The following is a 57,671-nucleotide window of genomic DNA, read 5'->3' on the forward strand; positions in this document are numbered from 1 at the left end:
TCGACCGCGACCTTGTCCCCGTACCGCTTGTGGAGGTGCTCGACCTCGATGACCGGCATGCCGCCGTCCCTTCCCGATCCGTTTCCGACGGATCGAGAATCCCGTGGCGCCCCGGCCCGGCGCGTCGGCACAACGGTCCGCATCGCCTCCTTCGTTCGGAGGATGCGGTGATCGGTGTGTCAGTCTCGCGGCGCCAGGTAGCCGCGGGAAAACGCGGCGGCGACGGCGGCTGCCCGGTCGTTGACGCCCAGCTTCGCGTACACGTGCAGCAGGTGCGTCTTGACCGTCGTTTCGCTGATGAAGAGCCGCTTCGCCGCTTCGCGGTTCGTCGAGCCCTGGGCGATCAGCTCCAGCACTTCCAGTTCGCGCTGTGACAGCGGTGCCTGGGCCGGCTTGCGCACCTGTCCCAGGAGCCGGGTCGCGATGGCGGGGGAAAGCACCGCCTGTCCGTGTGCCGCGGCCTCCACCGCGCGGACGAGCTCCGCCCTCGGCGCCTCCTTGAGCAAGTAGCCGGTGGCGCCGGCTTCGATGGCCGGCAGCACGTGGCTGTCCGTGTCGTACGTGGTGAGCACCAGCACCCGTGCCGGCACCCCGCGCTTCGCCAGCTCCTTGATGGCGGCGACCCCGTCGGTCCCGGGCATCCGCAGGTCCATGAGGATCACGTCGGGGCGGAGGCGCTCCGCGGCCGAGACCGCTTCCGCACCGTCACCGGCTTCGCCGACCACCTCGAAACGTGGATCGGCGCCGAACATGCCGCGCAGCCCGTCCCGCACCACCGGGTGGTCGTCGACGATCAGCAGGGAGATCAACTTTCGCTCCCGGCGGGGATCGCCGGCACCGTCACCGTGATCGCGGTGCCCCCGCCCGGCTCGGACTCGACGTCCAGCCGCCCGGCGAGCAGCTGCACCCGCTGCCGCATGCCGGCGAGCCCGAAGCCCCCGTCCTCGGAACCGCCGGCACGCTCGGCGCCGGGCCGGAAACCCACTCCGTCGTCCAGCACGTCGAGCGTCACCAGGTCCTCCATGTACGACAGGGTCAGGGAGACCCGGTTGGCCCCCGCGTGCTTGGCGACGTTGGTGAGCGCCTCCTGCGCGGTCCGCAGCAGTGTCACCTCGACGTCGGTGTGCATCGGCCGGGCGTCGCCGGTCGTGGTCAGCACCGCCTCGACGCGGTTCAGCTTCGACCAGCGCTCGGCCACGTCGCCGATCGCGTCCGGGAGGCGGGCCTGCGCCAGTGCGGACGGTCCCACCGCGTGCACCGTCCGGCGGGCCTCGGTGAGGCTGTCGCGGGCCAGGTCCATCGCGTTCGCCACGTGCCGGCGCGACACCGCCGGTTCGTCCGTCGCCTGCTCGGCGGCCTGGAGCTGGGTGAGGATACCGGCCAGTCCCTGCGCGAGGGTGTCGTGGATCTCCCGCGCCATCCGCTGCCGCTCGGCGAGCACGCCGGCCTCGCGGGCCTGCGCCAGCAGCTGGGCGTGCAGGCCCGCGTTCTCCGCCAAAGCGTTCTCCAGCTCGGCGTTGGTCTTGTGCAGCTCGACCAGCGCCCGCTTCTGCCGGTGATTGCGCCGGTCGGACATCACGTCGGCGTGGAAGGCCACCGTGGCCATCACCGTGGTGAGCACGCTGACGGCGGGCCACTTCCACCACTGGTCGGCCGTGATGCCGTCGGCCCCTCCCACGTAGGAGACCGCCGAGACCGCGGACGTGACGGCCACGCCGACGTACCGCCACCGGCCCTTCAGGTACTGGAAGGCGTGCACGTAGCCGATGAAGGCGAAGAAGCCGAACCAGGGCGTGAGCAGCACCAGGAAGGCGGTCAACACCACGAGCCCCGTGTAGTACAGGCCCATCAAGGGCGCGTTGCGGTGCGACTCCGGGTGGAACGTGTGGAACCAGACGACCCACGCCGTGAGCAGGGCCGAGAGCCCGAGCACCGCCGGAAGCTGGACCTCCGCGTTCCACAGCGGCTGCAGCAGGGGCAGCACGACGCTGACCGCCAGCAGCGGGTACGGGAGCACTTTCAGGATCGCGGTCTCCCTGCGCTCCCAGCGGGAGAACTCCTCGCGCAACTCGGCCTCGACACTCACGACCTGCAATGATCGCACGCTTTCGCGCCGGTGGTGCCCATGCCGGACAACTCCTGGTTCCGCAAGCGAAGTGCTGGTTTCCCGTCCCGGCACACCGTCCCACACCGGCACCGGGCACACATCGACCGAATCGAAGGCCGGCGGTGGAAACCCGGTCCACCGGACGGCCAAGCCGTATCCACCGATCGGAGGACTACGGGGTGGCCCTGGCGTGCTCGACGAGGAGGTCGGCGAAGGCGTCCGGCTGGTCGATCGGGGTGAGGTGACCGCAGTCTTCGAGCAGGTGCTGGTCGAGGTGGCCGGTGATCGGCTCGAGCTGGCGGGCGGTGGCCGCGCCGAGCACGCCACCGCCGATGGCGAGGGCCGGCGTCGTCAGCCGCCGGTCCCGCGCCCAGTTCCCGATCCATTCCGCGGTGGCCGGCATCGCGCGGTAGTGGTCGAAGGCGTTGCCGAGACTTGTTCTGCCCCGGTAGGCCTCGACGATCACCCGGGTGAGGTCCGCCGGCACACCCCGGCGGCTGCCGGCGGAGAGGAAGAAGCGGACGTAGCGCTCCGCCGAGCTCTCCAGGACGTCCTCGGCCAGGCCACCGGGCGCCTGGTGGAAGCCGAACCACCACGGCGGCCCCTGCCGCAGGAAGGCCTCGGCACCGGGCAGGAGCCCGATCAGCCCTTCGGACAGGGTCAGGCTGCTCACGCGCCCGGGCGACGATGCCGCCAGGGCGAAGGCCGGCGTGACACCCAGATCGGTGCCGACGACGTGGGCCTCGCGGTCACCGAGGACGGCCAGCATCCGGAGCAGGTCCGCGGCGATCGCGGAGGCGTGGTAGCCACGGACGGCGGGCGTGCTGTCGCCCAGCCCGTGCAGGTCGGGCGCGATGGCCCGGAACCCGGCCGCCGCCAGCCGGGGCGCGACACCGCGCCAGATCGCGCGGGTGTGCGGAAAGCCGTGCAGCAGCAGGACGGCCGGGCCCTGCCCGAGGGTCTCCACGACGAGTTCGACCCCGTCGATCGGTACCCGGTGCACGGTCGCGCCCGGAAGGTGAGCGGACAGGGTCAGCTGGCGCACAGGAACTCTCCTTGGTTACGGTCGGGAACGTGGTCACCGTAGGAAACCCCCGATGAACGGGGAAGAAGGCACTTTTCCCGCACCAGGTAACCCCGTGGTAACCGCCTCGCGGCAGGGGGACCTGTTCGATCCTCGGTGTCCGACGAGGCAGCTGCTCGACCGGGTGGGGTCGCGGTGGACGACCATGGCGGTGCTGACGCTCGCCGCCGCCGAGGGCGAGCTGCGGTTCAGCGAGCTGAAACGCGGGATGGCCGGTGTGTCGCAGAAGATGCTGGCGCAGACCCTCCGGGCGCTGGAACGAGACGGGCTCGTCGGTCGTCGTGTCGAGGCGAGCAAGCCGCCGCGGGTGTACTACCGGCTCACCGGCCTGGGCACGACGCTCGTCGCGCCACTGGGGAGCCTGCGAGCGTGGGCTGAGCAGTACATGTCCGTGGTGCAGCACCACGGTTCGGCGTTCGACGCCGCGTTCCCGCTAGGTGGGGGTGGTGGCGGTCCAGCTGGCCAGGATGTCGATGGCTCGGCGTGAGGGCGACCCGGGTTCGGTGGTGTAGACGAACAGGGTGGTCTCGGGGTCGCCGGGGAGGGTGAGGGTTTCGTAGTCGACGGTGAGGTCTCCGACGAGGTGGTGCCGGAGGCGTTTCGAGCCGTGGGTGCGCTGGTGGACGCGGTGTTGTTCCCACCACTGGTCGAATTCGCGGCTGTGTTCGCGCAGTTCGGTGACGAGGTCGGTGGTGACGCGGTCGTCGGGGTGGCGGCCGGCTTCGAACCGGAGGCTTTCGACGGCGGCGCGGGCTTGGTCGGGCCAGTCGAGGAAGAGGGCCCGGGCGCCGTCGTCGAGGAACATCCAGCGGGCGTAGTTGCGGTGGGCGGCGGGGAGCTGGTCGAAGTCGGTGAAGAGGGCTTTGGCCATGCGGTTGGCGGCGAGGACGTCGGTGCGGCGGCCGAGGATGAGGGCGGGCTCGCCGTCGAGGGCGTCGAGGAGCTGGTAGAGGCCGGGGCGGACGCGTTGGACGTCGCGGGCTCGGCGGTGGGCCGGTGCCGAGGTCAGGCCGATGAGGTCGTCGAGGTGGGCGCGTCCGGCGGCGTCGAGGCCGAGGGCGCGGCCGATGGCTTCGACGACGGCGGCGGAGGGAACGATCCGGCGGCCTTGTTCGAGGCGGGCGTAGTAGTCGGTGGACACGCCGGCGAGGCGGGCGACTTCTTCGCGGCGGAGGCCGGGTACGCGGCGGACGCGCCCGTCGGGGGGCAGGCCGGCGCGGGCGGGATCGATCTGGCTGCGGGCCCGCCGCAGGAAATCGGCGAGTTCCGGGTTGGTCCTGGGCACGGGTCGAGTATCCCCCGAGCCGGCGCGGCCCTGGGTGGACCGGCGAGTCCCAGGTTCCGAAGACCGCGTCTCCGCAGGGCGCGAGATGGGCCCCCGGAAGGGCTTGCGGTGGGCGACGCTTGAGGCCACCGCACAGACCGCCGGCGTCACCGACTTCGCCGACTCGTTACCGGAAGGAACAATCGTGCGCAAGATCCTGATCGTCATGTCCGCCGCGAGCATCTGGGAGCGCACCGACGGCTCGGAGTACCCGACCGGATACTGGGCCGAAGAGGTCGCCGCGCCCCACGAGAAGTTCGTGCGGGCCGGCTTCACGGTCGACTTCGCTTCCCCGGGCGGCGTGCTGCAGCCGCTCGACGCCCACAGCGCCGACCCGGAGATCGCCGGCCCGGACTGCGCGCACTACGTGGCGCACGCCGCGCGGGCGCTGAGTGAGTTCGGTCCGCTGCTCAAGCTGGACGAAATCGACATCGACGACTACGCCGCCGTGGTCATCCCCGGCGGGCACGGCCCGGTGGTCGACCTCTACCAGGACCGCGACCTCGGCCGGCTGCTCACCGAGGCGGACGCGGCCGGGAAGATCATCGGCGCCGTCTGCCACGGCCCCGCCGGCCTTCTGTCCGCTGTGGACGAAGACGGCGAATGGCTGTTCGCGGGCCGGGAGATGACGGCCTTCACCGACGAAGAGGAGCAGAGCTTCGGCACCGCGGAAGGCGCTCCGTGGCTCCTGGCCGGGACGCTGCGTCAGAAGGGGGCGAAGCATTCCGGGGGACCGGCGTACCAGGCGTACAACGTGCAGGACCGGAACCTCTTCACCGGCCAGAACCCGGCCTCCAGCGCCCCCATGGCCGAGGCCATGATCGGCGCGCTCGAGTAGCGAGGAACCCGTGATCGCCGCTCTGCCCCGGCCCGATCCCCCTACGCCGATGCGGACCACCTGACACCGGAAAACGGCAACCGGCCTGCCGCACAAGCCATCCGCCAGGCCGCGTGGCTTCTCGCCGCACTGCCCCCTGCCCGAGGCGGTTCGGCCGAGTGTCTTTCGTGACGGTCTGCCGAACCGGCGGAGGCGTGGCAGTGGTGGACAACCAGGTTCTGTGCGGCGGGCAGGCGCCACCAGCTATTATTCCAGTTCCAAACTGAAACCTTTGTTATGGTGGCGGTGTGCCGATCAACCCGACCACGCGCGACCACAACAAAGCGTCGGTCCTCGACGTCGTTCTCGCTGAGGCGCCCATGACGCGCAACAAGCTCATCGAGCTGACGGGTCTGAGCAAGGCCACGGTGTCGAGGGCGGTGGAGGAACTGCGGGCCGACGGCTTCGTCGTGGACCGCGGGGTCGACGCGGTCGCCGGTCGTGGCCGGCCGTCCACCTGCCTGGACATTCCCGGCACCACCGGGCACGTCGCCGGCGTGAGCTTCGGTGCGCAGACCACCGGTGTTCTCGTGAGCGACCTGAGAGGACGCGAAATCCAGCACGTGATCGTGCCCACCGCGAACCACGACGACGCCGGCAAGGCCGCCGCCTGGCTGGCCGGCCTGGTCGCCGGCGCCAGCCGGCCCGCGGCAGGGCCGCTGCGCCAGGTCGTCGTGGCCGTGCCCGGCCGGGTCCGCGACGGTGGCGAGATCTTCGGCCCGGCGGAGTCGATGACCTACCTCGCCGGCTCCCGCCTGCAAGGCGCGCTGGCGGACCTGGTCGGCGCTCCGGTGCTGCTCGACAGCGATGCGAACGCGTCTTTGCTGGGCATCCTCACCGACGACGTCACGATCGGGAACGCCGCACTCTTCAGTCTCAGCAGCATGCTCAGCTTCGCCTGCCGCGCCGATCGCGAGCCGGCGCGCGGGAGCACTCCGTCGTTCGGTGACGTCGGCGTGCTCTTCTCCGGAGTGCGCGGCAAACCTCTCGACGGCCTGCTGAGCACGGGAGGCCTGCTCGCGTTCGCGCGTGAGCAGGGGCTGGGGCTGGAACGCATCGACGATCTCTGGGGTGAGACGCACCACGACGAGGCGCGCACGGCGGTGGTGGAGGCGTTCACCACGGCGTTGGTGACTGCTGTGACCACCGTCGTCGTGACCCTGGACCCGGAGTCGATCTACCTCGTGGGCAGGCTGCGCACGCTGGTCGAGGAAGTCCTGCCGGAGGTGCGCAAACGCCTTGAGGAGCGTCTTCCCGCCGTTCCGCGGGTCACCGTCGCCACGCAGGTGCTCGGGCTGTCGACAGCGCGTGGCGCGGTGCACTCGTGCCTGGCGCTGGCTCAGGCCCGGTTGCGGGAGGCGCTGCTCGACGCACGTTGTCAAGCGCCGCAAGCGGACCAGCGGCCCTCGCCCGCCTTCTGAGCCGCCCGTGACATCGTCCCGCCGGGGGACGATGTGCACCCAAAAAGTTTCAGTTTGGAACTGGAACAACAAATGGTACGGTGAGACCACCAGCGGAGGAGACTCCGGCGGAACCAGACGGAAAGTGACGGCCGATGACTTCGACACTGAGCCGGGCGATCGCCAACTACCCGAACCGCTTCGACCCGGCCGTGCTGGATGCGCTCCCCGACCGTCTCCAGGACACGATCCGGCGCCGGACCGAGGTGCTGGGACCCGGCTACACCCTCATCTACCGCACGCCGGTCGAGTTCGTCTCCGGTCACGGCGCGCACCTCGTCGACCGCGACGGCAACGACTACCTCGACGCCTACAACAACGTCCCGTGCGTCGGGCACGCGCACCCGCACGTGGTGGCGGCCGTCGCCCGGCAGATGTCGGCGGTCAACACCAACACGCGCTACGTCCAGGACTCGCTGGTGGACTACGCGGAACGACTGCTCGCGACCTTTCCCGCGGAGTTGTCGAAGCTGAGCGTGGCGTGCAGCGGCTCGGAGGCCAACGACCTCGCGGTGCGCGTGGCCAGGTTCCACACCGGCGGCACCGGGATCATCGTGACCCGCTGGGCCTACCACGGCATCACCAGCGAGGTCGCGAGCTTCTCGCCGCACCTGGGCGCGGGATCGCCGCTGGGGCCGAACGTCAGGCTGATCGACCCGCCCGACCCGCGGCTCGTCGCGCCGGGGTCGACGCTGGCCGACCACATGCGTGCGCAGGTGCGTGGCGCGATCGACGACCTCGAGCGCCACGGCTACCGGCTCGCCGCCCTGATCACCGACTGCGCCCACACCAGTGACGGGATCTTCACCGACCCGGTCGGCTACCTGAAGGCCGTGGTCGAGGAGGTGCACGCGGCCGGCGGTGTCTACATCGCCGACGAGGTGCAGTCCGGGTTCGCCAGGCTGGGGGAGTCCATGTGGGGCTTCGCGCGCCACGGCGTGGTGCCGGACATCGTGACCATGGGCAAGCCGATGGGCAACGGGCTGCCGGTCTCCGGGGTGGTCTTCCGCCCCGAGGTCTCCGACGAGTTCGGGCGCAACGTCCGCTACTTCAACACCTTCGGCGGCAGCTCGATCCCCGTGGCGGCGGCGGCCGCGGTGCTGGACGTCTTCGAGCGGGAGAACGTGCAGCAGCGGGTCCTCGAAAACGGCAGGGCACTGCGCGCCGGGCTCGAGGAGATCACGCGGGAGTCGCCGTACGTCGCCGAAGTCCGCGGCAGCGGCCTCTACGTCGGCGTCGAGCTCGTGAAGGACCGGGAGACGCGCGAACCCGACCGTGCGCTCGCCGAGGACGTCATCAACGATCTGCGTGACCGGCGGGTGCTCATCAGCGGCACCGCGCGCGGGGCGAACGTGCTGAAGATCCGCCCTCCGCTGGCCTTCGACGCCGCTGACGTGACCCGGTTCCTGGAGACCTTCGCCCAGGTCGCCCGGGACCGGCTGTAGCGGCTGACCGGAGGGACGCACCGTGACCACCTCACCGCCGGCGGACCCCGGCAGGCGCCTCATGGTCGAAAGCGGACTGGCGTCGGCCCACGAACCCGTCGACGTGACGCTGGTGGGGACGCTCCTCGAGCAGCACTACCGGCTGCGCGGACGGCTCGCGCGGCTCGCGACGGAGAAGGACGACACGTTCCGGCTCATGACCGGCTCCGGTGACCACCTCGTGAAGGTGTCGCCGCCGGGTGAGAACGAGAGCGTCGTCGACCTGCAGACCGCCGCGATGCGCTTTCTGGAGGCCACCGCTCCCGCGTTGCCGGTCCAGCGCGTGCGGCTGACCGTCGACGGGAACGACTGCGTGGCCGTCGGCGGGGACGGCCACGGAACGCGAATCCTGCGGGTGTTCGGCTTCGTCCCCGGCCCGGTCTGGGCCGGGGCGAACCGGGACGCGCGGCAGCTCGCCGGGGCGGGCGAGATGCTCGGGCGGATCGACGTGGCACTCGCAGGATTCGCCCACCCCGCCGGCGGGCGGGGGCTGGCGTGGGACATCAAGCACTTCCCCCACCTGGCCGGGCTGGTCACGCACACGCCGGACGCCGGGCACCGCCGGCTGGCCGGGGAGGTCTCCCGGCTGTTCGGCGAGTTCGTCCTACCGCGCCTGAACGGCCTGGAAACACAGGTGATCCACGGTGACTACAGCCCGCACAACGTGGTCGTCGACCCGCACGGCGAGCCGTTCGTGACCGGCGTCATCGACTTCGGTGACACGGTGCGCAGCGCCCTGATCTTCGACCCCGCCGTGCCCATGGCCAACCTGCTCGGCCGCGGCCAGGAGAACCCCTGGCAGGACGCCTGCGCCTTCCTGCAGGGCTACGAGCGCGTCCGGCCGGTCGAGGATTCGGAACTCGCGCTCCTGCCCGTCGCCGCGCTTGCCCGGCTCACGCTGCGCGCGCTGATCACGAACTGGCGCGCGCAGCGTGTCCCACAACGGCGTGACTACCTCCTGGCCCACGCCGAAGACGACTGGAGCAACGTCGAGCAGGCGCTCGCCGTGCCCCTCGACGAGGTCGTCGCCCAACTCCGCCGAAGCCGAACTCCGAGGAAGCACCCATGAGCCCGACTGTGATCAAGGACGTCCCCAAGCAGCTGTTCATCGCCGGTGCCTGGCAGGACGCGGAGTCCGGCCGCACCCTGGCCGTCGACGACCCGGCCACCGGCGAGGAGCTGTGCCTGGTCGCCGACGCCTCGCCCGCCGACGGCAGGCGCGCCGCCGAAGCGGCGGGGGGCGGGCCCGCCCCCCGGGCGGCGGCCCCCCCCCCCCCCCCCCCCGCAGAACGCTCGGCGCCCCCCCCACGCGGCGGGCGGGCCCCCCCCGGGGTGGGCCGCGACCGCACCCCGCGTCCGCAGCGAGATCCTTCGCCGCGCCTACGACATCATCGTGTCCCGCACCGAGGAACTCGCCCTGCTGATGACCCTCGAGATGGGCAAACCTCTCGACCAGGCGCGCGGTGAGGTCGCCTACGCCGCCGAGTTCTTCCGCTGGTTCTCCGAAGAGGCCGTCCGCGTCGACGGAGGCATGACGACCGCCCCGGACGGCAAGAACCGCCTGATGGTGCTGCGTCAGCCCGTCGGTCCCTGTCTGCTCATCACCCCGTGGAACTTCCCGCTGGCCATGGGGACCCGCAAGATCGGCCCCGCGGTCGCCGCCGGCTGCACCATGGTTCTCAAGCCGGCTCCGCAGACCCCGCTGTCCACCCTCGCGCTCGCCGCGATCCTCACCGAGGCCGGGCTGCCCGACGGCGTGCTCAACGTGGTCGTCACCTCGGACGCGGCAGGCGTCGTCGAGCCTCTGCTGCGCGGCGGGCAGATCCGCAAGCTCTCGTTCACCGGCTCCACCCAGGTCGGCAAGATCCTGCTGGCCCAGTGCGCCGACACGGTCGTGCGCGCGTCCATGGAACTGGGCGGCAACGCACCCGTGATCGTCTTCGCCGACGCCGACCTGGACATCGCGGTCGAGGGCACGATGCAGGCGAAGATGCGCAACATGGGCGAGGCCTGCACCGCCGCCAACCGGATCTTCGTCCACAGCTCGCTCGCGGAGGAGTTCGCAGCGCGCCTGGCCGGCCGCATGCAAGCCCTCACCGTCGGCGTGGGCACCGAACCGGGCGTCGACGTCGGCCCCCTCATCGACGACACGGGCCGCGGCAAGGTCCACCAGCTCGTGCTCGACGCCGTGCGGCACGGCGCCAAGCTCGTCACGGGCGGCGAACTGCCCGACGGCCCCGGCTGCTTCTACCCGCCGACCGTGCTGACCGGAATCACCGCCGGGGCCGCCATCGCGCGGACGGAGATCTTCGGTCCGGTGGCGGCGCTGCGCACGTTCGACGACGAGGACGAGGTCGTCGCCGCCGCCAACGCCACCGACTGGGGTCTCGTCGGTTACGTGTTCACCCGCGATCTCGATCGCGCGCTGCGGGTGAGCGAGCGGCTGGAGAGCGGCATGGTCGGCCTCAACACCGGGGTCGTCTCCAATCCCGCCGCACCGTTCGGCGGTGTGAAGCAGTCCGGCCTCGGCAGGGAAGGCGGACGGGCCGGCATGGACGGCTTCCTGGAGTACAAGTACATCGCGATCCCCACGGGGAACTGACGCCGCGCCGGGGCCTTGCCCCGAGGTGAATCCGCCGAGGGGCCCCCGTCCGCCCGTGCCGGGCCGGTATAGTCGACAAAAGACAATCGGGAGGGCGGCGGGGGAATGGACCGCAAGTTCAAGTGGATCGAAGACCGGACGACGACGCCGGATGGCGTCTACCGCGTGCTGCGTGCTGCCATCCTCGACGGGACCGTGCCTCCTGGCGGGCCGCTGCGTGAGGCGCACATCGCCACGGACCTCGGCATCAGCCGGTCCCCGCTGCGCGAGGCGCTGACCAAGCTGGAGGAAGAGGGGCTCATCGTCAAGATCCCCTACCGCGGGGCGTTCGTCGCGGAGGTGAGCGCTCAGGACATCGCCGAGATCGACGCGATCCGCCTGCTCGTCGAGCCGTACGCGGCCGAGCTCGCTTACGAAGCGCTGCGCGGTCCCGAGCGGTCGAGGTTCCTGCGGACCGTCGAGGACCTCCACCAGGCCCTGGCGAAGAACGACATCCCGGCCAGCGTCGACGCGCACCTCGGCTTCCACCGGCTCTTCTACGACCTCTCCGGCAGCGGCGCTCTGCAGAACCTCTGGAACGGCTGGGAGGCCAAGCTGCGGCTCTACCTCAGCGTCGATCACCAGACCTACAGCGACCCGCGCGAGCTGGCCGTCGAGCACGAGAGGCTGGCCGCGGTCGCGCTGGAGGGTGACATCGACGAGTTCCGCGAGGAGCTAGCCGCCCACTTCCGGACGGGACTGAGCGGCAAGGCCGAGGTCCACCCCCGGAAGGCGTGAGGCCGGGCCGGGTCAGAAGGCGGTGTAGCCGCCGTCGACCGGCAGCACCGCTCCGGTGATGTAGGTCGATTCCGCGGACGCGAGGAAGAGAACCGCGTCGGCGACCTCTTCCGGGGTGGCGAGGCGCTGGAGCGGGATCTGCGTCTCACGCTCGCGACGATGGGCCTCGGGGTCGGCGCTGCGCCGGAACGACGCCTCGATGATCGGCGTGACGGTGAGGCCGGGGGCGACGACGTTGACGCGGATGTTGCGCGGGGCCCACTCGATCGCCGCGCCCTTCGCGAGCATGATGAGGCCGCCCTTGGCCGCGGAGTACAGGACTTCGCCCGCCTTGCCGACCATGCCGAGCCGTGAGCTGACGCAGACGAACGCGCCTCCCGCGGCGGGCATCAGCGGCGCGAAGTGCTTCATCACCAGGAACGCGCTGAGCAGGTTGCTGTCGAGCACGTTCTTCGCGGCCTCGCCGGTCATCTCGGTGAGCGGGCTGCTGGCCTGCAGGCCGTGGTTCAGGACGACGACGTCGACGGTGCCGAACGACTCGGCGGCCTGGCGGGCCAGGGCTTCGACGAACGCCTCGTCGTTGAGATCGCCGGGGACGTACCGGTCGTCGGGCTGCGCCGTGTCGAGTCGCTCCCTCCGGCTGGTGAGCAGCAGTCGTGCGCCCTCGCGGCGGAAGTGGGAGCTCACCGCCTCGCCGATGCCGCTGCCGGCACCGGTCACCAGCGCCGTCACGTGGTCGAGTCTCATGTCGGGCAACTCCTGTGGGTCAGCTGAGGAAACCGCGGGCGTCGATCGGCCATCGTTCCAGCGACGTGCCCGTGCTGTCGGTGACGATCAGCTCCTCGAAGTTGATCACGACCGGGCAGACGTGGTTCGGCACCACCGGTAGGACGGTGCCGATGCCGGGGCGGAACTCACCGGCGGGCAGCCCGAGGAATCCGTGGTACTCGTTGAGCTTGGTCAGGACGGCCTTCGTGCCGGCGACGCCGCCGTAGCCGCGTTCGGCGCTGCCTTCCCGGCTGAGGGCTTTGGTGCCCGCATCGACGATCACCTGGTCGGGGACCCAGTCGCTGACCACGGTGGTGGCGACGAACAGTGCGACCTGGTCGTCCGTGCAGGAGCCGAGCCGGGTGTTGTCCAGGTCACCGAAGACGTACTCGCCGGGGCGGATCTCGGTGATCACGCCGCTGCTGGTGAACTCGACGGTCGGGGTGGAGCCGGCGCTCACCACCTGCGCGCTGATCCCGGCACCGGAGAGGCTGCGCACCGCGGTGACGAGCGCGGCGTCCTGGTCGCGCGCGGCGCGCAGGCGAGCGTCCGGACCGGCACTGCCGTGACCCGGATACGTGAAGACGCCCACCGGCACCAGGCCGCGCCGGCCGGCGGCCAGCGCGAGGTCGCCCGCGAGCTCGGGCGGTGCCCCGGAGCGCCGGGCGCCGCAGTCCACCTCGATCACGACCTCCAGCCGCTCCGGCTCGCCCGCCATCGCGTCGGCGAGTGCGTCGATCGCCGCGACGTTGTCCACGCCGACCCGCAGCCGGACGGACTCGGCCAGCCTGCGCAGCCGCGCCCCCTTGGTTCCCGAAGGCCAGACCGGGTAGGCGAGGAAGATGTCGTCGAATCCGGCCGCGGCGAAGACCTCGGCCTCACCGACGTTGCCGGCGGTGATGCCGACCGCTCCCGCCGCGAGCTGGCGCCTGCCGATCTCGACGCACTTGTGCGTCTTGACGTGCGGCCGGACGTGGAGACCGTGCCGGCCGGCGAAGGCCTGCATGCGGTCGATGTTGTCCTGCATGACGTCGACCAGCACGATCGGCGCCGGGGTGTCGATCCGCCCCGCCAAGGCGGCGAGCGCGTGCTGGAGCCGGCTCACGGTGCACTCCTCTCCTCCACCGCGGTGCAGACCAGCTGGATCTCGACCGGACTGTTGCGCGGCAGCCCCGCGACGCCGATCGCGGTGCGCGCGTGCCGCCCGTTCTCACCGAGCACGTCGACGAGGAGGTCACTGGCCGCGTCGGCGACGCGCGACTGCTCGCCCAGATCCGGTGTGCTTGCCACGAAAACCAGCATCTGCACGATCCGGACCCGGTCCAGGTCTCCCACCGCGTCCGCGGCGACGGCGAGTGCGTTGAGCGCGGTCTGCCGGGCCAGGTCGCGCGCCGTCGGCACGTCGACGTCCCGGCTGACGATGCCCTGGCCCAGCAGCACGCCGTCCCGGTACGGCAACTGGCCCGAGATGTGGACGCTCGAGTCCACCGTCCGGTGGTTCACGAAGTGCGGGCTCGCACCGAATCCGAGGGCGGGCAGCTCCAGACCGAGAGCCCGGAGCCGCTCCGTTGCCTTCACAGCACTTTCGAGCACAGTCACAGCACCCTTTCCAGGAACTCTTGGGTTCGTTTTTCTTGGGGGTTGGCGAGTACTTCGCGGGCGTCGCCGCGTTCGACGGCGATTCCGTCGTCCATGAAGAGGATTTCGTCGGCGACGTCGCGGGCGAAGCCCATTTCGTGGGTGACCAGCAGCATGGTCATGCCGTTGTGGGCGAGGTCGCGCATGACGGCGAGGACTTCGCCGACGAGCTCCGGGTCGAGTGCGCTGGTGGGTTCGTCGAACAGCATGATGCTGGGGTTCATGGCGAGGGCGCGGGCGATGGCGACGCGTTGTTGCTGGCCGCCGGAGAGCTGGGCGGGGTATTTGTGGCCGCAGCCGGCGAGCCCGACTTGGGCCAGGAGTTCTTGGGCCTGTTCCCTGGCGGTCTTGCGGTTCGTTTTCTTGACCAGTACTGGTCCGGACATGACGTTGGTTTCGGCGGTCATGGTGGGGAACAGGTTGAACTGCTGGAAGACCATGCCGATGTGGGCGCGTTGCTCGGCCAGTCGGTGCGGGGGGAGGGCGAGGTAGGCGTTGTCCGTCTCGGTGTAGCCGAAGTCTTCGCCGTTGACCCGCAGGACGCCGCGGTCGATGGTTTCCAGTCCGTTGACGCAGCGCAGCAGTGTGGACTTGCCGGATCCGCTGGGGCCGATGATGCACGAGATCTCGCCCGCCGCCACGGCCAGGTCGATTCCGCGCAGGACCTGGTGGCTGCCGAAGCTCTTGTGCAGCTTGCGCGCGACGATCGTTCCGTCTGCTTTCACAGCAACGACTCCTTTGTCGCGGTGGCGACTGCGGCCGGCCGGCGGGTGGAGCGGGAGAAGCGGCGTTCGATCATGGACTGGGGGACGCTGAGGGCCAGTGTCATGACCAGGTACCAGAGGCTGGCGACGATGAGCAGGGGAATGGTCTGGTAGGTGCGGGCGTAGATGGATTGTGCGCTGTTGAGGAGTTCGGCGACGCCGAGCACGCTGACCAGTGAGGTGCCTTTGAGCATGCCGATCACCTGGTTACCGGTGGCGGGGATGATCGCGGGCATGGTCTGCGGGATGATCACGTGGCGGAGCCTGGTGAAACCGCGCATGCCCAGGGAGTCCGCGGCTTCGTACTGGCCACGGCTGACCGAGGCGAAGCCGCCGCGGATGATTTCGGCCATGTAGGCGGCCTCGTTCAGCGTCAGGCCGACGATGGCGGCGGTCAGCGGGGTCATGACCGCGTTGACGTCCACGGGGGTCGAGATGTCGGTGAAGGGGATGCCGAGGGAGATGTGCGGGTACAGCGCGGCGATGTTGAACCAGAAGATCAGCTGCACGAGTACGGGTGTGCCGCGGAAGAAGGTGATGTAGAGCCGCGCCAGGCCCGAAATCGGTGTCTGGTGCGACATGCGCATGACGGCGAGCAGCAACCCGAGCAGCACGCCCAGTCCCATGCTGACCACGGTCAGGACCAGGGTGAGGACCAGTCCGTCCAGAATGGACTGAGTGGTGAAGTAGCCGAACACCACCGGCCACTGGTAGTTCTCGTTGGTCGCCGTGGTGTAGATCAGACCGGCGACGATCGCGATCGCGACCGCCCAGCAGGCGACGTCGCGCGGACGTTTCGGTGTGATCCGCTTCTTGTTCTCCGGCAGCAGTTCCGGCAACGGCCGGCCCTTGGTCGTCGGATCGATCGTGTTCGTCGTCATCACTGCCCCAGCGGAACGGCCATCGCGGCGGTCTTGATGCCGAGGCCCTGGAAGCCCCAGCGGTCGAGTGCTTCGGTGTACTTGGGACTGTCGATGACGGACTGGATCGCCGCCTGGATCGCGCGGGTGAGCGGGGAACCCTTGGGCAGTGCGACGTTCACCGTCGCGGAGACCACCCGCTCCGGAAGGACTTCCAGGACGTTGGGCTGTCGTTTGGCGGTCCACGACAGCGAGGTGAAGTCGTACATCACCGCGTCGAGGCGCTTGGAGGAGAGCTGGGTCAGTGAGTCGTTGACGCTGGGCAGGGTGACTCCGGTGATGGCCGGCTTTCCCTGGCTCGTGCAGTCCTTGTCGCTCAGCTGGGGCAGCCACTTGATTTCCGCCGTGGTGCCGGACTGCACGCCGACGCGGCGTCCGCACAGCTCGTGGACGGCGAGCTTCTGCGGGTTGCCGCGCGGTACGGCGACGCCGGTGCCGTTCTGGAAGTAGTTGATCATGTCGAGCACCTTGAGCCGTTCCGCGGTGGCGCCCATGGTGGTGGCGGTGAAGTCGAATCTGTTGCCCTGCAGGCCGGGGACGATGGTGTCGAACTTGACGTTGTCGATCTGGAGCTTCAGCCCGAGCTTGGCGGCGATGAGCCGCGCCATGTCCGGGTTGAACCCGATCGGGGTCTTGTTGTCCGCCGCCATGAACGTCGTGGGCGGACTCGACAGGTCCATCGCCACCGAGATCGTGCCCTTGGCCTTCACGGCTTCCGGCAACAGCTTCACCGCCGCCGGATCCGGCGGCACACCGACCGAGATGTCGTCGGTGTGCTCGACCTGATCGGGCTCCTTGGGCTGGGTGGTGTCGACCGACCCGCACGCGACCAGCGCGAATGTCAGGGACATCGCGGCCGACGCGGCACGCAGTGGTGTGGTGACTCGCATGGTTGCCGTCCTTCTGCAGACTGGGAACATGGTGCGGGACGAGGCGGCCCGCTCACTTCATGAGGTCCTTGAACTTGTAGTAGGCGCCTGCGAAAGGCAGGAACCAGGGCGGTCCGAAATGCCCGGGGATGCGGGTGAACTTCAAGTCGCGCCACGGGTTCGCGCTCGTCGTCCCGTTCAGGTACTCGGCCATCTGCTTGCCCATGTGCGTGGCCATCTGCACGCCGTGACCGGAGTAGCCGAGCGAGTAGAACAACCCGTCACGCTCGCCGGCGTGCACCATGCGGTCCATGCTCATGTCGACCAGACCGCCCCAGCAGTAGTCGACCCGTGCGTTCGCGAGCTGCGGGAAGGTCTCGGTCATCGCCTTCTGCAGGATGCGCCCGCACTTCTCGTCCGACTGCGGGTTGGACATGGTGAACCGGGCACGGCCGCCGAACAGCAGCCGGTGGTCCGGGGTGATCCTGAAGTAGTTCAACAGGTTCTTCGACGTCGACGCCATCCGCCTGGTCGGCAGCAGTTCGTCGCAGACGTCCTCGCCCAGCGGCTCGGTCACGATGATGAAGCTGCCGACGGGCGCGATCCTGACCTGCTGCCAGCGGAACGGCCGGCCGGTGTAGCCGCTGGTCGCCACGAGCACCTGGTCCGCCTGCACGGTTCCCCGCGGGGTGACCAGTTCGTGCCGCGTTCCGTGCAGCCGCCGGAACCGCTCGACCGGTGCCTTCTCGTGGATCGTGGCACCTGCCCGCACCGCTGCCTCGGCGAGTCCCTTGGCGAACTTGCCGACGTGCAGACCCGCGCTCTTGGAGTCGACCAGCGCGCCGTGGAAGCAGTCGGAGCCGATTTCCGCGCCGAGCTCGTGCCTGCTCACCAAGCGTGTCTCGACGCCGATCCCGGACAGCGCCTCGGCGGTCTTGCGCAGGCCGTCGACGTGGGCCGGCTTGGACGCGAGGTTCAGCTTGCCGGTGCGGGCGAAATCGCAGTCGATGCCCTCGTCGCCGACGAGCTTCTCGACGGTGTCGACCGCGTCGTGGTAGGCCAGCAGGTACGCCTTCGCGGTGTCCAGGCCGTACCGGCTGACCGCGTCGCGGAAGCCGATCGACAGTCCGGTGGTGGCCATGCCGCCGTTGCGGCCGGACGCACCCCAGCCGACGGTCTCCTTTTCGAAGACCTGGACGTCGGCGCCCTTCCGCGCCAGGTGCAGGGCCGCGGAGAGACCGGTCAGCCCGGCACCGACGACCGCGACGTCGACCCGCCCGCCGATTTCGGTCCGCGACCGGGAGGGGCCCTGTGGTGCGGTGTCGAGCCAGTACGGGGTGAACTTCATCGCTGTTCTCCTGCTCTTCAGGGGCGGGGCAGGCCGAACAGGACGGGAAGGTCGGCGATGTCGGTGATCCGCTCGCAGCCGAGCCACGGGTGGTCCGGCTCGAAGCCGCGGTCCATGTACACCTTGTTCTCGAAGCCCATGACGGTCGCGGAGCGGAGGTCGTACTTCGGGCTCGCCGAGACCCACGCGATCTCGTCGGGCGTCGCGCCGAGCTTGTCCAGCGTGTACCGCCACGCCTGCAGCCGCGGCTTGTAGCAGCCCATCTGCTCGGCGGTGATGACGACCTCGAACGGGGCCTTGAGGTTCTCCACGAGGCTCGGCGCGTGCGCGTCGTCGGTGTTCGTCACGATGACCAGCGGAACCGCCTCGGCCAGGCGGTTCAGGGCCTCGGTGACACCGGGGTACGGGGTGAACGTGGGGATCTGTTCGTACACCGCCTCGGCGTCACCGGCGCGGTACTCCAGGCCGAAGTGGCGCATGGTGCGCTCCAGCGAGTGAGCGATGATCTGGTGGAACGGCTTGTAGTCGCCCAGGGTCTCGTCGTACCGGAACTCGTTGCCCGTCCGCAGGAAGGTGTCGGCGATGTCGGCGGGGAGCCGGTCACCCAGTACTCGGCGGATCACCTCGTTGATGCGGAAGTGGATCAACGTCCCGTTCATGTCGAACGTGGCGAACTTCGGCTTGCTCTCGAAACTCACTGTTCCTCCTGTGTTCAGTCGTCGTTTGTCGATTGTCGACCATCCTGGGGAAGCTGTCAACGCTGCGTCGGCTACGCGAGGCCGGTGCCGAGTGGGGCCGGCTCACCCTTCCCGGGATCGGCTACCCGGATCGCGGCCTTGAGCGACGGTCGGCGAACGGGTGAGTCAGCTTGACGGCCGCCGCCTCGGCGGGGTCCAGCGTCTCATGCGCGTCTTCCTGCGAAAACGTGCCCGTAACATCTTGACACGGCCGATGTTATCGTTCACAGTCCACGGGTGCGCTCAGTCGCACGACCGGTTGGCTGCTCCACACCTATAACCACGCTCATTCCCGTACGGACCCGTCCCGAAAAGTGTTAGCGCTAACACTCCGTTCGGGCAGTTGTCCGTGCGCGGGTGTCGTCGGCGTCCGCGCCGATGCCGCCCGCCTCGTGTCGGCGATCCCATGGTGAAAGGAAGACGCTATGTCGGTTGGGTTTGCGCGCGCCGCGAGGTGGCGTCGCCGGTGGCGGTCGGGGGTGGCCGCGGTGGCGGTGGTGGTGTTCGTGGGTGGGCTGCTCACGGTGGCCACGACGCCGGCGTCGGCCGCCACGGTGGACACGACCGCCTGGTACGTCCTGGTGAACCGCAACAGCGGCAAGGCCCTCGACGTCAACGGCGCGTCCACGGCCGACGGCGCCAACCTCGTCCAGTGGACCCGCACCAACGCCACCAACCAGCAGTTCCAGTTCGTGGACTCCGGCGGCGGCTACTACCGGCTGCGCGCGCGGCACTCCGGCAAGGTGCTCGACGTCTTCGACTGGTCGGCGGCAGACGGTGCCGCGATCGTGCAGTGGGCCGACGGCAACGGCGCCAACCAGCAGTTCCGGCTGGCCGACTCCCCCGACGGGTACGTCCGGTTGATCAACCGCAACAGCAACAAGGCCGCCGAGGTGCAAGGCCTGTCGACCGCCGACGGCGCCGGCGTCGCGCAGTGGGGCGACTGGAACGGCAGCAACCAGCAATGGCAACTCGTCCAGGTCGGCGGGGGCAGCGGCACCTGCACGCTGCCGTCGACCTACCGCTGGACGTCGACCGGCCCGCTGGCCACCCCGAAGCAGGGCTGGGTGTCCCTCAAGGACTTCACCCACGTCGTCTACAACGGCAAGCACGTCGTCTACGGCACGACCAGTGACAGCCAATCGAACTGGCGATCGATGAGCTTCAGCCCCTTCACGAACTGGTCCGACATGGCCACCGCCACCCAGAACTCGATGTCGTTCAACGCCGTCGCGCCGACACTGTTCTACTTCGCCCCGAAGAACATCTGGGTGCTCGCCTACCAGTGGGACGGGCCGACCTTCTCCTACCGCACCTCGAGCGACCCCACCAACCCCAACGGCTGGTCCGCGCCGCAGACGCTGTTCACGGGCAGCATCCCCGTCACCGCCCCCATCGACCAGACCCTCATCGCCGACGACACGAACATGTACCTGTTCTTCGCCGGCGACAACGGCAAGATCTACCGCGCCAGCATGCCCATCGGGAACTTCCCGGGCAGTTTCGGCTCGAACTACACGACGATCATGAGCGACACGCAGGACAACCTGTTCGAAGCGGTCGAGGTCTACAAGGTCCAGGGCCAGAACCAGTACCTCATGATCGTCGAGGCGCGAGGGGCGTGGCCGAAAGCGCAGCGCTTCTTCCGCTCGTTCACGGCCACCAGCCTGAGCGGCACGTGGACGCCGCAGGCCGCCACCGAGAGCAACCCGTTCGCGGGCAAGGCCAACAGTGGCGCCACCTGGACCGACGACATCAGCCACGGCGATCTGGTCCGTACCAACCCCGACCAGACCAAGACCATCGACCCCTGCAACCTCCAGTTCCTCTACCAGGGGCGCGACCCCGGTTCCGACGGCATGGACTACCCCCTCCTGCCTTACCGGCCGGGGGTGCTGACGCTGCAGCGCTAGCCAGTGGCGTGACGCAGGTCCAGCTCCGGACGTTCGCCGAAAACCGGCGGACGATCAGGAACGGGTGGATCCGGAAGGCGGGCTCGGTGCACGGCCGAGCCCCGCCTTCGCCCGCGGAGAACCCGGATCCTTGTGGTGCCCCGGGCTGGAATCGAACCTGCGACCGTGGAGAGCTACCTCGGTTTCAGCGCGTTGTCGCGCAACGGCCTGATCGACGCGTGCGAGTGCGGCCGAGCGTCTGATCCCCGCCGAACTGTGCGGATGTGCCCGCGTAGGGCGCGGATCATGTTGTGGCGGGGGGAGAATCGGCAGAAGCAGCCAGCCCGTCCAGCACGCGTTCGGCGATCAGCATGGCGCCGCGGGCATGCGGTACGCCGGCGTACACCGCCGAGTGGAGCAGCACCTCCGCGATCTCTTCGGGAGTCAGTCCGTTGCGCACCGCCACCTCGGTGTGCAGCGCGATCTCGTCCTCGCGCCCGAGTGCCGTGAGGATGGCGAGAGTGATGCAGCTGCGTGTGCGGCGGTCCAACGTCTCGCGGCTCCACACCTGGCCCCACACGGATCGGGTCAGGTAGTCGAAGAACGGACGGTTGAAATCACTCGACCGGGCGATCGAGCCGTCGACCCGGTCATCGCCCAGCACCTCTCGGCGCACTCGCATGCCCCGCACGAAATCCGGGTCGCGCTCCAGGTCGGTCACAGGTGCCCCCACGAGGCGTGTCCGGTGACGATGTCGAGGAGGTGCTCGATCTCCGCCGGTAGCTCGTCTCCCCGCCAGACGACGTGGTGGTCGGTGCGCACGAGGGCGGCCCGGCGCTCATACAGGGCGAGCAGCGACTCGCGGTCCCCTTCAGCCGGCGCGAAGACCGCCAGCGGAATCCCGCGTTCCTCGGCGCGCTTCGCCAGCTCGGTTGCGTCCACTCCGCCGAGGTCGAGCAGCGTGAACCCGGGGCCGAGGTGGTCGTAGAGCGAGCTCCCGTCCGTCAACCAGAGATGCGGCGCGCGGTAACCGGGAGCCGCACACGGCGTGTAATCCGCAAAAGTCGGTTCGGGCAGATCACGCTCGGTGCCGTCGCGGACGATCAGCGGGGAGGCCGAGTAGCGGTAGCCGAGCTGCCCGCCCATCCGCTTGAACTGCACCAGCTTGCGCTCGAGGATGTCCTGCTTGACCGCCTCTCGAACCGCATCGCCCTCGGGCCCCTCAGTCTCGATCCCGTCCTGGACGAGCTCGATCGCGCCAAGGGCGTGGTTGGCCTCCGAGCCCAGCTGGATGAACCGCACGGCCTCCCGCCGGTCGATGGAGTACGACGGGATGAGCGCCGGACCGCCCCACCCCTGCACGAGCGCGGCGAGCTTCCAGCCGAGGTCCGCGGCGTCCCCGATCCCGGAGTTCATGCCGAAGCCACCCTGAGGGGAAACCATGTGCGCGGCATCGCCGGCGAGCATGACGCGCCCGAAGTCGAACCGTGGCGCGAGCAGCGAGTTCTCGGCGAAAGCGCCACCGGAGAGCGGTTCGAGATCGACCTCCTGTCCGACGGCCTTGAGGATGAGGCCCTTGACCTGGCCCCAGTCGTCGCCGTCGATGCCCTGCGGCGCCGGGCCGGCGAAGTACTGCCAGGTGTCCGGGCCCTGCGACGTGATCAAGTCGCTTCCGCGGTCCTCGTTGTAGAAGTAGGCCATCGACACCGCAGGTCCTGCGGTCCAGACCTCGCGGAGCTGCCTGGAACGGAAGTGCCACGAGAGACTCATCGCCAGGGTCCGGCCCTCGTGGCGCACGTTCAGGACCCGGCGCAGGTTCCCGCGTGAGCCGTCGGAGAGAACGAGGTAGGAGCCGCGGACCCGGTAGGCGACACCGTCCGCGGCCTTGACCTCGACGCTGACACCGTCGTCGTCCTGCGCGAAGGTGACCACTTCGTTCTCGTTGCGGTAGTCGATCAGGGGCAGCTCGGCGACCCGGGCCCACATGGTCTTCTCGATGCCCTCGTTCGGAGCCCATTCGGCGACCTCGGACGCGAACGGCAGCGGCTCGCTCCACTCGTACGAACGGGGCAGGTTGAGGATGAGATGGCCGTTGAGGCGGGTCACGAACGACACGTCGCGCTGGATGTCCTCGGGCACCGGGTCGTTCTCGCGCAACGCGTCCGCCATGCCCCAGCGGCGGAAGTGCTCCATCGAGCGCACGTTCGTCATGTTGGTGCGCAGCAGGAACGGCTTTCCGCGCTCCCGTCGCTCGAGGACGATGCTCGGCACACCGCGCAGCGCCAGGTCGATCGCCAGCGACGAACCGACGGGGCCGCCGCCCGCGATGACCACCGGGACGTCCGCCGGCCTGTTCGTACTCATGGTCGAACCTCTCTCCTCGTCCCCGCAGCGCCTGGCAGTCACAATATGGCCTGGAAGGTCATCAATCCAGTCTTCACCAAGTGGCAAATGTCAGACTATCATCCCATCGCGCACAGGATCCGTCGTAGAGGAGTTGGTGGATGGACGCCCAGCTGGTGGACCAGGAGGCGGTCGCCCGAGCCGTCGACGCGATCGAGAAGGCACTCGGGGCCGACGCCGTGCTCAGGAGCCGCGCCGACCTCGACGAGTTCCGGGACCCCTTCTGGGTCTTGGGCTCGGACGACCTCGACGTGGCGGCGGCAGTGCTGCCCGCCCGCGTCGAGGAGGTGCAGGCCGTCGTTCGCATCGCGAACGAGTTCGAGGTTCCGCTGTGGACGGTGAGCACCGGCCGCAACTACGGGTACGGTGGCGCTTCGCCGAGGGTGCCCGGCTCCATCCTCGTCAACCTGTCCCGGATGAACCGGGTGCTCGAGGTCGACTCCGAGCTGGGCTACGCGGTCGTCGAACCCGGCGTTCGCTGGTTCGACCTGGTCGACGCGCTCGAGGAGCACGGCGGTGAGTGGTGGTCGTCCATCCCGGACCTCGGCTGGGGATCGGTGATCGGCAACAGCCTCGAGTACGGCCGTGGGCACACGCGCATCGGCTCACACGCCGAGAACGTCGTCGGCATGGAGGTCGTGCTGCCGAACGGCGAGCTGATGCGCACCGGCATGGGGGCCATGGCGGGCAACCGCGCCTTCCACGCCTACCCCTTCGGGTTCGGCCCGATGGTCGACGGCCTGTTCTTCCAGTCGAACATGGGGATCGTCACGCAGATCGGCTGGCGGCTGATGAAGCGGCCCGAGAAGTACGCATCCTGCTGGGTCCACTTCGACGGCGACGAGATCATCGTCCCGGTCATCGACGCCATGCGCGAGCTCATGCTCGACGAGACGATCAACAACTACCCGTTCCTCGGCCGCGGCGTCGCCGCCAACGCCGAGGGACAGCCCGACCTCGACCCGGACAGTCAGAAGTGGGCGCTGCGCTTCGCGCTCTACGGATACGACGAGATCGTCGAGGCGAAGTGGCGCATCGTCGAGCGGGTCCTCGGCGCGATTCCCGGTGTCGAGATAGGCCGCAAGGTGTTCGACGGGACCGACCGGACCGGTCCGCTCGAGGGGATCCACGACGACAAGGTCCAGGCGGGGATCCCCGGCATGGAGCTGCTCGACCTGTACAAGGTTCCCTTCGGCCCGGACACCGGCCACCTCGACTTCTCGCCCGTCGGGCCCCTCGTCGGCACCGAGGTGCTCAAGATGATCCGGCTGGTGCGCGGCATGTACGAGGAGTTCGGCGAGCCGTACGCCGCCGGCTGCATGCTCCTCCCGACCAGCATCTTGGTCGTGTCCGTGATGTTCTTCGACCCCAAGGACGCCGAGAAGACCAAGCGCATCTACGACAACTACGACCCCATGCTCAAGCGGATCGCGGCCGAGGGGTACGGGTTGTACCGCTCGCACATCTTCAAGATGGACGCCGTGGCGGCGACCTTCGACTTCAACGACCACGCGTATCTGCGGTTCGTCGAGACGATCAAGGACGCGGTGGACCCCAACGGGATCCTCCAGGCCGGAAAGCAGGGGATCTGGCCCCGGAAGCTGCGCGCTCGGCGTTGAGCACAAGGCCCGCCGGACCGAGCGGTCCGGCGGGCCTTGTGGACTGCGGGCGTCACACTTTGACGAGGATCTTCGCGTCCTGGCGCAGCGAAGCCTGCCGCACGGCATCGGTCGCCGCAGCCAGCTCGAAGCGCGCGGTGACGATCGGGCGAAGGTCGATCCGGCCCGCGGCATGCAGAGCGATGACGGGATCGAGCCCACCGATGTTCCCGATCGACCCGTGCACACTCGCCCCGCGCAGCAGGTAGGCCATCGTCTGCATCGGTACCGCGCCGCTCTCCGAACCCAGCAGCACCACCTTGCCGCCGACCGAGATCGACCTCTCGATCTCCGGCAGGACGGCCGCAGCCGCCCCCGCGGCCTCGACGCAGACGTCGGCGCCTTCGCCGGACGTCTGCTCCAGAACCACATCGGACGGACGCATTCCGTCACCACGCAGCTTGGTGACGTCGTAGGCGGCGTCCGCTCCCACCAACTCGGCGAGCTTGCACCGAGCCGGCTCCGTGTCGAACGCCAGCACCTTCGCCGCGCCGGCCGCGCGGAGCAGGGAAACCGAAGCGAGCCCGATCGGCCCGCAGCCGTGGACTGCCGCGACGCCGCCGGGGCGGAATCCGCCGCCGCGCAGGAACAATCCGACGTAAGCGACGCTGGCCGGTTCGCAGAGCGCACCGATTTCATAGGTGTCGCGCTCGGAATACCGCTCGCGCACAGCGGCGAGGGAGCGGACGTTGCTCTCCCTCGACAGCACGAACTCGGCCATCCCGCCATCGATGGTGAAGCCGCTGTCCTCGGCGTCGGCGCAGTGGCCGGGGAGCCCGGACCGGCAGGCACCGCACCGTCCGCAGTACTGCAGCGTCTGCACCGCCACCGGGTCACCCGGCCGGACACCCCGTACCCCGGCGCCCACCTCGACCACCTCGCCGGCGATCTCGTGCCCGGGGACGAGCGGTAGCCGTACCCGGTAGGGGAGCAGCACATACCCCTCGTCGTCCGTCTCGTAGAGATGGACATCGGACCCGCAGATGCCGACCGCCCTGCTCCGCACGAGCACGTCGTACGGGCCCGCCAAGCCGGGCACCGCACGCTCGCCCAGCGTCCACGTCGGCTCGCGCCAGGCCGCCGTGGCATCTCGCGCCCACCGGCCTGCGACCTCCTCCGGGGAGAGGTCACGGCGCGGCGCCCATTCGCCATTGATCACCACGGCACGCATCAGCTCGGCACCTTCGGCGGTCACGGACTGAGGTCAGACTTCAGTCCTATGTTGAACATCTGACATTTAGTACCATCGAGTGCATCCCCGGAAGCACCGCGGGCCGACAGAAACGAGAACCGATGAAGATCCGCCGAGTCGTCACCGGCTTCGACCGGGACGGACGCAGCTGCGTCGTCTCCGACGGGCCCGCGCCGCGGACCCACGACTTCGAACACCTGCCCGGGTTCAGCAACACCGTGGTCTGGTCCTTGGCCGGCGCGGTCGCGCCGGCGGGAACGCCGGCGGACCCGACGCCGAGCCTCACGACGCTCATGCCCGGTCCGGGCGGCTCGGCGCTGACCATCGTGAGGTTCCCTCCCGCCGCCGCTCTCTCGGACGTGGACTTCGAGGCGGCAGGCGAGGAGCAGGCACGCGAGCTTCCCGGACTGGCCGACACGTTCGACCCCGATCGGCCGGGCTTCCACGCGACGCGGACCGTCGACTACCAGATCGTGCTCAGCGGCGAACTGTGGCTCGGCCTCGACACGGGGGAGGAGACCCACCTGCGGGCCGGCGACGTCGTCATCCAGAACGGCACCAGCCACGCGTGGACCAACCGGGCCGATGAGCCCGCGATCCTCGCCGCCGTCTCGATCGGAACCGAACAGGCGGGTTGAGCCGGCACGCCGCTCGTCGTCGAGATCAGATCTCGACGACGAGCTTGCGGTGCGGGCTGGACAGGATCCGGCCCCACGCGTCACCGATCGACGCGAACGGCACGCGCTCGACCTCGATGCTCAGCTGCCCGGCGTTCGCCCAGCCGACCAGCTGCTGGTAGGCGGCCTCCCAGGCATCGAGCGGCACGAACGGCTTCAGGAACCCGAACACGCTCCGGCCGGTCAGGAACGGGTAGGCGATCGAGCTGGCAGGCGTTCCGCCGGACATGCCCACGACCACGTAGCGAGCGCCCATCTTCGTGGCGGGGAGCGCGGCCTCGAAGGCCGGGCCCATCACGGTGTCGAGCACGACATCGAAGCCGATCGCGGCCGACGCCTTCAGTTCTGCCGCGTCATCCTGGCCGCCGAGCACGACGAAGTCGTCGATCTTCCCGTCGCTCTTGAGCTTCTCGAGCGTCTCGGCGCTCCGCCCCGCACCGACGACCCGGCCGGCGCCGAGGAGCTTGGCGGCCTGGACGCCGACCTGGCCGACCGCGCCGGTGGCGCCCAGGACCAGCACCTCGTCACCCGCCCGGAGTTCGGCGCGCCACTGCAGGGCGGTCAGCGCCGTGATGCCCGAAGTGCCGAGCGCCGCCGCGAGACCGTCGTCGAGGCCGTCGGGGATGGCGTAGGAGCGCGAACGGTCGCCGAGCAGGACCTTTTCGGCGAGCGCCCCATACGGTGCCTTCGCGTCGCTGAAGTAGACCTTGGTGCCGTCGGCGAGCCGGCCCACGCCCTCGGAACCGACAACAGAGGGAACCACCGGAGGACCGAACGGGCCACCCGCCGCAAGCCGCAGGTCGATGGGGTTGAGCGCCGCGACGATCACGTCGACGACCTGCTCGCCCGGACCCGGCTGGGGAGCGTCGAACTCACCGACGGCGGGAACGCCACCGACCTCGTTGAGCACTGCTGCCTTCATCGTCTTCTCCTCGTTGTCGGTGGCCCCCGGAATGCGGTCGTTCGCGACTCCGCCCTGCGCGGTGACCTGGCTGCGGAACATGTCGGTGGAACGGGTGCCGAGACCCAGGACGTAGCGGATGGACCGCTCGGCCACCAGGTCCCAGTCCATGAACGCGTGGTTGGCGATCACGTTGATGTCCCGCCGGTAGCGCTGCAGCGCCTCCTTGCTCTGGTACGGGCTCGAGCCCATGCCGTCGCAGAGGATGCCGATCAGCTCCTGCGCGAGGTGGACGATCGTGGTCTGATCGAGCTCGATCTGCCCGATCTCTTCCTGGCTCCACGGCTCCAGCGCGTCGCACTTCCGGATCGAGCCCTCCAGGATGTGCGTGTAGAGCAGCTGGGCGCAGCGGAGCTTCTCCCACGCTTCCGCGAACCGCATCCGGGACTGCGGCAGGTCCTGGCGCGTCGCGCCACCGAAGGCCCGGGTCGTCCCTAGGCGCGACTTCACGATGTCGACCACGGCCTCGGCGGAGCCCAGCGCGATGGCGGTGATCATCATCCCGAGGCTCGCGAAGGGCGGGTAGCGGAGGAACTTCTCCTCGTGCGACGTGCCGGGGTGCTTGTCGATGGACAGCATCTCCTCGAGCGGGATGCTGTAGCTGTCGCGGATGAAGACGTCGTCGAGCGTGACGCTCGCGCTCCCGGTGGCCGCCATGCCGGACATGTGCCAGTCGTCGTTGATCGTGACGCCGGGCTGGTCCAGTTCGATGAGGAACGTCGTCGGCGTCATGGCGCCGTCGATCGTGACCATCGTCGAAAGGAAGGTGTGCGTCGAGTTCCACAGCCCCGAGGCGTAGCGGAAGGTGCCGCTGACCCGGAATCCGCCGTCGACCTTCTCGCCCTTGCCGGCCGGCGTCAGCGGCGCGGAGGCGAGGATGAAGGTCCGCCCGGCGAAGATCTCCTTCTGCGCGTCCCAGTTGAGGTGGGCCGCCATCCAGCTGTGCTCCATCAGGAACGCCAGCGTCCACGCCGCGGACGTGTCGCCGTGCGCCAGAACGCGGGCGACTTCGCAGAGCGCGCGGGATCCCAGCCCCTGGCCGCCCCACACGCGCGGGGTGAGCGCATCCATGAGGAACTCGGCGTCCTTGACGGTCTGCGGCGGCTGGTAGCGCAGCGCCTCGGCTTCCTGCGCGCGTGCGCGCAGGGTCGGAATCAGCACCTTCGCCTTCTCGATGAGACGGTCTGTGCGCTCCTCGAAGTCCGGCTCACCCGCGCCCACCGATGCGGGCTGTCCAGTGCTGGTCGGATCCACATCCACAGTGGTCATTGCTTACTTCCCATCGCTGTCTCGGGCGTGCCCGCGTCCCGCCTCGTGGCGAATCCGGCCGGCGCGCACACCGCCCGCCCGGAGCCGACGCTATGGCATCTGTCTGACATTTGTCAATCGATCATTTTGATGTCAAACTTCAGCGGGGAGGTTCTCGCCTCTCACTTTCGACGATGCACTTCCGACAGGTTCGGAAGGAGACGGGAGACGCCCGATGCGGCTTGCGACAGTGCGTACAGAGTCCGGTCCGGCGGCGGTGGTCGTGGTCGGCGACGAAATCGTCGAGATCGCGAAGGCGGCGCCCGGACTGCCCGGCACGCTGGTGGGGGTCCTCGAGCTCGGCGAGGTCGGTCTCGGCGTGATCGCGGACGCGATCGCTTCGGGGGCCGCCCGGTCGGCATTGGACCCCTCGACGCTGATGTCGCCGATTCCCCGGCCGCCGAAGTTCTGGGCGATCGGGATGAACTACGCCGAGCACGTCCGCGAGACCGGGAAGCCGTTCCCCGAGTTCCCGACCGTCTTCGCGAAGATGCCCAACACCGTCACCGGACCTTACGCCGACGTCGAGCGGCCCGCGGTGTCCGACCGGCTCGACTTCGAGTGCGAGCTGGGAGTCGTGATCGGCAAGCGCTGCCGGCACGTCAGCAGGGAGAACGCCCACCGGGTGATCGCCGGCTTCACGGTCGTCAACGACTACAGCGTCCGGGACTTCCAGATGCGCGGGGGCCAGTGGGTGCTCGGCAAGTCGTTCGACGGGCACGGCGTCATCGGGCCGTGGCTCGTCACGCCCGACGAGGTCGACCCGCATCGGTTGCCGATCCGCACGATCGTCAACGGCGAGGTGCGGCAGAGCTCCACCACGGAGAACCTCATCTTCGACTGCTACCGCCTGATCGAGGAACTGTCGAGCGCCGCGACCCTGGAGGTGGGCGACGTGATCGCGACCGGTACCCCCGGCGGCGTCGGCGTCATGGAGAACCGCTTCCTCGCACCCGGTGACATCGTGCGGGTCGAGATCGACGGGATCGGTCACCTCGAGAACCGCATCGTCCAGGAGGGCGCGCCCGTGGAGTGGATCGAGGAGTCGGCGACGGCCGCGGTCTGACACGGCGGCGCCGGAAACGGTCGCCGGGGTGGAGCAAGGACTTCCTGCTCAACCCCGGCGATCGGGTCTGAGCGCCGGGATGTCCCAGTGCTCCACGATCCGGCGATCGGCCAGCCGGAAGATGTCGACACCGAGGCCGGTCAGCTTTCCGACGCGGACGCGCTCGAGGAGCCACACCAGATCGCCTTCGGCGACCGTGACGACCACCGTGAAGCTCGGCCTGAACTCATCCGGAAGGCCGCCGATTTCCGCCAGGGAGCGGCGGAGGGCGTCAGGACCGTCGGGGATGCTCTCGTTGTGCTGGAGGTAGACCTCGCCCCAGTGATCGGCCACGACAGTGGGGTCGAACTCGAGGAACCGGGCGAAGGCCGCCGACGCGATCTCGCGGTTGATCTCCGTCAGAGCGGCGTCCCCTTCCTCCGTACCGTGAGTGCCCTGGTAGGCATCGCCGAACACCGACCTCCCGCTGACCGTGCTCGGCGGCACGGCGGCGTGGAGCTGCCAGTGCTCCGCGACCCGGTCGCCGGCGAAGCGGAAGAATTCACACCAGGACTCGCCGCTGAACTCGTCACGCGGATCCGTCGAAGCCTGCCAGTGCACGGCCACGAACTCGCCATCGGAGACGGTTCGCTTCACCGTCGCGACGACTCCGGGAAGGCGAGCCTGCAGCTCGCGGTAGAGCTGACGCGCTCCGGACGGCCCGTCGCCGAGCGGCTGGGCGGAGCGGTGATGGCGGGCGTCCGGCCAGAAGATCGTCTCGAGATCGTCGCCGCTCTCGTCGTGGAGGCGTCCGGCGGTCAGGGCGTCGTAGATGCGCAGGACCGACTGACGCCGGCGTTCGGGTTCGAGCATGAGCTGTGGTTCTCCGGTCGCACTCAGAGGAGGACTCCGGCCGTCGTGTCCGCGGCGGCGTCATAGCGGTGGCAGGCCACGTGTCCGCCGTCGGCTGCGGGGTGGACCGGCGGCAGCTCGACCCAGCACCGGTCCTCCGCGAACCCGCACCTGGGGGCGAAGGGGCAGCCTCCGCCCCGCGGTGGCTCGGGGCGAGGATCGCGCACGGGGCGCGGCTGAGCCGGCCGGTCGAGCTCGGGCGAGGCCGCGACCAGGGCCTGGGTGTACGGGTGGCGTGGGCGACGGGCCACCGTCTGCGCGGGCCCGTCCTCGAGCACCCGGCCGCGGTAGAGCACCACGATCCAGTCGGACATGTAGCGCACGACGTCGAGGTCGTGACCGATGAAGCAGTAGCTGAGCGAATTGGCGCGCTGCGCGTCCTTGAGGACGTTCAGCACCTGCGCCTGGACTGACACGTCGAGCGCGCTGACCGGCTCATCGCAGATGATGAGGCTCGGATCGCTCATGAGGGCGCGCGCGATGGCGACGCGCTGGCGCTGCCCTCCGGAGAGCCGCGCCGGGTAGCTCGCCGCCACCGCGCGGGGCAGGCCCACGCGGTCGAACAGGTCCGAGAGCCTGGCGAACGCTTCGCTCCGCACGCGCCGGCTCCGGGGCACCTCCTCGGCGACGCTGACGGCGACCGGCAGCGACGGGTTGAGCGAGCTGTACGGGTCCTGGAAGATCGCCCGGATCTGGCCCGGTTCCCGGCGCCGGCGACGATGCGCGTCGGCGCTGACGTCCTGCCCGTCGAACAGGATGCGTCCGGCGCTGATGGGCACCAGCCCGAGGATGGCGCGACCGATCGTCGTCTTTCCCGAGCCGGACTCGCCCACCAGGCCGAGCGTCCGGCCGGCCCGGATCGTGAAGTTCACGTCCGAGACCGCGGTGACCCGGTGGATGCCGCGCCGGTACTCGATCGTCAGGTCGGAGACCTCGAGCAGGGGGGACTCAGACACGTTCCGACACTTCCTCGTGTTCGGGGCCGACGCGAAGGGGGTTCAGGCAGCGCACACTGTGCTCTCCGTCCACTTCGGTCAGCGGAACGGCTGCCGACCGGCACTGATCGGTGCTGAAGTCGCAGCGCGACGCGAAACGGCACCCGGTCGGCCACTCTCCCGGCGCCGAGACCGCACCGCGGATCGTCGGAAGCGGCAGGTCGTCGTCGACGATGGTGGCGGGACGGCACGCGAGGAGCGCCGAGGTGTAGGGATGAGCCGGCTCGTGCGTGATCCTGTTCAGCTGCCCGTGCTCGACCAGCTCGCCGGCGTACATCACCAGGGCCCGGTCACAGACCTGCGCCACCACGCCCCAGTCGTGGCTCACCAGGAGAAGTGCCATGCCCAGGTCCTTCTGCAGCGAGCGCAGGAGGCTCAGGATCTCGGACTGCACGGTGACGTCGAGCGCGGTCGTCGGCTCGTCCGCGATGAGCAGGCGCGGCCGGGTCGCGATCGCGCGCGCGATTCCGATCCGCTGTGCCATCCCGCCGGAGAGCTCGTGCGGAAAGCGCTTGGCCACGCCGGCGGGATCCGGAAGCTGAACCTGTTCGAGCAGGTCGAGCACGCGGGCCTCGGCCTGCTTGCGCGAGAGCCCGTCGCCGGCCTGGACGATCCGGCGGAGCAGGACTCCCACCCGCAGGGTCGGGTCCAGGGCCGTCATCGGATCCTGAGCGATGTAGCTGACGGCGTTGCGGCGGTAGCCGTGGAGGGAGCGGCCCTCCAGCGTCGCGACGTCGTAGTCGTCGAACCGGATGGAGCCCGCGACGATCTCCCCGCCATGCGGAAGCAGGCGGGCGATGGCTCGTGCGATCGAACTCTTGCCGCACCCCGACTCGCCGACGACGGCGACCGATTCCCCGGCCGCGATCGAGAAGCTGACGTCGCTCGCGACGCACCGCGGGCCGTCACTGGCGGAGTACGCCACGGAAACGTCGCGGAGCGTCAGCAGCGTTTCGCCGGCCGGCGTCGGTTCGGCGTCGGCGGGCCGCTGCGCTCGCCCGGCAAGAACCCCGGGGCCCGGCTTCCGCGAACGCCTCCGGCGGGTGGGTGCGCCGCTCCATGCCTCGACCGCGACATCGCGGACGCCGTCACCGATCAGCACCAAGGCGAGCGACACCAGCCCCAAGGCAACGCCGCCGGACACGAGGGGCCAGGGACTCGAGTTGAGGACCTGGGACCCCTCGGCGATCATCGAGCCCCAGTCGGGGTCCGGGGGCTTCGCCCCGAAGCCCAGGAACGACAAGCCGACGGTGAACTGCAGTGCGATGGCCGTGGCGAGGGCACCCTGGACCAGCACGGGCCCGAGGACCCGGAGCAGGACGTGCCGGAAGATGATCCGTCGTGACGGCAGGCCGGCGACGACAGCCGCATCGACGAAGAGCTCGCCCTTCACCGCCAAAGCCGGGCCGCGGACGTTGCGCACGATGGGCGGTGCGAGGAGGAACCCCAAAGCGATCATCGCCAATCCGAGGTGCCCGGAGAACGTCGACACCACGACGAGCATGACCACCATGGCGGGAAGCGAGAGACCGACGTCGGTCACCGTCATCACGACACGATCGACCCACCCGCCGGCGTACCCCGCCACCACGCCGAGGGGGACCGCAACGGCCACGGCGACGAAGCTGACGACGAAGGCGTTCAAGAGCGTGGTCCGGCCGCCGTACAGCAGGCGGGTCAACAGGTCGCGGCCCAGCTGGTCGGTTCCGAGGAGATGCTGTGCGCTCGGTCCCGCGAGGCTGTGCCCCAGGTCCACCTGGTTCGGTCCACCCGAGGTCAGCAAGGGCGCGAGCACGCAGGCAGCGACGATCACGGCCAGGACGATCAGCGAACCGGTGGCGAGACCGTTGCGGAGGTACTGGCGCAGGACGGTCTGCAGCGGGTTCGGCGGCGGGACCGGCACAGCGGCGGTTGCGTCGTTCACTGCACACGCACCTTCGGGTTGAGCCATCCGTACGCGAGGTCGACGGCGAGGTTCGCGGCGACGACCGCCAGGCAGAACACGACGGCGACGCCCTGGAGCATCGTCAGGTCACCGGTCTGCGCGGAGCTGACCGCCAGCCCGCCCAGGCCGGGGAGGACGAAAACCGACTCGACCAGAACGGTTCCCCCGAACATGCCGATGAACAGCACCCCGGTCACCGTCACGATGGGGATCGCCGCGTTGCGCAGCCCATGGCGAAACACGATCTGCCGTTCGGAGAAGCCGTCCGCGCGCAGCGCCGTGACGAACTCGCGGCCCATCACCTCACGCATCGCGTCGCGCGTCTGCTTCGCCACGGCGGTGGCCCCCATGACCGCGAGTGCGGTGACGGGCAGGACGAGGGAGTGAAGCCAGCCTCCCGGCGAGTCGCCGAGTCCGACATAGCCCGTTGCCGGGAACCAGCCGAGCTTCACCGACAGGAAGTAGACGAGCATGAGGCCGAGCCAGAAGTTCGGGATGACGTAGCCGACCACGGCCAGGACGTCGGTCACGCGGCCGAGGCGGCGGCCGCCGAGAGCGCTCACCATGCCGAGCCCGATCCCGGCCACCGCGGCGACCAGAGTGCCGAGCAGCACCAGGGAGAGCGTCGTCGGCAGCCGCGTTCCGATCGCCTGGCCGACACTCTGGGAGGTGACGACCGACGTGCCGAGGTCGCCCGTGACCGCATGCCCGAGCCAGCGCCAGTACTGCACGACGACGGGGTCGTCCAGACCGAGCTTCGCGTTGAGCGCGGCGATCGACTCCGGGGTGGCCGAGCTGCCCAGGATGGTCGCGGCCGGATCCCCGGGTGCCACGGCGGTGAGCACGAACGTCAGCGTGGAGACGATCAGGAGAAGTGGCACCGCGAGCAGCAGGCGGCGCGCGATCAGCCGGATCACGGCAGCCGGCCGATCCGGTCCGATCGGGAACGATCTCCGGCGGTCTGCTCGGCTGGCTGCCGTCGGCGCACGTCCGGCGTGAGACTGGCGACGCCGGTCGCCTCGACCGTACGAACGGTGCTCGGAGACGGGGCACGAACGGCCGTCCTGGCTATCTCGACTCTCGCTGACAAGACTTCTCCTCGACTCCGACCGCTTCGGGTCACCTACACCGGGTTCTGATACTTCAAGCGCCGTTCAGGGCAGCCCCGATTCCATGGAGGACTCCCGTCGGATTGATCGCGTCGGCACGCTCCCAGCTTTCGGACGGGAGGTCGGCGGCGATGGCTCCCGGATCGAGCCCGCGCGGTCCGTCGGTCCACAGGGGACACCCGGTGTCACTTCGCCGGACGCCAGGCCTCGCTCGCGACGGGGCTGAACGGGTTCATTTCGATGGTCCAGAACTTCTCGCGCACGTTGGCGACCTTGGAGCTGATGGCTTGCAGGGTGGGAATGCTGGCGATCGGGACCGCGTAGACCAGCTCGTCGAGGCGCGCCGTGGCGATCCTGATCTTCGCCTCCTGATCCTGCGGGTCCGCGGTGGTGGCAGCCGCCCGCATCAGGTCGGTCAGCTGGGGATCGAGGGGGACGCCCAGCGGGTTCGCCAGCCCCATCGGCCGGAACATGGTGAAGACCGCCTCCGAGAGGCCGTTCGCGCCGTTGGTCATGATCACCGCGTCGTACTTGCCCATCTGCTGGGCGACCACGCCCGGGGACGCGTCGCTGGGCACGAGATCGAGCGTCACGCCGACTTTCGCGTAGGCCGCCTTGAGCGCCTGACCGACGGCGCTTCCCGGATCGAAGAACGACGGGTCGAAGACCTGGATCTTGAGTCCGTTGGCGTGTCCCGCCTCGGCGAGCAGCTGCCGCGCCTTCTCCGGGTTGTACGCGTACTGGTTCACGCCGCCCGCGTTGCGGCCCTCCGCGCCGTCGGCGACGACGGAACTGGTCGGGACCGCGTCGGTCCCGAAGATCGCCGTGGCGATGTCCTGGCGCGGAGTCGCGTAGGCGAGAGCCTGGCGGACCCGCTCGTCGGCCAAGGGGCCGTTCGCGCGCTTGATCAGCGCCATCGAGGCGAACGATCCGAGCGGACCGCGAGCGATCGAGGCGCCGCTCTGCGTGACGGCGGACAGGTCCGTCGGCGCGATGTTGAGGGCCCAGTCCACCTCGCCCGACCTGATCGAGTTCAGCCGGGTCTGCGGGTTCATCACGGGCTTCAGGACGACCTTTTCGTACTTGATCGCGTCCTGGTTGGGGTACTGGCGATTCGGGACGTAGACGTACTTGACCGACTTGACGGTCTGGGTGGGATCAAGCTTGTAAGGGCCGATGCCGTCCGTGTCCGCGAGCAGGTTCTTGCGGTCGGCCGCGCCCTTGGGGCCCACGACGTATCCGACACCACTCTGGCCGGCGAGCAGGTAGAGGGCGTAGTGGGTGGAGACCGGCTCCGCGAACTGCACGTCGACCTTGTCCGACCCGGCGGCTTGTGCTCCCTTCAGCGGGTAGCTGAGCGACGCGAAGGGCCCAGGCGCCTGGAGGTACGAGTTCAGCGACGCCGCCGCGGCCTCGCCGTTCAGCGGCGCGCCGTCCCCGAACTTCGCTCCCTGGCGGAGCGTCAGGCGGAACGTGCGGTGCTCCTTGTCGACCCACTCCCAGGAGGTGGCCAGACCCGGCTGCAGTTCGCCGGTACCGGGAGAAATGTGGATCAAGGGGTCGTAGGCGACGCTGCAGAAGACCAACGGGACGCAGTTCGCCGTATCGAGATTGAGCGGATCGCCCGAGACCGAGATGGTCAGCGTCTCGCCGTTCGCGGCCCCGGCCGAGGAACCGCTCGAGCAGGCGGAGACGCCGGATGCCAACGCCACGACGCCGGCGAGCAGGGACGCCACACGGCGCCGGGTGGTTTTGACGGACAAGAGACACCTCGGTCTAATGTGCGATGTTTATCGATCGCCAACGTAACCGCGATCACAACCTGCGTCAATGGTCGCGCGGTGCTGGTCACTCGATCTCTTGCAAATGTCTGACAGTTCACAGAGGATGTACTCCGGTGTCAACGACCCGAGGAGCTGCCATGACCGACCCGCTTCCCCTGATCGACTCACTGCGCTACCGCGAAGTGATGGGGCACTACCCGACCGGCGTCACGGTGGTCACCGGGATCGCGGACGACGGCGAACCCGTGGGCATGGTCATCGGGACCTTCACCGCGGTCTCGCTCGATCCGCCGTTGGTGGCGTTCCTGCCCACTCGGGCGTCCAGGACGTTCGCGCGGCTCCGGACCGCGCGGTCCTTCTGCATCAACGTGCTCGCGCACGACCAGGTGGAGCTGTGCCGGACGATGTCGAGCCCGGTGCCCGCCAAGTTCAGGGGCGTCGAATGGAGTGCGTCCCCGGCCGGAGCGCCGGCCATCGCCGGAGCGGTGGCGCACGTCCACTGTGCGCCGCGACAGGCCATCGAAGCGGGAGATCATTTCATCCAGGTCTGCGACGTCGAGTCCATGGAGGTGCGCCGGCAGGTCACGCCGCTGCTGTTCTTCCAGGGCGGATACGGCGGCTTCTCGCCCCACGGCATGACGGCCGGCGGCGATGCCGACCTGATCTCGGGAATCCGGCTCGCGGACCTGGCTCGCCCGCAGATCGAGGTCCTGGCCCGCGATCTGGCCTGCGAGGCCGCCGTGCTCGTCGCCGTGAACGAGTTCGAACTGACCACCGCGGCCACCGCGCACGGCGGATCCGCGGTCATGCGGGAGCTTCTCGGGGAGAGGTTGCCGATGAAGCCACCACTCGGCGAGGCGTATGTGGCATGGGCGTCGGACGAAGCCGTGGCGCGATGGCTGGCGATGGTGGGCAAGGACCCGGACCGGCTCGCGGCCCACCGGCAGCGGCTGGCGGCGATCCGGGCACGGGGCTACGCCGCGTGGCAGATCGCCTCCAGCGGATCCGGCGATCAGGCCGACGTCGCGGCCATGATGGTCGAGTACGCCGCCGGCGACCTCACTCCGGCACGCGAGCGAGCGCTGTTGGCGCGCATGGCGGAGTCCATGCCGTCGGTGGACACCGCCGACTTCGCCGACGAACGGGAATACGACATCGGCGGCCTCATGGCGCCCGTCCTCGGCGAGGACGGCAACGTCGTCCTGCTCCTCAGGCTCGCCCAGCTGCCGACGCCCGCCTCGGGCGAACGGATCAAGCGGTGGGCCTCGGACCTCCGAGCCGCCGCGGCGCAGGTGGAGGCCAGTCTGCCGGCGGCAACGGCTCTCCTTCAGGTCTGAACGACGAGGGTCTTGGCGACACGTTTGTCAGTGGCGTGCTCGACCGCGGCCAGGCCTTCGTGCAGGGCCCAGCGCCCGCCGACCATCGGAGTCAGATCGATCCTCCCGGCGGCGTGCAGGGCGATGACCGGGTCGAAGCCACCGATGTGCCCCATGCTGAACGCGTGGGTCGCCGCGCGCCCCATCGTCGCCTTCGGCCGGAACGAACCCGGCGGGCCACCGACACCGAGATGCACGACGTGGCCGCCGATGGCGAGCAGGTGCTGCGCCACGGGCAGCACCTCCCCGGGCGCCCCGCTGGCATCGACGACGACGTCGACGCCACGCCCGGCCGTTTCGTCTTGCACGACAGAGGGAAGCGCGGCGGGCTCGAGGTCGCGTTCCGACCAGCCTCGATCCGCGCCGAGCAGCTCGGCCAGGCCGGCGCGGCCGGGGACCGGATCGAACGCCAGGACTCGAGCTGCCCCCGCGGCTCTGGCCAACGCCACCGCGGCGAGCCCCAGCGGGCCGCACCCCAGGACCCCGACGCGCATGCCCGGTCGCAGGTGCCGGTCCACCTCGAACAGTCCGTTGTAGACGATCGCGGCGGGCTCGCAGAGGGCTCCGACCTGGAAGACACCGTCGTCGTCAAAGCGCTCTCGGAGCGCCTCCAGCGAACGAGCGTGGGCGGAGGGCACGACCGCGTATTCGGCGAGGCCGCCGTCGATGTCGAACCCGGCGAACTGTCCGTCCAGGCACGCATTGACCTGACCACGTCGGCAGGCAGGACACCGGCCGCACGGCCGGAGCGTCTCGACCGCCACCGCGTCACCGACCCGAAGGTCGCGCACCGCGGAGCCGACCTCGACGACTTCCCCCGCGAACTCGTGCCCGGGGACGAGCGGGAGAGCCATGCGATAGGGGAGGGTGACGTAGCCGTCGTCATCGGTGGCCGTCATTCGCAGTGTCGACACGGCGACGCCGCTGGCCCGCACGCGGACGAGCACATCCGTCGCGGACCGCAGGACGGGATCGGGAAGGGTGGCGGCCGCCCATTGGGGGTGGCGCCACACCTGGCTGGCGTTGCGCGCCCATCGGCCCGCGATCTCCTCTTCGTCGGGTACGTAGCCCGGCCGGGGCTGCCAGTCACCGGTGACGACCAGGGCTCGCATCGCCCACCTCCAAACATCCAACAAATTACAGTCTGATGGTATGCTGCCAGACAGGGCCTTCAGTGCGGAACAGCCGACGAATCCCCAAGTGGTAGGGAAGAGCTGTGTTGGATAAAATCGAAGTTATGCCCTTCAGTCCCGAGCCCGTCCGCCGGCCCCGCGAGCAGGTCGAGAAGCAGCTTCGCGACGCGATCGTGTCCTCGACGTTCAAGCGTGGCGAACGCCTGCCGAGCGAGGCCGAGCTGTCGCGCGAGTTCCAGGTCAGTCGTTCGACGGTCCGGGAGGCGCTTCGCGTCCTCGTGTCGGAGGGGCTCATCTCCAAGGTGCCGGGCGCCGGCGGCGGAAGCTTCGTCCAGAACGTCGACCACGAGTCGCTCACCAGCCTGATCTCGGGCTCGCTGGAGACCATCCTCAAGTTCGGCAGCCTCACGATGGACGAGATCAACGACGTCCGCCGGATGCTCGAGGTTCCTGCCGCGCGGCTCGCCGCGCAGAACCGCACCGAGGAGCAGGTGGCCGAGTTCACCCGGCTGATCGACCGGCAGAACGAGATGATGAGCCGGCCCTCGCGCGATGCGCGCGACCCCGAGCTCTTCGAGCTCGGTCAGGCGGTCTACACGCTGGTGGCCGAGGCGAGCGGCAACAGGCTGCTGGCGTCCTTCGTCTCCGCGATGAGTGGCGTCACCATCCCGGTGTACATGCGCGACCTGCCGGCCGAAGACGCCGCGGCCGCCCGCGACCTGACCGGCGTGCTCGTCGACGCGATCGTCCGGGGCGACGCCGACAAGGCGGCCGCGGCCATGACCTCGCAGCTCGACATGGCCCGGCACCACGCGCTCTGAGCGGAGACCCGCTCCGTCCAGAGCGTCCGGCACCCCGGTTCAGTCCAGGGTCCGGGCCGTCCACGCCCGCGCCATCGAGTCTTCGATGATCATGTTCACGTGGCCCCACGCCTGCGACAGGTCCCGGTAGGCGCGCTCCATCCGCTCTCCGTTGACCGCCGCCGACGACCCCGCGGTGCGGAAGATCGTGTCCTGCACCGTCGACCAGGCGAGCCGGGTCGCCTCGCGGCACATCATGTTGAGCATCATGTCGTCGGCTGTCGTGAACGGTTCGCCGCCGGCCGCGGCGCGGTGGCAGAGCTCCATCCAGCGCTCCGCCGTGTCGTGGATGATCGCCTGAGCCGAGTTCAACCGGGCGGTGGCGAGGCCGAACCAGCGCTGGTAGTCGGGGTCGGTGAGCCGTGCGGCCGGCGCCCGCCCGGCGTCACCCGCGGTCTTGCGTTCCCGCATGAGGCGCTCGTACTCGTCGAGCGCACCGAACGCCCCGCCGACGAACACGGTCGCCAGGTCCAGGCCGAAGAAACCTTGACCCGGCGCCAGGTGCATCGGGTTGCCGTGCTGTTCGAAACCCGGCGACGTGTGCGAACTCCTGATGTCGACCTGCATGGTGCCCTCGAGGACATGGTCGTCCGGCAGGAAGGCGTCGTGGAAGACGATGGTGTTCGACCCGCTGCCTTTCAGTCCCAGCGTGTTCCCCCAGTCGTCCTTGATCTCGTAGGCGTCCCGAGGCGCGACGAAGAGCATCTGCTGAACCGGCGCGCCCCCGGCCGGCCCGTACTCGAACGCCTGGCCCACGTAATGGGTGGAGTACGGCGACCCTGACGAGTAGGGATGCGTGGTGTCGAGCCGCCAGCCACCGTCGACGCGGGTCGCCGGGCCACCCGGTCGCGCCGTCGACGGGATCACGACGTGACCGTCCCCGAACACCGCGTCCTGGGCCGACCTCGGCCAGAGCGAGCTGACCAGCAGAGCGTGGCTCGCGCCGAGGCACAGGCACCAGCCGGTGGACATGCAGCCTCGCGCCACCTCGCCCATCAGCCGCACGAAGTCGGGCATCGTCCAGGCCAGGCCGCCGTAGGCCCTGGGCACCAGGAGCCGGTAGTAGCCAACATCCTTGAAGACTTGGTGCAGCTCGGGTGAATAGGTGGTGCGGGCCTCGGTGGCGGCCTGTTCTGCGACCAGTTGCGGGCGGAGCGAACGCGCGATCCCGAGCGCCACTTCAAGAGTGAGGTCCTGCTCGGCAGAAGCGGAAAATTGCCGGGCGTCGAGCGTGATGTTGTCGGACATTGTTTCCTCACTCCGGTTGAAGGATCGATGGTGCGCCGGTGATGTCGGCGGACGCACGCAGCGACAGGGCGTCGCGCAGCAACCGCTCGATCCGGTACTCGCGCAGATAGCCGTAGCCGCCGTGAACCTGCAGCGCCGCGTCCGCGACCTCCAGCGCGAGGTCGCAGCCCAGCCTGGCGACGGCGATCGCACCCAGCGAGTCCGGCGCACCGGCGAAGACCGCGTGGGTGAGGGCGGTTGTGCGCTGCACCTGGTCGGTCAACGACGCCCGGACCACGGGCAAGGCCGCCAACGGGCCGCCGAACTGGTGTCGCTGCGCGGCGTAGGCGCTCGCCGCGTCCACGGCAGCTCCGGCGATGCCGGCCGCGACCGCCGCAAGTCCTGCGAGCAGGCTCGACCGCACTGCCGCCGCATCGGAAGGCAGCGGGTGCACGGAGGTTCCGTCGAGGGTGAGCGTCACCGTGCGAAAGCTGCTGAGGCCGGTCGTCCGCAGTGTTCGGCCGACGGAGATCCCCGCCGGCTCGACCAGCACCGGCTCGGCCCCCAGCAGCACCACGTGCGCTTGGTCGGGATCGAAGGCGTCGAATCGATCGATCTGCCCCGTCCACCGCCCACCGGCGAGATCGACCGACACGTGGAGCGCCGAGGACTCGACCACGACGATCTCGATCCTGCCCGAGTGCAGCAGCGCGCGGATGTCGCCGGGTACGGCGAGCGCCGCGGCGTGGGCGTGCGCACAAGCCACGCCCAGTTCGGGCACCACGCGGCTGATCCGCTCGATCACCAACGCGGTGATCGGCCGGCCGGCGCCGCCACCCCCGAGCTCTTCGGGTACCCCGACGGTCCACAACCCGAGCGCGGCCAGCGCACCCGGTAACTCGCGAACCTTCGCGACGTCGTCGGGGTCCACGTCACGGAGCAACTCGTCGACGAGCTTGAGAACGTCGTGCTGATCGGAAGTCAGCGGTGGTCCGAACCAGCTCACGACCAGAACTTCCCGGGGTCCGGCGACCGCCGATCGGCGAAGGCCGCGCTCGTCTCGTGCGCCTCCTGCGTGGCCAAGTAGAGGGTGAGGAGCTGGTCGTGCGCCATGCGGGCCTGACCGGAGACACCGTTGTGGCGCCCGGAAAATGCCGCCTTGAGCCCGGCGATCGCGAGCGGGCTCCTCGACGCGATCTCGGCGGCCACCTCCTGCGCGCGAGCGACCAGCTCGGCGGCGGGGGCGACCTCGTTGACGAGACCCATGGCGAACGCTTGATCGGCGGTGTACTTGCGGTTGAGGTACCACATCTCCTTCGCCCGCTTCCGGCCGATCGTGTCCTCCAGGTACCAAGTCCCGTAGCCGGCGTCGAAACTGCCCACCATGGGGCCGACCTGCCGGAACACGGCGCTGTCGCTGGCGACGCTCAGGTCGCAGACGGTGTGCAGGACGTTTCCGCCGCCCACGGCGAATCCGTTGACGGCCGCGACGATGGGCTTCATAGTCGTGTCGATGGCCTGATAGAGATCGATGATGGGCAGCACCTGGGACTGGTCGAGGGACGTCATCGGATCGTGCTCGCCACCGATGCAGAAGAACTTGTCCCCGGCACCGGTCAGGACCGCTGCCCGCAAATCCGGATCGAGCCGGAACCTCTGCAGGGCGTCCGTGAGCTCCCGGCAGGTTTGGGCGCGCAGCTTGTTGCCGGCGTCCGGCCGGTTGATGGTCCAGGTGACGACCGGTCCGTCGACAGTGGCGAGAATGTCCTCGTAGGCAGGGGCATTCATGCCGGCACCTGCCCCGTCCGCAAGCCCCGGCCGTTCTTCGTCCCGTGATAGCCGGCTGCCACCATTTGCCGCAGAAGGGGCGGCGGTGCGTAAGCCGGATCCCGGGTGGCTTCGTAAGCGCTCGTCGTCGCATGGTCATGGACGTCGAGCCCGATCAGGTCGAGAAGCTCGAGCGGACCGAGCTTGTACCCCAGACCGAGCTTGAGCGCGGTGTCGATGTCCTCGGCGGTGGCGAGACCGTCGTCGTACTCCTGGATGACGTCGTTGAGGTACGGCATCAGCAGGTGGTTGACCAGGAACCCGGGACGGTCCTTCACGACGACAGCGGTCTTCCCGAACGACTCGACGAGGGAGACCAGCCGTTCGACCACGGTCTCGCCGGTCTGCAGTGCTCGCACGATCTCCACAACGCGCATCAGTGGCGCGGGGTTGAAGAAATGCAGTCCGGCGAACCGCTCGGGGCGGGGGAGGGCGGTGGCGAGGTCCGTGACCGACAGCGCCGAGGTGTTCGTCACGATCACGGCGGAATCACCGGCTTCGGCAGCGACTCGCGCAAGGATCTCCCGCTTGGTGCCGGAGTTCTCGGTGGCTGCTTCGATGATCAGATCCGCGCCCGCGAGGTCGTGGACGTCGGTGGTTCCCGTGATCCTGCCCAGGACAGCGTGGCGCTCGTTCTCGGTCAGCTTGCCGCGCGCGACGCCGCCGTCGAGAAACGTGCGCACCGCCGCCAACCCGGTCTCGAGCCGGCCCGCGTCCAGCTCGAGGACGGTCACGGCCCGTCCCGATTGCGCGACGACCTGGGCGATGCCCGCGCCCATCGTCCCGAATCCGATGACGCCCGTGCGAGCGAAGTCGAGGTGGCTGTCGATCATGTGTCTCTCCTCGGTCGTCGCGTCAGGACCCGAACAGCCGGGTGTCGTCGTAGGTGTGGAAGCCGCGGCCGGTCTTGCGGCCCAGGTCTCCGGCCGCGACCATGCGCTCGACCATCGGGGGCGGGAAGAACCGGGGGTCGCGCAGCTGCTCGTAGAGCCTCGTGGCCACCTGCTGGTGGATGTCCAGGCCGACGATGTCGAGCAGCCGGAACGGCCCCATGGGGTGCCCGAGCGCCCCGGTCACCGCCGCGTCGATGGACTCCACCGTGCCGAGACCCGATTCCAGGGCGGCGATGCACCGGTTCTCCCAGGGGATGAGGAACCTGTTCACGATGAATCCGGGGCGGTCCTTCGTGATCACCGTCGTCTTGCCGAGCGAGCCCAGGAAGTCCACTGTGGCCTTGTGTGCCCAGTCCGCCGTGTGCCGTCCGTCCGCCACCTCCACGAGCTTCATGAGGGGCGCCGGGTTGCAGTAGTGCGTGCCCACGACGCGCTCCGGGTGGCGTGAACCCGAGGCGATTCCCGTGACGGAGAGCGTCGAGGTGTTGGTGTGGATCAGAGCGCTCGCCGAGACGATCTCGTCGAGGCGGGCGAAGAGCTCCTTCTTCAGCGCCAGGTCCTCGAAGACGGCCTCCACGACGACGTCCGCGTCGGCGATCTCGCGCAGTTCGGTGACTCCGACCAGCTTCGACTTGGCTTCGAGCGCCTGTTCCCGGTCGAGCTTGCCAAGGCTGACGCTCCGATCGAAGAAACCGTTGACGGTGGTGACACCTCGGCGCAGGTTTGCTTCGTCGACGTCGTAGAAGAGGGTGCGGTAGCCCGCGCGACTCATGACGGTCGCGATACCGGATCCCATCGTGCCCGCCCCGAGGACGGCTACCGTGCTGTGCTGATTCATGGGTTTCCTGTCGGCGCTCACTGCAGGGACTGACCGCCGTCGATGACGACGATCGAGCCGGTGGTGTACGCGGACTGGGGTCCCACCAGGAGCAGGAGCCACGGCGCCAGCTCGTCCGGGCTGCCCATCCGGCGAGCGGGGATCGTCTTGAGCACCTTCTCCGTGAATTCCTCGTCCGCACGCAGGTCCGCGTTGATGTCGGTCGTGAAATAGCCCGGCGCAAGGGCGTTGACCTGCACGTTGTGGCGCGCCCATTCGACTGCCATCGACCTGGTGAAGGCCATGACCGCGGCCTTGGAAGCGCAATAGGCGGCGTGGTGGGGGATGCCCTTGAGCGCGAAGCTCGACGCGACGTTGAGCACCTTGCCCGATCGTTGGCCGACGAAGTGGCGACCGGCGGCTTTCGTGGCGAGGAACGTCCCGCGAAGGTTGGTGCCGATGATCCGATCCCAGTCTTCGGCGGGCTGGTCCAGCAGCGGCGTCGTGCTGAGGACACCGGAGTTGTTGACCAGGATGTCGACGCGCCCGAAGGTCTCGACCGTGGCCGCGACCATCCGCTCGACAGCGGCCTCGTCCGTGACGTCCGTCGGGCAGGCCAGTGCTTCGCCGTTCGATGCCTTGATCTCGGTGGAAAGCTCCTCCAGGTGCGTGGCGGTGCGCCCGGCGAGGGTGACCGAGGCACCGGCGTCGGCGAGGGCGAGGGCCATGGCCCTCCCGAGGCCGCGGCCCGCCCCGGTCACGACGGCGACCTTGCCGTCCAGCACCCCGTTCATGGCATCTCCTCGATCACGTTCGCGATCTCGCGGCTGATCAGCAGTCGCTGGATCTCGTTGGTTCCGTCGTAGATCCGGGTGACCCGGGCATCTCGGAGGCATCGCTCGACGCCGAGCAGGGCGAGGTCGCCATACGGTCCGAGCAGCGCCGTGGCGCCGAGGGCGACATCCCAGCCGAGGTCCGTACAGGCCTGCTTCATGAGCCCGATTCGGCCCGGACTTGTGCCGGGGTCGGCGTCGACCTGACGGGCGACCGCGTGCAGGAGCAGCCGGCCCTGCACGATCCGGCTCCGCCACCCGGCCAGGTCGTGCAGTACGTCGGCCGGAACCCTGCTGCCGTGGATGCGCCGCAGCACCGCGAGCGTCCGGGCATAGGCTCCCCGGGCGATCCCGACGCCCTGCGCCGCGGCGCTGATCCGGGACTTGATGACCGATCGCAGCACGATCGACCAGCCCTCGCCCTCGTCGCCGAGGCGGTTCGCGGCCGGCACGGCCACGTCGTCGAAGAACACCTCGGCGGTCGACGACCCGTGCATGCCCAGCTTGCCGAACGGACTGCCGTGGGTGACACCGGGCCACGACGCCTCGACGACGAAGGCACTCACACCGGCTCGCCTCGACGTCCGGTCGGTGGTCGCGAAACACACGATCACGTCCGCGCGATCACCGGTGGTGATGAAGGTCTTGGTGCCGTTGAGGCGGTATTCGCCGCCCTGCGGGACCGCTGTCGTCCGAAGACTGGAGACGTCACTCCCGGCATCGGGCTCCGTGATCGCCATGGATCCGTAGGCGGTACCCGAGAGCAGCGGCGGAATGTACTGCTCGCGGACGGGTTCCGAGCCGGCGACCAGGATCGGGTATGCGGCGTGGGTCTGCGTCATGAAGACGAGGCTCGTTGCCCCGCAGGCCGCGGCGATCTCCTCCATGACCACTGCGTAGGCCACAGTGGAGTCGCCGGTGCCACCGAGCTTTTCGGGGAAGACGAGCCCACCGAGCCCGGCCGAGGCCAGCGCCTGATAGCTCTCGTGAGCGAACGTCCTTTCGCGATCCAGCTCTGGTGCGCGGGGAACGACCTCGCGCGCGACGATGCCGCGCGCGAGGTGGCGCAACGTGCTCTCGCGCTCGGTGAGCGACTGGTCCACCGCGGGCTCGTCGAGGAGGTCGTGCAGGCCGAGATAGGTGTCGGCCACGTGGTCGAGCTCGAGCGGCTGCAACTGCATCACCGATCGCCCCCGGCCGCGAACGCCGGGGCACGCTTGGCGAGAAACGCGGCGACCCCTTCGGCACCTTCCGGACCGCTGGTCGCGACTGCGGCCAGCCCGGTCTCCATGGCCAGGCCGGCGTCGATGGCCGCGTCCGCGCCCATGTCCAGCGCCGCGAGGATCGCCCGTACCGCCTGCGGACCCTTGGTAGCCACCTCACGAGCGAGGTGAAGCGCAGCCTCGCACGGGTTCCCCGCCACCGGCTCGACCGGGGTGAGCCCCCACGCGAAGGCCCGCGCCGCGTCGATCCGTGCTCCCGTCACCATGACGTGTGCCGCTGCCGCCCGGCCGATCAGCCTGGGCAGGCGTTGAGTCCCGCCGTAGCCCGGCATCAGGCCCAGGCCTGCTTCAGGGAGCCCGAGGGTCGCATGGTCGGCGAAGACACTGAAGGTCGACGCCAGCACGAGCTCGCAGCCACCGCCCAGGGCCGGCCCGTTGACCGCGGCGATCACGGGAACCGTCGAGCGCTCGATGGCGCGCAGCGTCGCCTGACCGTCCGCCAGAAGCGCATAGGCGTCGTCCGGCCCGAGACCGGCCAGCTCCTTGAGGTCGGCGCCGGCACAGAACGCCTTCCGGCCGGCACCGGTCAACACGACAGCGCGGGCCCGTGCGCCAGGGGCCGCCACGACGGCCGACTTCAGTTCACGCAGGACTTCACGGTTGAGCGCGTTGGAGGCGTGTTGCCGGTTGATGGTCACCACTCGGACCGGCCCCTGATCCTCCACCAGGACCACCGGAGGGGGCAGCTCAGACATGGGGCTTCTCCTTGGCGACGAGGCCGGCTTCGAGCAACATCGACTCGATCTCTGCCCTCGGGAAACCGAGGCCGGCCAGCACGGACTCGGTGTCGGCGCCGAGTTCGGGAAACCGCTCGTTCCGGGGCTCGGGGTTCGACGCGAGCCGGAACGGCGCGTGGACGGTGACCAGCGAGCCGTCCGATCCGGGGACCGGCAACAGCCCGCGCCGCGCTTGGACCTGCGGATCGGACACCACCTTCGACAGGGTCTGAACCGGAGCAGCGGGCACGCCGGCGCCTTCGAAGGTGGTCAGCCATTCGGCCACCGGCTTGGTCCTGATGACCTCGGCGACGCGCGCCGTGATCTCCGGCCGATGCCGTCGCCGGCCCGCGTTGCCGGACAGGGCCGGGTTCGCCGCCAGCTCCGCCAACCCGAGTACCGCGCACAACCGTGTCCACATCCGGTCGTTCCCCACCGCGATGACCAGCGTGCCGTCGGCGGCCTGGAACGGTTGGTAGACGGCGAGCACCGAGTCGGTGCCGCCGCTGGGGCGGGGTTCCGGCTCGCCGGCGTGGAACGCGGCGAGTCTCGGCGCCATCAGCGCGAGGTCGGTGTCGAGCAACGAAACGTCGATGACATCGCCCTGGCCGGTGCTCGCCTGCCGGACCGCGGCAGCCGACACCGCCAGCGCCGCGCAGATCCCGGTGACGATGTCGGACAGGGCCGTCGACACGCGCTGCGGACTGCGCCCTTCCTCTCCGGTGACCGACATCAGACCCGAGCGGGCCTGGGCGACCAGGTCGTATCCCGGAAGATGCGCGTCCGGACCGTCCAGGCCGAACCCGGACAACGCGCAGTAGATGAGGCGGGGGTTGCGCGTCCGCACCGACTTCGGGTCGATCCCGAGCTCGACCAGCTTGGCGGGGTTGGTGTTCTGCACGAACACGTCCGACGAATCGATCAGCCGGGCGAGCACCTTCCGGCCGGCGTCGGAGCGGATGTCGAGGCAGATCGACCGCTTGTTGCGGTTGGCCGACGCGAACCACGCCGACGCGCCGTCCGCGAACGGCGGCCCCCAGGCCCTGGCGTCGTCTCCGGAGCCCGGACGCTCGACCTTGATCACGTCGGCGCCGAGATCCGCCAGGTACATCGAGGCCGTCGGTCCGGCGTACGACGTGGAGAGGTCGACGATCCGCAAACCACCGAGCGGTCCGGCCGGCTGCGCGCTCACATCCCGTCCGGCATGCCGTCCGGCGGGGCGCCCGGCATCCGGCGGTGTCCCCACACGTTCTCGATGGTGTGGACGCTCGGGACCCAGGTCGCGTCATCGATGGTGATGCCCCCGACGCCGTACTCCACCTCGCACTTCGAGGGCGTTTGACAGTAGAACGACACCATCAGGTCGTTGATGTGCTTGCCGATCGAGCTGTTGAGCTGCGCGGCGCCGTCCAGGACCTTGTCGAGCGCGTGACCCACCGTGTCGAGGTCGTCGACCTCGATCATGAAGTGGTGCAGACCCGGCTCGAGCCCGGTGTTCGTCGGCATCATCGCCAGGCTGTGGTGCCGCGGGTTGCAGTGGGTGAACAGCACGTCGAAACGCGGCGTCCGGACGCGGTCGGACTCGAGGAAGCCCAGCGTTTCCAGGTAGAAGCGCTCGGCCTCGGCCATGTCCGGCACGACCAGCACGGCATGCCCGAGCCCGAGGTCTCCGGTGACGAAGGTGGCGCTCGTCGGCGACTTGAACGGCGTCCCCGGCGTCTCCTGGCCGTAGAAGAACTCCAGGTTCGTCCCGGCCGGATCGACAGCCCGGACGAGGTCGGCGACACTGCGCTCTTTGGCGAGCACCGGATCGCGCGTGGTTTCGACGCCGATGCGGCCGAGCGCCGCCGCCACCTCGCCGAGCGCGGCCGCGTCCGCGACCTCCCAGCCGATGAAGTCGCAGCTCCCGTCGCCGGGGGTCACCGAGACGCGGAACGCACGCTCGTCGGCGCGCAACAGCAGGCGATCGGGACCGGATTCGGCGATTTCGAGGCCGAGCACCTGGGTGCCGAACTGTTCCCAGGCGCCCAGGTCGACAGCGGTCACGCCGACATAGCCCAGGCTCGACACCAGCGGCGCAGGCCGGCCTGCCGCGGTTGCTGACACCACGATCACTCTCCCTCGAGGGCCGCGGTTCCCCTCGGCCATTCGGTCTGACATTTGTCTTCCGTGGATCCTGACAAACATCAGACTATGCGTCAAGGTGTTGTCGTCGTAGTTTCGCTTTCCGACTACCAGCGACTGGAGCACCCATGTCAGCCATCCCCGTCTGGGTCCCCGATCCGGAGGACGCCGCCCGCAGCCGGCTCGCGGAGTTCGCGGCGCTCGTCGAAGCCGCGTACGGCATTCGGTTCCACGACTACGACGACCTCTGGGCCTGGACCGTCGAGCACCTGGAGGAGTTCTGGGCGGCCGCGTGGGACTTCTTCGACATGCGTTCCGAACCGGCACCGGCCACGGTGCTCGCCTCCGCGGAAATGCCCGGCGCGACCTGGTTCCCCGGCGTGCGCCTCAACTACGTCAGTCATGTCTTCCGGGAACGCGACGCGGGCGCTGTCGCTGTCGTCGAAGTGACCGAGCCGGGGGCGAGCCGGTCGCTGACGTGGGGCGCTCTCGAAGACCAGGTCGCCGCCGTCGCGGCAGCCCTGACCGAGCGTGGGATCAACCGGGGGGACAGGGTCGTCGCCTACATCCCCAACTGCGCCGCCGCGGTCGTCGCGTTCCTGGCGACGGCCAGCCTGGGAGCGGTGTGGTCGTGCTGCGGACCGGACTACGCGGCCGAGGCCGCCGCCAACCGGCTCGCACAGCTGGAGCCGAGTCTGCTGCTCGTCGCCGATGGCTACCACTTCGGCGGCCGAACCTTCGATCGCCGCGACGAAGGCGCTCGGCTCCTCGAACTGCTGCCGACCGTCGAGCACGTCGTGCACGTGGCGCATCTCGGCCTGCCACCGATCATGGCCGATCGCGACTTTGCAACGTGGGACGAGGTCCTGGCGACGGCGCATGACGCCTTGGTGCCGACGCCGGTGCCGTTCGACCACCCCCTGTGGGTGCTCTACTCCTCCGGGACGACGGGAATCCCGAAAGGCCTCGTCCACGGGCACGGCGCCGTGACCCTCGACTACCAGAAGCACGTCGGGTTGCAGCTCGACGCCGGCGCGGCGGACCGCATGCTCTGGTACACGACGACCAACTGGATGATGTGGAACTTCGCCGTCAACATGCTGCTCATCGGCGGCTCGATGGTGGCCTACGACGGGAGTCCGGCCCACCCGACGCCGGACCGGCTCTGGGCGGTCGCCGCCGAACACGGCGCCACGATCCTCGGCGCGAGCCCGGGCTACCTCCAGGCGTGCGAGCGGCACGGCACCCAGGTGCCTTCCGGACACCGGCTCCGCATGATCGGGGCCACCGGCTCACCCGTGCCGCCTGCCGCGTTCCACTGGATTCGTGCACAGCTGGGCGACCGCATACCGCTCGTCTCGATGTCCGGCGGAACGGACATCGTCTCGGCCCTGGCCACCGGAGCTCCGACGAAGCCGATCTGGCCTGGCGAGCTCTCGGCGCGGCCGCTGGGCGTTGCCGTCGACACGTGGGACGAAGCCGGCGAACCCGTCCGGGGGACCGTCGGCGAGCTGGTGGTGACGAAGCCGATGCCGACGATGCCGGTGCAGCTCTGGAACGACCCGGACGGGTCGAGGTACCGAGCGGCGTACTTCGACGTCTACCCCGGAGTCTGGCGCCACGGCGACTGGGCGACCATCACCGAACGCGGAAGCGTCGTGATCCACGGCCGTTCGGACGCGACTCTGAACCGCAACGGCATCCGCTTGGGCAGCGCCGACATCTACGAGGTCGTCGAGAAGGTGCCGGAAGTGGCCGAGGCGCTGGTCGTCGGCGTCGACCTGCCGGACGGCGGCTACTGGCTGGCCTTGTTCGTCGCACTCGAGGGCGATCGCGTCCTCGACGACGACCTGCGCGCCCTCATCTGCCACGAGCTGCGCGTGCACGCGTCGCGGCGGCACGTGCCGGACGCGATCCTCCAGGTGCCCGCCATCCCGCACACCAGGACCGGCAAGAAGCTCGAGGTGCCGGTCAAGCGGATCCTGCAGGGTGCGGACCCGGAGCAGGTCGTCAGCCGGGAGGCGATCGACGACCCGGCCCTGTTGGCGCACTTCGAGAAGATCGACGTGCCCAAGACCTCCGCCTAGTGTCGTGCGTCCGAGGTGCGTTACTGCAGCTCGCCGCCGCGCGCGGACAGGCCGCGCGTGTCACCAGTGGGCGGCGCCCAGCCCGTCCCTGGCGTGCTCCGGTCCCAGCATGTCGGGTTCGGGGGTGGACAGGGCTGTCCGGAGGAAGCGGCGCAGGACCGGCGAGTCCTCGTCGGGCCGCCAGCAGACGGCGGTTTCGACGACGGCGGTGTGCCGGCGCAACGGTCGCGCGATCAAGCCCGGCCAGAGCATCGAGCTGTACTGCGCGGGCAGCAGGGTCACGCCGGCGCCGGCCTCCACGAGGGCGAGCGCGTGCATGACCGAGGTCGCCTCGTGCCGGGCGTCGGACGAACGCCCGGCGCCGGCCCAGGCGGCGTGGATGTGGGCGGCGAGCCCGGCTCCGGCCTCGGCCGTGACCACCACCCGTTCGCCGCCCACCTCGGCCAGGTCGATGCGTTCCTGGCCGGCGGCGGGATGCGCTTGGGCGAGCACCGCGACGAGCGGCTCGCGGGCGACCACCGCGACTTCCAGCGCCCGGGCCCGGCTCGCCGCGTGCCGTGTCCGGCCGGGACCGCCGGGTTCGATGTGGAGCAGCCCGGCGTGCGCGTCGCGACGGTGGACCCGCTCGACCACGTCGGGATCGGAGTCTTCGGTGAGAACGAGGTCGACGCCGGGTTCGAGCATGGTGCCGCCGACCAGGTGGGGCAGCAGCCGGGGCGAAACGGTGTGGCCGACGGCGACGGTCAGCCTGCCCCGGGTGCCGAGGCCGATCGTGCGCACCATCTCGGTCGTGGTGTTGAGCTCGGAAAACAGGCGGCGCGCGCGTTCCGCCAGCGCCCGGCCCGCTGCCGTCAGCTCGACTCCGCGGCCATGGCGGACCAGCAGGGGGACTCCGAGCTCGCGTTCCAGCGTCTGGAGCCGCACGCTCAGCGGAGGCTGTGTCATGTGCAGTGCCGCGGCGGCGCGACTGATCGAGCCTTCCTCGGCGACGGCCAGGAAGCACTCCAGAGCCCGCAGATCCATATTCAGAGGCTATATCAGCGACATTGACTTCGTATTGGACGTATAGCCGGCGGGTTCGCATACTCGTTCCACCGGTCGAAGCGGACCCAGAGGTGAGGCAGCGTGAGCGACAACCCAGACAACCCCGGCCAAGTCACCACGGACGTCCTGGTCATCGGCAGCGGACCGGCGGGCGCCTCGGCCGCGCTGTTCCTGGCCACCTACGGCGTGGACCACCTGGTGATCACCAAGTACCGGTGGACGGCCAACACCCCGCGCGCGCACATCACCAACCAGCGCACGGTGGAGATCCTGCGCGACATGGGCATCGAAGCCGACATCGAGGCGCAGGGCACGCCCGCCGCGCTCATGGGCGACACGGTCTTCTGCACCAGCCTCGCCGGCGACGAGATCGGCCGGGTCCGGACCTGGGGGACGCACCCGGCCCGCAAGGCCGACTACACGCTGGCCAGTCCGTCCGAGAACTGCGACCTCCCGCAGACCCTGCTCGAGCCGATCCTGATCGGGCACGCCGCGGAGCGCGGCAGCAGGATCCGGTTCGACACGGAGTACCTGTCGCTGGAGCAGGACGACGACGGTGTCACCGTCACCGTGCAGGACAGGCTGTCCGGCCAGACCTACCCGATCCGCGCGAAGTACGTCATCGGCGCGGACGGCGGGCGCAGCCAGGTGGCCCGCGACATCGGGCTGCCCTTCGAAGGACAGATGGATCTGGCGGGGAGCATGAACATCGTCTTCCACGCCGACCTGACGAAGTACGTCGAGCACCGGCCGAGCGTCCTGTACTGGGTGCTGCAGCCGGGTTCGGACATCGGCGGCATCGGGATGGGCCTGGTACGGATGGTCCGGCCGTGGGACGAGTGGCTGGTCGTGTGGGGCTACGACATCAGCCGGCCGCCCCCGCAGGTCGACGACGCCATGGCCACCAAGATCGTGCACGATCTGGTCGGCGACGACACGACCCCGGTCACCATCCGCTCCACCTCGTTGTGGGGCAACAACAAGATGTACGCCACCAGGTACCGGACAGGGCGCGTGTTCTGCGCGGGCGACGCCGTGCACCGGCACCCGCCGTCGAACGGCCTGGGCTCCAACACCTCCATCCAGGACTCCTACAACCTCGCCTGGAAGCTCGCCGCGGTGCTGTCCGGGAAGGCGGGGGAGGGGCTGCTCGACAGCTACGACGCCGAGCGCGCCCCGGTCGGCAAGCAGATCGTGTTGCGGGCCAACAAGTCCATCGAGGAGTTCGGCCCGATCTTCGACGCACTCGGGTTCACCGCGACCGACGACCCGGCCGAGCAGATCGCGAACATGCGGGCCCGGGCCGAGGACACCCCGGAGGCGGCCGCGCAGCGGGCCGCGCTGCGGGAGGCGTTGGAGCTGAAGGATTACGAGTTCAACGCCCACGGTGTCGAACTCGGCCAGCGGTACGTCTCCCGCGCGGTGGTCGGCGACGACACGCCCGAGCCGGAGTTCACCCGCGATCCCGAGCTGTACTACCACCCGACCACCTGGCCGGGGGCGCGCTTGCCGCACTGCTGGCTCGGCCACGGCGGGCACCGGGTCAGCACCCACGACATCACCGGCAAGGGCCGGTTCGCCGTGCTCACCGGCATCTCCGGGCAGGCGTGGGCGGAGGCGGCCGCCGGCGCCGCCCGGTCGCTCGGCGTCGACATCGCCGCGCACGTGATCGGCCCCGGCCGCGAGTACACCGACGTCTACGACGACTGGGCGCGGCTGCGCGAGGTCACCGAGTCCGGGTGCGTGCTCGTCCGGCCGGACGCCCACGTCGGCTGGCGGGCCTGCGAACTGCCCGCCGATCCGGAAAAAGAGCTCACCGAGGCACTCGCCCGCCTGCTCGACCGCGTCTGAGGAGACCGGAAATGTTCACCTACACGGCTCGGCCCGCACGCATCGTCTTCGGGCACGGCACCCTCGAGCGGGTCCGTGACGAGGTCGAACGGCTCGGCCGGTCCCGGGCGCTCGTCCTGGCGAGCCCGGACCTGGCGGAACCGGGCGACCGGGTCGAAAAGGCCCTCGGCCCACTCGCCGTGGGCCGCTTCGACGGCGCCGCCATGCACACCCCGGTCGAGGTCACCGAGCAGGCCCTCGCGCTGCTCCGGGAGGCCGGAGCGGACTGCGTGGTGGCGGTCGGCGGCGGCTCGACGACCGGGCTGGCCAAGGCACTCGCCGTCCGCACCGGGGTCGACCAGGTGATCCTGCCGACCACGTACGCCGGCTCGGAGGTCACCCCGGTCCTGGGCGAGACGGCGGACGAGGTGAAGACGACGCGCTCATCGCCGGAGATCCTGCCCGAGACCGTGATCTACGATGTCGAGCTTTCCCGGGAACTGCCCGTCCCGATCGCGGTGACCAGTGCCGTGAACGCGCTCGCGCACGCCGTGGAGGCGCTCTACTCGCCCGACGCCAACCCCGTCGTCGACGGGATGGCGCTCGACGCCATCGGGCGGCTGGCACGCGGACTCCGCGGGCTCGGCGAAGACACCCTCGAAGCGCGGACCGAACTGCTGCAGGGCGCCTGGCTCGCCGGGACCTGCCTCGGCGCGGTCGGCATGGGCCTGCACCACAAGCTCTGCCACACCCTTGGCGGCAGCTTCGGCCTTCCCCACGCTCCGACGCACACCGTCGTGCTCCCGCACGTCATGGCCTACAACGCCGCCGCGGCACCCGATGCGATGCGCCGCATCGCCGAAGCGCTCGGCGCCACCGACGCTCCCACGGCGGTGTACGACCTCATCGCCGAGGCCGGTGGGCCGACCTCACTGCGGGAACTCGGCCTGGCCGAGTCCGACCTCGACCGCGCGGCCGGACTCGCGACCGCCGCCCCGTACCCGAACCCCGCCGAGCCGACCCGGGACGGCGTCGCGCGGTTGCTGCGCCGGGCCTGGGCCGGTGAGCGTCCCGAGCCCACCGGCGCGCCGGTGCTGGACCGGCTCACCGCTCAGGTCGTGTCGACCTTCGCCGGCACCCCCGATCCGCGGCTGCGCGCGCTGCTGCGGGACCTGGTTCCGCGGTTGCACGCCTTCGCGATCGACAACGACCTGACCCAGGAGGAATGGCAACACGGCATCGATTTCCTGACCCGCACCGGGCAGATCTGCGATGCCACCCGGCAGGAGTTCGTGCTGCTGTCGGACACGCTCGGCCTGTCCAGCGTCGTCGATGTCCTCACCAACTCCCGCACCCCCGACACCACCCCGTCCGCGGTGCTCGGCCCCTTCTACGTCGACGGCCCACCCGAACTGGAGCAGGGCGCCGACATCGCCGCGGGGATGCCCGGCACCCCGCTGTGGGTCGACGTGCAGATCACCGACACGAACGACACGCCCGTGGCGGAAGCGGTGGTGGACGTCTGGCAGTCCAATGAGGACGGATTCTACGACGTGCAACTGCCCGAACTCGACGGACCGGTCCTCCGCGGCCGGCTCCGCACCGACCGTGACGGCCGCCTGCGGTTCTGGTCCATCCTGCCCTCGGCATATCCCATCCCGTCCGACGGCCCGGTCGGCGCGATGCTGGCCGCGACCGAACGGCACCCCTACCGCGCCCCGCACCTGCACTTCATGATCGCGGCCGAGGGCTGCCGGCGCCTGATCACCCAGCTCTTCGTCGCGGGCGGCAAGTACCTCGACTCCGACGCCGTGTTCGGCGTCAAGGACGACCTCATCGTGAACTTCGAACCCCGAACCGGCCCGACGCCCGACGGCCGTGCCGTCGACGGCGAATGGCGCCGGCTCGATTTCACCTTCCAGATCGCCCGCCGGTAACCGGAGAGGGAGCCACGCCACTTCAAGATGATCGTGGTGCCGTGGAACGGCGGGGGATCAGGGTCGGTGCGGCGACGACGGTCCGCGGCGCCCGGTCGTCGCTCGCTTCGTTCAGCAGGTCGAGGGCGGTGGTGGCGATCTGGGCGAAGGGGACGCGCACAGTCGTGAGCGGGACGGGCAGGCTGCTGACGACGGGGATGTCGTTGTAGCCGACCAGGGACAGGTCTTCGGGGATGCGAAGGCCGAGGGCGTGGGCGGCGGCCAGGACGCCGATGGCGGTGTTGTCGTTGACGGCGAAGATGGCGGAGGGCCGGTCGGTGCGGTCGAGCAGGGCCCGGCCGGCGGCTTCGCCGGATTTCATCGAAAAGGAGTCGCCGGCGATCAGGGACTCGTCGAGCGGTATCCCGGCTTCGGCGAGGGCATCGCGGTAGCCGTCGAGCCGGCCGCGGGCACTGGAGGCGTAGTTCGGGCCGCCGACGAGTCCGATCCTGCGGTGGCCGAGGTCGATGAGGTGGCGGACGGCCAGCCGGGCGCCGAGCCGGTCGTCGCCGATGGCGGCCGGGCCGATGCCGTCGGTGCGTAGCGCCAGTGCGTGCGGGACGCCTTGCGCGGTGGGGACATCCAGCCTCGCGGTGGTGAGGACGAGGCCGTCGACGCGGCGGCGGACGAGGGTCTGGACGGCGAACTGCTCGGTGGCGGGGTCGTCCTCGGTGGTGGCCACGACGGCGAAGAGACCGCGGCTTGCCGACGCGGTGGCGATCTGCTCGTACAGCATCGCCATGACGGTGTCGGTGAGCCGGGGAACGATCACGCCGACGGTGCTGGTGCCGGCGCGGCGCATGCCGGACGCGAGCGGGTTGCGGACGTAACCGAGTTCGGCGGCGACCTGGCGGACGCGCTGGGCGGTTTCGCTGTTGGACCGGGGGAGCCGTTCGTCGAGGACGCGGGACACGGTGGACTTGCTCACCCCGGCCGCCCGGGCGACGTCGACGATGGTCACCACACGCTGAAGGCTACTGGCCGGCCGGCCTTTTCCGGGGGAGG

The 57,671-nt window shown here is 69.8% G+C and carries 50 protein-coding genes and 1 pseudogene (1 of these 51 cut by a window edge); 16 read left to right on the top strand and 35 right to left on the bottom strand.

The genetic code is table 11. The annotated features are described in order from the left end of the window. The 4 genes from I4Q55_RS28745 to I4Q55_RS28760 all read right to left on the bottom strand — a co-directional run. A protein-coding gene (locus I4Q55_RS28745) for an ABC transporter ATP-binding protein (RefSeq protein WP_206791949.1) crosses the window boundary here: on the bottom strand, window positions 1-59 show its 5' portion. It extends 847 nt beyond the left edge of the window; the window shows 59 of its 906 coding nt (coding positions 1-59); its start codon is at window positions 57-59; its stop codon lies off the left edge, out of view. A gap of 120 nt (window positions 60-179) precedes the next feature. Continuing rightward, a complete protein-coding gene (locus I4Q55_RS28750) occupies window positions 180-809 on the bottom strand; it encodes a response regulator transcription factor (RefSeq protein WP_206791950.1) in 630 nt (209 codons plus the stop codon). Then, window positions 806-2,086 (bottom strand): sensor histidine kinase, encoded by a 1,281-nt coding sequence (locus tag I4Q55_RS28755; protein WP_206791951.1) that lies wholly within the window; start codon window positions 2,084-2,086, stop codon window positions 806-808. The genes I4Q55_RS28750 and I4Q55_RS28755 overlap by 4 nt, the downstream gene beginning before the upstream one ends. A 193-nt stretch (window positions 2,087-2,279) precedes the next feature. Continuing rightward, complete coding sequence (locus tag I4Q55_RS28760; protein ID WP_307793331.1) at window positions 2,280-3,152, bottom strand: alpha/beta hydrolase; 873 nt, start codon at window positions 3,150-3,152, stop codon at window positions 2,280-2,282. A gap of 163 nt (window positions 3,153-3,315) precedes the next feature. Here I4Q55_RS28760 and I4Q55_RS28765 point away from each other — a divergent pair, with 163 nt between their 5' ends. After that, a complete protein-coding gene (locus I4Q55_RS28765) occupies window positions 3,316-3,678 on the top strand; it encodes a winged helix-turn-helix transcriptional regulator (RefSeq protein ID WP_374194498.1) in 363 nt (120 codons plus the stop codon). On the opposite strand, the gene I4Q55_RS28770 is transcribed toward I4Q55_RS28765, so the two are convergent. Next, window positions 3,625-4,476 carry a helix-turn-helix transcriptional regulator gene (locus I4Q55_RS28770; protein WP_307793332.1) on the bottom strand — a complete coding sequence of 284 codons (852 nt, stop codon included), beginning with the start codon at window positions 4,474-4,476 and terminating at the stop codon, window positions 3,625-3,627. The two genes, I4Q55_RS28765 and I4Q55_RS28770, sit on opposite strands and share 54 nt — an antisense overlap. A 184-nt stretch (window positions 4,477-4,660) precedes the next feature. Between I4Q55_RS28770 and I4Q55_RS28775 the strand changes: the two genes are divergently transcribed. The 6 genes and pseudogenes from I4Q55_RS28775 to I4Q55_RS28800 all read left to right on the top strand — a co-directional run bounded on the left by I4Q55_RS28775 (window position 4,661) and on the right by I4Q55_RS28800 (window position 11,715). Further along, on the top strand, window positions 4,661-5,353 hold the full coding sequence (locus I4Q55_RS28775) for a type 1 glutamine amidotransferase domain-containing protein (protein ID WP_307793333.1): 693 nt from the start codon (window positions 4,661-4,663) through the stop codon (window positions 5,351-5,353). Window positions 5,354-5,640: 287 nt separating this feature from the next. Beyond that, window positions 5,641-6,813: an ROK family transcriptional regulator gene (locus I4Q55_RS28780; protein ID WP_206791954.1), complete on the top strand. Its 1,173-nt coding sequence runs from the start codon at window positions 5,641-5,643 to the stop codon at window positions 6,811-6,813. A 134-nt stretch (window positions 6,814-6,947) separates the two neighbouring features. After that, on the top strand, window positions 6,948-8,297 hold the full coding sequence (locus I4Q55_RS28785; RefSeq protein WP_206791955.1) for an aspartate aminotransferase family protein: 1,350 nt from the start codon (window positions 6,948-6,950) through the stop codon (window positions 8,295-8,297). Between the two features lie 22 nt (window positions 8,298-8,319). Then, window positions 8,320-9,405, top strand: coding sequence for a phosphotransferase (locus I4Q55_RS28790; protein WP_307793334.1), 1,086 nt, complete (start codon window positions 8,320-8,322; stop codon window positions 9,403-9,405). Beyond that, window positions 9,402-10,938 (top strand): annotated as a pseudogene (locus I4Q55_RS28795) (NAD-dependent succinate-semialdehyde dehydrogenase). Before I4Q55_RS28790 ends, I4Q55_RS28795 begins: the two are co-directional and overlap by 4 nt. Window positions 10,939-11,043: 105 nt before the next feature. Beyond that, window positions 11,044-11,715 carry a GntR family transcriptional regulator gene (locus tag I4Q55_RS28800; RefSeq protein ID WP_206791956.1) on the top strand — a complete coding sequence of 224 codons (672 nt, stop codon included), beginning with the start codon at window positions 11,044-11,046 and terminating at the stop codon, window positions 11,713-11,715. 12 nt (window positions 11,716-11,727) lie between these two features. On the opposite strand, the gene I4Q55_RS28805 is transcribed toward I4Q55_RS28800, so the two are convergent. The 8 genes from I4Q55_RS28805 to I4Q55_RS28840 are packed head-to-tail and all read right to left on the bottom strand — an operon-like array spanning window position 11,728 to window position 18,720. Continuing rightward, window positions 11,728-12,462: an SDR family NAD(P)-dependent oxidoreductase gene (locus tag I4Q55_RS28805; RefSeq protein WP_206791958.1), complete on the bottom strand. Its 735-nt coding sequence runs from the start codon at window positions 12,460-12,462 to the stop codon at window positions 11,728-11,730. Between the two features lie 19 nt (window positions 12,463-12,481). Beyond that, window positions 12,482-13,588 (bottom strand): alanine racemase, encoded by a 1,107-nt coding sequence (locus I4Q55_RS28810; protein ID WP_206791959.1) that lies wholly within the window; start codon window positions 13,586-13,588, stop codon window positions 12,482-12,484. Further along, window positions 13,585-14,076 (bottom strand): RidA family protein, encoded by a 492-nt coding sequence (locus I4Q55_RS28815; protein ID WP_206791960.1) that lies wholly within the window; start codon window positions 14,074-14,076, stop codon window positions 13,585-13,587. The genes I4Q55_RS28810 and I4Q55_RS28815 overlap by 4 nt, the downstream gene beginning before the upstream one ends. 2 nt (window positions 14,077-14,078) lie before the next feature. After that, window positions 14,079-14,846, bottom strand: coding sequence for an amino acid ABC transporter ATP-binding protein (locus I4Q55_RS28820; RefSeq protein ID WP_206791961.1), 768 nt, complete (start codon window positions 14,844-14,846; stop codon window positions 14,079-14,081). Continuing rightward, window positions 14,843-15,766 carry an amino acid ABC transporter permease gene (locus I4Q55_RS28825; RefSeq protein ID WP_242546939.1) on the bottom strand — a complete coding sequence of 308 codons (924 nt, stop codon included), beginning with the start codon at window positions 15,764-15,766 and terminating at the stop codon, window positions 14,843-14,845. The genes I4Q55_RS28820 and I4Q55_RS28825 overlap by 4 nt, the downstream gene beginning before the upstream one ends. Next, window positions 15,766-16,695 carry an ABC transporter substrate-binding protein gene (locus I4Q55_RS28830; RefSeq protein ID WP_242546940.1) on the bottom strand — a complete coding sequence of 310 codons (930 nt, stop codon included), beginning with the start codon at window positions 16,693-16,695 and terminating at the stop codon, window positions 15,766-15,768. The genes I4Q55_RS28825 and I4Q55_RS28830 overlap by 1 nt, the downstream gene beginning before the upstream one ends. Window positions 16,696-16,747: 52 nt before the next feature. Further along, the gene (locus I4Q55_RS28835; RefSeq protein ID WP_206791962.1) at window positions 16,748-18,022 is read right to left on the bottom strand and encodes an FAD-binding oxidoreductase; all 1,275 of its coding nucleotides are present in this window, start codon (window positions 18,020-18,022) and stop codon (window positions 16,748-16,750) included. Between the two features lie 17 nt (window positions 18,023-18,039). Then, window positions 18,040-18,720: a haloacid dehalogenase type II gene (locus I4Q55_RS28840; protein ID WP_307793336.1), complete on the bottom strand. Its 681-nt coding sequence runs from the start codon at window positions 18,718-18,720 to the stop codon at window positions 18,040-18,042. A 464-nt stretch (window positions 18,721-19,184) separates the two neighbouring features. Between I4Q55_RS28840 and I4Q55_RS28845 the strand changes: the two genes are divergently transcribed. Continuing rightward, window positions 19,185-20,672, top strand: a complete 1,488-nt coding sequence (locus I4Q55_RS28845) for a non-reducing end alpha-L-arabinofuranosidase family hydrolase (protein WP_206791963.1) — start codon at window positions 19,185-19,187, stop codon at window positions 20,670-20,672. A 283-nt stretch (window positions 20,673-20,955) separates the two neighbouring features. Here the strand turns inward: I4Q55_RS28845 and I4Q55_RS28850 are convergent, their stop codons facing one another. Further along, window positions 20,956-21,333: a carboxymuconolactone decarboxylase family protein gene (locus I4Q55_RS28850; RefSeq protein ID WP_206792125.1), complete on the bottom strand. Its 378-nt coding sequence runs from the start codon at window positions 21,331-21,333 to the stop codon at window positions 20,956-20,958. 35 nt (window positions 21,334-21,368) lie between these two features. Next, window positions 21,369-23,015, bottom strand: coding sequence for an FAD-dependent monooxygenase (locus I4Q55_RS28855; protein WP_206791964.1), 1,647 nt, complete (start codon window positions 23,013-23,015; stop codon window positions 21,369-21,371). Between the two features lie 140 nt (window positions 23,016-23,155). Between I4Q55_RS28855 and I4Q55_RS28860 the strand changes: the two genes are divergently transcribed. Further along, entirely contained in the window at window positions 23,156-24,673 is a 1,518-nt protein-coding gene (locus tag I4Q55_RS28860) for an FAD-binding oxidoreductase (protein WP_206791965.1), read from the top strand. A gap of 52 nt (window positions 24,674-24,725) precedes the next feature. Here the strand turns inward: I4Q55_RS28860 and iolM are convergent, their stop codons facing one another. Then, window positions 24,726-25,907 (bottom strand): scyllo-inosose 3-dehydrogenase, encoded by a 1,182-nt coding sequence (gene iolM / locus I4Q55_RS28865; protein ID WP_206791966.1) that lies wholly within the window; start codon window positions 25,905-25,907, stop codon window positions 24,726-24,728. 98 nt (window positions 25,908-26,005) lie between these two features. Here iolM and I4Q55_RS28870 point away from each other — a divergent pair, with 98 nt between their 5' ends. Further along, a complete protein-coding gene (locus I4Q55_RS28870; protein WP_206791968.1) occupies window positions 26,006-26,542 on the top strand; it encodes a cupin domain-containing protein in 537 nt (178 codons plus the stop codon). A gap of 25 nt (window positions 26,543-26,567) precedes the next feature. Here the strand turns inward: I4Q55_RS28870 and I4Q55_RS28875 are convergent, their stop codons facing one another. Beyond that, window positions 26,568-28,811, bottom strand: coding sequence for a zinc-binding dehydrogenase (locus I4Q55_RS28875; RefSeq protein ID WP_206791970.1), 2,244 nt, complete (start codon window positions 28,809-28,811; stop codon window positions 26,568-26,570). 214 nt (window positions 28,812-29,025) lie between these two features. Here I4Q55_RS28875 and I4Q55_RS28880 point away from each other — a divergent pair, with 214 nt between their 5' ends. Beyond that, window positions 29,026-29,916, top strand: coding sequence for a fumarylacetoacetate hydrolase family protein (locus I4Q55_RS28880; protein ID WP_206791972.1), 891 nt, complete (start codon window positions 29,026-29,028; stop codon window positions 29,914-29,916). A gap of 48 nt (window positions 29,917-29,964) precedes the next feature. Here the strand turns inward: I4Q55_RS28880 and I4Q55_RS28885 are convergent, their stop codons facing one another. The 5 genes from I4Q55_RS28885 to I4Q55_RS28905 form a co-directional block, all read right to left on the bottom strand. Further along, complete coding sequence (locus tag I4Q55_RS28885; protein ID WP_206791974.1) at window positions 29,965-30,768, bottom strand: nuclear transport factor 2 family protein; 804 nt, start codon at window positions 30,766-30,768, stop codon at window positions 29,965-29,967. A gap of 23 nt (window positions 30,769-30,791) precedes the next feature. Further along, window positions 30,792-31,763: an ABC transporter ATP-binding protein gene (locus I4Q55_RS28890; protein WP_206791976.1), complete on the bottom strand. Its 972-nt coding sequence runs from the start codon at window positions 31,761-31,763 to the stop codon at window positions 30,792-30,794. After that, window positions 31,756-33,726, bottom strand: a complete 1,971-nt coding sequence (locus I4Q55_RS28895; RefSeq protein ID WP_206791977.1) for a dipeptide/oligopeptide/nickel ABC transporter permease/ATP-binding protein — start codon at window positions 33,724-33,726, stop codon at window positions 31,756-31,758. The genes I4Q55_RS28890 and I4Q55_RS28895 overlap by 8 nt, the downstream gene beginning before the upstream one ends. After that, entirely contained in the window at window positions 33,723-34,664 is a 942-nt protein-coding gene (locus I4Q55_RS28900; protein WP_206791978.1) for an ABC transporter permease, read from the bottom strand. The genes I4Q55_RS28895 and I4Q55_RS28900 overlap by 4 nt, the downstream gene beginning before the upstream one ends. A gap of 377 nt (window positions 34,665-35,041) precedes the next feature. Further along, complete coding sequence (locus tag I4Q55_RS28905; RefSeq protein WP_206791979.1) at window positions 35,042-36,619, bottom strand: ABC transporter substrate-binding protein; 1,578 nt, start codon at window positions 36,617-36,619, stop codon at window positions 35,042-35,044. Between the two features lie 158 nt (window positions 36,620-36,777). Between I4Q55_RS28905 and I4Q55_RS28910 the strand changes: the two genes are divergently transcribed. Beyond that, window positions 36,778-37,977, top strand: coding sequence for a flavin reductase (locus I4Q55_RS28910; protein WP_206791980.1), 1,200 nt, complete (start codon window positions 36,778-36,780; stop codon window positions 37,975-37,977). On the opposite strand, the gene I4Q55_RS28915 is transcribed toward I4Q55_RS28910, so the two are convergent. Then, complete coding sequence (locus I4Q55_RS28915; RefSeq protein ID WP_206791981.1) at window positions 37,968-39,128, bottom strand: alcohol dehydrogenase catalytic domain-containing protein; 1,161 nt, start codon at window positions 39,126-39,128, stop codon at window positions 37,968-37,970. The two genes, I4Q55_RS28910 and I4Q55_RS28915, sit on opposite strands and share 10 nt — an antisense overlap. Before the next feature lie 125 nt (window positions 39,129-39,253). Between I4Q55_RS28915 and I4Q55_RS28920 the strand changes: the two genes are divergently transcribed. Then, window positions 39,254-39,970 carry a FadR/GntR family transcriptional regulator gene (locus I4Q55_RS28920; protein ID WP_206791982.1) on the top strand — a complete coding sequence of 239 codons (717 nt, stop codon included), beginning with the start codon at window positions 39,254-39,256 and terminating at the stop codon, window positions 39,968-39,970. Window positions 39,971-40,009: 39 nt separating this feature from the next. Here I4Q55_RS28920 and I4Q55_RS28925 read toward each other — a convergent pair whose 3' ends face one another. Genes I4Q55_RS28925 through I4Q55_RS50255 form a run of 10 tightly spaced genes read right to left on the bottom strand, consistent with a single transcriptional unit; the run spans window position 40,010 to window position 49,714 of the window. Then, window positions 40,010-41,257, bottom strand: coding sequence for an acyl-CoA dehydrogenase family protein (locus I4Q55_RS28925; protein ID WP_206791983.1), 1,248 nt, complete (start codon window positions 41,255-41,257; stop codon window positions 40,010-40,012). A gap of 7 nt (window positions 41,258-41,264) precedes the next feature. Next, on the bottom strand, window positions 41,265-42,242 hold the full coding sequence (locus I4Q55_RS28930; protein WP_206791985.1) for an acyl-CoA dehydrogenase: 978 nt from the start codon (window positions 42,240-42,242) through the stop codon (window positions 41,265-41,267). Then, window positions 42,239-43,024, bottom strand: a complete 786-nt coding sequence (locus I4Q55_RS28935) for an enoyl-CoA hydratase-related protein (protein ID WP_206791987.1) — start codon at window positions 43,022-43,024, stop codon at window positions 42,239-42,241. Before I4Q55_RS28935 ends, I4Q55_RS28930 begins: the two co-directional genes overlap by 4 nt. Next, on the bottom strand, window positions 43,021-43,896 hold the full coding sequence (locus tag I4Q55_RS28940; protein ID WP_206791990.1) for a 3-hydroxyacyl-CoA dehydrogenase family protein: 876 nt from the start codon (window positions 43,894-43,896) through the stop codon (window positions 43,021-43,023). Before I4Q55_RS28940 ends, I4Q55_RS28935 begins: the two co-directional genes overlap by 4 nt. Window positions 43,897-43,918: 22 nt before the next feature. Continuing rightward, window positions 43,919-44,794, bottom strand: a complete 876-nt coding sequence (locus I4Q55_RS28945; protein ID WP_206791992.1) for a 3-hydroxyacyl-CoA dehydrogenase family protein — start codon at window positions 44,792-44,794, stop codon at window positions 43,919-43,921. 17 nt (window positions 44,795-44,811) lie between these two features. Next, window positions 44,812-45,567: an SDR family NAD(P)-dependent oxidoreductase gene (locus I4Q55_RS28950; RefSeq protein ID WP_206791993.1), complete on the bottom strand. Its 756-nt coding sequence runs from the start codon at window positions 45,565-45,567 to the stop codon at window positions 44,812-44,814. Further along, entirely contained in the window at window positions 45,564-46,787 is a 1,224-nt protein-coding gene (locus I4Q55_RS28955) for an acyl-CoA dehydrogenase family protein (protein ID WP_206791994.1), read from the bottom strand. Before I4Q55_RS28955 ends, I4Q55_RS28950 begins: the two co-directional genes overlap by 4 nt. Continuing rightward, window positions 46,787-47,584 (bottom strand): enoyl-CoA hydratase/isomerase family protein, encoded by a 798-nt coding sequence (locus I4Q55_RS28960; protein WP_206791995.1) that lies wholly within the window; start codon window positions 47,582-47,584, stop codon window positions 46,787-46,789. The genes I4Q55_RS28955 and I4Q55_RS28960 overlap by 1 nt, the downstream gene beginning before the upstream one ends. Next, complete coding sequence (locus tag I4Q55_RS28965; protein ID WP_206791996.1) at window positions 47,577-48,797, bottom strand: CaiB/BaiF CoA-transferase family protein; 1,221 nt, start codon at window positions 48,795-48,797, stop codon at window positions 47,577-47,579. The genes I4Q55_RS28960 and I4Q55_RS28965 overlap by 8 nt, the downstream gene beginning before the upstream one ends. Then, window positions 48,794-49,714, bottom strand: a complete 921-nt coding sequence (locus tag I4Q55_RS50255; RefSeq protein WP_206791997.1) for a VOC family protein — start codon at window positions 49,712-49,714, stop codon at window positions 48,794-48,796. The genes I4Q55_RS28965 and I4Q55_RS50255 overlap by 4 nt, the downstream gene beginning before the upstream one ends. 143 nt (window positions 49,715-49,857) lie before the next feature. Between I4Q55_RS50255 and I4Q55_RS28975 the strand changes: the two genes are divergently transcribed. After that, window positions 49,858-51,816 (top strand): acetoacetate--CoA ligase, encoded by a 1,959-nt coding sequence (locus tag I4Q55_RS28975; protein ID WP_206791998.1) that lies wholly within the window; start codon window positions 49,858-49,860, stop codon window positions 51,814-51,816. A gap of 60 nt (window positions 51,817-51,876) precedes the next feature. Here the strand turns inward: I4Q55_RS28975 and I4Q55_RS28980 are convergent, their stop codons facing one another. After that, the gene (locus I4Q55_RS28980) at window positions 51,877-52,839 is read right to left on the bottom strand and encodes a LysR family transcriptional regulator (RefSeq protein ID WP_206792001.1); all 963 of its coding nucleotides are present in this window, start codon (window positions 52,837-52,839) and stop codon (window positions 51,877-51,879) included. A gap of 102 nt (window positions 52,840-52,941) precedes the next feature. Here I4Q55_RS28980 and I4Q55_RS28985 point away from each other — a divergent pair, with 102 nt between their 5' ends. Beyond that, window positions 52,942-54,711, top strand: a complete 1,770-nt coding sequence (locus I4Q55_RS28985) for an FAD-dependent monooxygenase (protein WP_206792003.1) — start codon at window positions 52,942-52,944, stop codon at window positions 54,709-54,711. Window positions 54,712-54,722: 11 nt separating this feature from the next. Further along, complete coding sequence (locus I4Q55_RS28990; protein ID WP_206792004.1) at window positions 54,723-56,627, top strand: maleylacetate reductase and hydroxyquinol 1,2-dioxygenase domain-containing protein; 1,905 nt, start codon at window positions 54,723-54,725, stop codon at window positions 56,625-56,627. Between the two features lie 22 nt (window positions 56,628-56,649). Here I4Q55_RS28990 and I4Q55_RS28995 read toward each other — a convergent pair whose 3' ends face one another. After that, on the bottom strand, window positions 56,650-57,630 hold the full coding sequence (locus I4Q55_RS28995; protein WP_206792005.1) for a LacI family DNA-binding transcriptional regulator: 981 nt from the start codon (window positions 57,628-57,630) through the stop codon (window positions 56,650-56,652). Window positions 57,631-57,671 lie beyond the last annotated feature (41 nt).

This window comes from Amycolatopsis sp. MtRt-6, from assembly GCF_017308975.1.
Lineage (GTDB): Bacteria > Actinomycetota > Actinomycetes > Mycobacteriales > Pseudonocardiaceae > Amycolatopsis.

Coding starts and splice junctions, on each gene's coding strand:
- I4Q55_RS28990 (WP_206792004.1), top strand. CDS start 54,723: ATGTTCACCTACACGGCTCGGCCCGCACGCATCGTCTTCGGGCACGGC.
- I4Q55_RS28980 (WP_206792001.1), bottom strand. CDS start 52,839: ATGGATCTGCGGGCTCTGGAGTGCTTCCTGGCCGTCGCCGAGGAAGGC.
- I4Q55_RS28945 (WP_206791992.1), bottom strand. CDS start 44,794: ATGAATCAGCACAGCACGGTAGCCGTCCTCGGGGCGGGCACGATGGGA.
- I4Q55_RS28855 (WP_206791964.1), bottom strand. CDS start 23,015: ATGAGTACGAACAGGCCGGCGGACGTCCCGGTGGTCATCGCGGGCGGC.
- I4Q55_RS28975 (WP_206791998.1), top strand. CDS start 49,858: ATGTCAGCCATCCCCGTCTGGGTCCCCGATCCGGAGGACGCCGCCCGC.
- I4Q55_RS28805 (WP_206791958.1), bottom strand. CDS start 12,462: ATGAGACTCGACCACGTGACGGCGCTGGTGACCGGTGCCGGCAGCGGC.
- I4Q55_RS28940 (WP_206791990.1), bottom strand. CDS start 43,896: ATGATCGACAGCCACCTCGACTTCGCTCGCACGGGCGTCATCGGATTC.
- I4Q55_RS28935 (WP_206791987.1), bottom strand. CDS start 43,024: ATGAATGCCCCTGCCTACGAGGACATTCTCGCCACTGTCGACGGACCG.
- I4Q55_RS28915 (WP_206791981.1), bottom strand. CDS start 39,128: ATGCGAGCCCTGGTCGTCACCGGTGACTGGCAGCCCCGGCCGGGCTAC.
- I4Q55_RS28925 (WP_206791983.1), bottom strand. CDS start 41,257: ATGTCCGACAACATCACGCTCGACGCCCGGCAATTTTCCGCTTCTGCC.
- I4Q55_RS28910 (WP_206791980.1), top strand. CDS start 36,778: ATGACCGACCCGCTTCCCCTGATCGACTCACTGCGCTACCGCGAAGTG.
- I4Q55_RS28830 (WP_242546940.1), bottom strand. CDS start 16,695: ATGCGAGTCACCACACCACTGCGTGCCGCGTCGGCCGCGATGTCCCTG.
- I4Q55_RS28800 (WP_206791956.1), top strand. CDS start 11,044: ATGGACCGCAAGTTCAAGTGGATCGAAGACCGGACGACGACGCCGGAT.
- I4Q55_RS28875 (WP_206791970.1), bottom strand. CDS start 28,811: ATGACCACTGTGGATGTGGATCCGACCAGCACTGGACAGCCCGCATCG.
- I4Q55_RS28785 (WP_206791955.1), top strand. CDS start 6,948: ATGACTTCGACACTGAGCCGGGCGATCGCCAACTACCCGAACCGCTTC.
- I4Q55_RS28885 (WP_206791974.1), bottom strand. CDS start 30,768: ATGCTCGAACCCGAACGCCGGCGTCAGTCGGTCCTGCGCATCTACGAC.
- I4Q55_RS28850 (WP_206792125.1), bottom strand. CDS start 21,333: ATGCGAGTGCGCCGAGAGGTGCTGGGCGATGACCGGGTCGACGGCTCG.
- I4Q55_RS28950 (WP_206791993.1), bottom strand. CDS start 45,567: ATGAACGGGGTGCTGGACGGCAAGGTCGCCGTCGTGACCGGGGCGGGC.
- I4Q55_RS28845 (WP_206791963.1), top strand. CDS start 19,185: ATGTCGGTTGGGTTTGCGCGCGCCGCGAGGTGGCGTCGCCGGTGGCGG.
- I4Q55_RS28860 (WP_206791965.1), top strand. CDS start 23,156: ATGGACGCCCAGCTGGTGGACCAGGAGGCGGTCGCCCGAGCCGTCGAC.
- I4Q55_RS28825 (WP_242546939.1), bottom strand. CDS start 15,766: ATGACGACGAACACGATCGATCCGACGACCAAGGGCCGGCCGTTGCCG.
- I4Q55_RS28870 (WP_206791968.1), top strand. CDS start 26,006: ATGAAGATCCGCCGAGTCGTCACCGGCTTCGACCGGGACGGACGCAGC.
- I4Q55_RS28955 (WP_206791994.1), bottom strand. CDS start 46,787: ATGCAGTTGCAGCCGCTCGAGCTCGACCACGTGGCCGACACCTATCTC.
- I4Q55_RS28960 (WP_206791995.1), bottom strand. CDS start 47,584: ATGTCTGAGCTGCCCCCTCCGGTGGTCCTGGTGGAGGATCAGGGGCCG.
- I4Q55_RS28920 (WP_206791982.1), top strand. CDS start 39,254: ATGCCCTTCAGTCCCGAGCCCGTCCGCCGGCCCCGCGAGCAGGTCGAG.
- I4Q55_RS28835 (WP_206791962.1), bottom strand. CDS start 18,022: ATGAAGTTCACCCCGTACTGGCTCGACACCGCACCACAGGGCCCCTCC.
- I4Q55_RS28880 (WP_206791972.1), top strand. CDS start 29,026: ATGCGGCTTGCGACAGTGCGTACAGAGTCCGGTCCGGCGGCGGTGGTC.